Raw genomic sequence first — 57,246 nt, 5'->3', positions numbered from 1 at the left:
GTCAAGCATAGCCTGACGGAATAACCATAGCGCCGCCAGCGTACCGTATTCAAAATAGCTTAATGATGTTGCAGCGCGACCTTTCTCAATCGCAGCAAAGGCCTCCGTGTGCGCCGGATCTGCAAGTTCGTGCCCCTGAATGCGCACCCGTTCATTATAGCGCACCAGATGGGGTGAACTGTAAACGCCAACCCGGAATCCTGCGGCCAGTAACAGCGTTTCCAGCGTGCGGCAGGTCGTCCCTTTACCGTTAGTGCCCGCTACGGTAAAAACAAATGGCGCCGGTTTAAGCAGATCGAGCGCCACAGCAACCTGTCGCACCCGGGTCAGACCCAGTTCAATTGTCTGACTATGCAGATTTTCCAGATAATAAAGCCACGTCGCAAGGGGCGACGTGGCTTCAGGTGTTTGAAGATTGTCCATGGATACCGTTAGTTAGTGACGATAGATGACGGGAGGAAGCGCCTCCCGGTTATCGATCAGGCTTCATGGCGCTCAATGGCACTGTCTGCCTGAAATGACGTTTCTTCCGGTTCTGGCAGATTCATCATTTTTGCCAGTATTTTCGCCAGTGTGAAACGCAGGACCGGGCGGCGAATAATCATATCAATCGCCCCTTTCTCAATTAAAAACTCACTGCGCTGAAAACCGGCAGGTAATTTCTCGCGTACTGTCTGTTCAATGACCCGCGGACCGGCAAAACCAATCAACGCTTTAGGTTCGGCGACATTAAGATCGCCAAGCATAGCGAAGCTGGCAGAGACCCCACCCATTGTCGGATCGGTCAGTACCGAGATATAAGGCAAACCTCTTTCGCGCATTTTTGCTAACGCGGCGCTGGTTTTCGCCATTTGCATCAGCGACATCAGCGCTTCCTGCATACGTGCTCCGCCGGAAGCAGAAAAGCAAATCAACGGACTGTTGTCTTCAAGCGCTTGTTCCACCGCACGGACAAAACGCGCGCCGACCACCGACCCCATTGAGCCGCCCATAAAAGAAAATTCAAACGCTGCGGCAACCACCGGCATACCGTACAGTTCACCTTTCATGACGATCAGCGCATCTTTTTCTTCCGTTTCTTTTTGCGCTGCGGCCAGGCGATCTTTGTACTTTTTAGAGTCGCGGAACTTCAGTACATCTTTCGGTTCCAGCTCACTGCCCAGTTCATGCAGCGTTCCCCGATCTAACAGGCTGTGCAGCCGCTCACGTGCATGCATACGCATATGATGGTCACATTTGGGACAAACTTCCAGGTTTCGTTGTAATTCGGCGCGGTAAAGCACCTGACCACAGCTATCACATTTGGTCCAGACACCTTCAGGGATACTGGCTTTACGCGTCGGGGTTGTGCTTTTACTGAGTATTCGTTCAATCCAGCTCATTGATAATAAATAATCCGGTTTGTTGTTTAAAATCAGGGACTTGAGGAATTATCTGGCGTAGTATTTATGCGTCATTAGACCACAATCCACCCCATTACGCCACCTGTATATCAATGAGATACATACTCATCTGACAGCCGAATTCATAGCGTCCGGCGTCGGCCGATAAAAAATATCAGTCAATCCCTCTCTGTGTTGACGAACAGATTTATACCAAACTATAGATTATTTAAACCCGCGTATCACATCTGTCACCTGCCGTTGGTGCGCCAGACTAGTAATAGCGACGGCAAATAAAGATGGGCAATGTCCTGCTCACACTGTCGCTTACCCGACAGGAAACGAAGAAGAATCGCAGCACAACCACGCGCCTGACTGCATTTATTTACCGCTCAGCGTCAGTGAAAAAGCGCGATGCTTTTCACCATCAGCATGGCGCTTTTTAGGCCGTTCAGTCCTCCGCTCAGCTGTCTGAATGGTCAATGCCCTCAGAAGACATTTTTGCCCATGCTAGCGAGGGCTTGAGCTGACCTCAGTCAGCCAGCAAAAGCGAATCTGTTGCGATACATACAAGACATCTATTCCCTAAAATGGCACAACGAATATTGCAATTTATACAATCATTATTAACCGGATCAAGTGACCCTGGCTGATAGTCACTCCATAATTCACGGCATTGTTGCCGAAGATGAGTGCCAATCGACCAGGGAGAGAACGTTTCGCGGCAAGAAAATGCCGCCCATGGTGGGCATACGGCCTGGAATCCCCTCCAGAACTGAATTTTATTTCTGACATTTTCATTATGTCTGTTTCTGTAAATCCATCTTAACTCGCTACCGGTTATAGATTTAAATTGTCTGTCGTTAGAGTCCCGAACATTATTTTTATGAACAACCGAATGAATATCTAATCCATCTAAGAGAAAGTGGATATGCCTGTCAGCCTGCAAGCTGGTTACCCACAACAATCCGCCTTTACATTTCCTTGCAACATTTACATCCTTATGATATTTGGCTTTGCGAATACAACGATATTTCGGGTGTTTTTTTATCATTTTCAAAAACAAACGCTGGTCTGGTGCTTTAGGATGATATTGAGAATGTGGATTAATACGCTGCTGTTTTTTTTCATAGGCCATTACGGCGTATCTGTCTATACACAGCGGAAATACCTTTTCAGGAATATCATTACATCCAATAAAAATAGTACGTTCCTCATGCAGTCCATAAATAAGATCACCGGGTTGAATATATCTTCTAAAAGGTTCAAAAAAAGGCATCGCCTTTTACTCCCATTGTTCTGACCAGATGAGATGTCAGATTAATTTTAAGTCGTAATATTATAAGATTAAGTGAATAATCTGGCTGTTTGCGCCTTATCCTGTTTTGCAACTATCTTATTCACTTCGTTTTTATAAAAACACGTGAAAGATCATCAGGCGAATATTGCAAAATTAGCTACTATAGCTACTCGACTGACCGACGGCATGCCCATTACCCTCAAAAAACAATGGCCGGTGTCAGTGAGAACAGGATTACGGCTTCAGTCAGCCTGAAAACATTGTTCTGTCAGCGTACTCATCAGCGCATCTGCGCTATGAAATTGAACAACGGACATTGCGATTTTTACGATCATTATTATTCGGATAAAGTGACTTTGGTCGATAGTCATTCCATACCTTATGGCGTTGCTGCCGCAAGAAAGTAGCTATCACCCATGGAAAGGGGGTATCGTGGGAAGCAGAAGTTTCCCATGGAGGGCATACTGGGCGCTGATGTTTCCAGAACTGAACTTTATTTATGACATTTGGATTATGCCTGTTTCTATAAATCCATCTTAATTCACAACCTGTTATAGATTTAGATCGTTTGTTTTCCCAGTCCCTCTCATGATTCTTATGAACAACCTGATTAATATTCAATCTATCTAATATAAAATGAATATGCCTGTCAGACTGGGTTCCGGTTATCCACAACAACCCACCCTTACATTTCCTGGCGACATTTATTGCAGACGGACAGTCATCCTCAATAATCCTGCTGTATTTTTCATGCTGTTTTATTACTTCAGAGAAATCATCCTGATCGGGTGCTTTAGGGATAAATTGACTAGTCGGTTTAGTATTCTGGATTTCTTCTTCATATGGCATTACCGCATACATATCTATATAAAAAGGAAATTGACTATTATGAAGGTTATTCTTCCTGACCAAAAAACTACGTTCTTCCCTCACTCCATAAATTAAATCACCGTCTTTAACATCGGTTCTGAAAGGTTCAAAAAAATGCATCGATTTTTACTCCCATTGCGTTAACTTATAGTTAATATATTTAATTTAAACTCATTCATTGGGTTAAATTACTGACAAACATCCAGACCAGGCATGACATAGCATAGTGGCCAATGGGTGATACCAGTATTTATCAAAAAATTTTAATATTCTCCGGGCGCTTCTGGTCTGTATCTTTCAGCCCTCTGCCGACGGCTCCTTACCGGGGCACAGCCTGCCCAGTGAGTCCTTCTCATTCCACGTACGAAAACGGCCAGCAACAGAATGCGTTGAACATATTTTTTTGAAAATTTCAAAATTAATAAAAACCCTTAACCAGATATTTCAATATTTACATAAAAATATTAATATCAGCCTAATTGTATGATTTATGTATTATTTTAGTAAATTTTGGTGAGATTAAATTATTATCAGAAAGCTGTCAAATTACTGTCTTACGATTATCATTACAAAATGTTCCGTTAATTACCGCTCCGGACTATGTAATAAAATCATGAGATGCTATAAATATAAGTCCAAATCATTATCAGCGGAATATTTAGCATGAATGAAACAGACATCTCTTTTGCGTATAATTATTATCTGCAACGCGAAGCAGATCCACAGGGGATGGCGATGTATAAGCAGTCTTCGCGGGCGTTGAAAGATCTGGAGTACGATCTATTTTATTCAGACCGAGTTTAAAAAAAATAACAACATATTAACGTATCCACGCGTGAAGGTAGGGCGAAAAATTTGTATATTACCCGAGGCAAAAATTGTCTACGTTCCTATCGCTAAAAATGCCCACACCTCGCTCACCGAAGCTTTTCTGAACTACAAAGGAATCGATTGGGAAAAACTACCGATAACTGATCAATACGTTAAGACTCATGGCAATGAAGAGCATAAGTTTCATGCTGCAATTGAAGAAAATGAGACAGGCGTATTAATAAAAGATTTGCCTCCCCGTATCATCCATGAAGCATTGAACTCACCTGATTATCTACGCGTGGCTATCATGAAAGACCCCTTTAAAAGACTAATAAGCGCTTACAATCATCTGGTAGTGCAGTCGGTCAGGGATAAAATCATCCGCAGAAATACTGACGCCATCTGGAAATATTTTGAAAGAGAGGCAACAGAAAAGGTGAGTTTCATTGAGCTTATCAAATATATCTCATGCGTTCCGGATCACGAAATAGACCCGCACTTCGCCCCCCAGCACACGTTTATAAGCAATTTTAATATAAATAAAATTATACCAATAGAAAAGCTCCATTTACTGGAAGAAATTATCGAGCAAAGGTCCGGTAAAAGTTTCAAAATCAAACATATGAACACACATTCTGCTTCGTTAAAAAAAGAAGATGTCGTGGTCAGTGATCAAGTGAAACGCTTCATTTATGACAGGTACTGGATAGACTTTAAGCTGTATAACGAGGCCGTTGCGCAAGCTTAAAATACCAGACAGACATGAATAATAGCAGCGTTAGCTAAGCTGACTGAATACCGGTGACGTCACGCTGATATCACCGGATAGATAAGTCGTTAGCTGACAAAGCGGGCCACAGGGCGGTATGCGGTTTTACTGAACATTTTGCTGGCGGCGCGCCGCACGGCGATGACGCCAGACTTCAATAACGCCGGGCAGAACAGAAACTAAAATGATTGCCACAATCAGATAATGAATATTCTCTTTGATTCCCGGCAGGTTGCCAAAGAAATAACCGGCATAAGAGAACAACACCACCCAAAGAATACCACCAGAAATATTGTACAGGGCAAAATGGCGATAAGACATACTGCCCATTCCGGCAACAAAAGGCGCAAACGTACGAACAATCGGTACAAAACGCGCCAGAATAATGGTTTTACCACCGTGTCGCTCATAGAACTGATGGGTTTTATCCAGATAGCTGCGCCGGAAAATTTTTGAGTCCGGGCGACTGAATAATCGCTCACCAAACAGCCGGCCAATGGTGTAATTCACTGCATCACCAGCGATGGCTGCAACGCACAGTAAAAAGACCATCATATGAACATCAAGCGCGCTGCCAGGAACCGCCGCCAGCGCACCGGCGACAAATAACAACGAGTCTCCCGGCAGAAAAGGCGTCACCACCAGCCCGGTCTCGCAAAACAGAATCAGAAACAGAATGGCATAAATCCAGACGCCATACTGGGCCACCAGCGCCTGCAGATGAACATCAATGTGCAATATAAAATCAATTAACTGATGAATCAGTTCCATGCAAACATCCTTCTTACCATCTGGCGTTAATCTTCAAGGAACAACGGCCCCATTGGGGAGTGTGGTAATGCAAATTCGCCCGGATAATCCACTGCGACAAGATATAAGCCTTCAGCGCGGGCCGTTGCCGCTGCCAGTGTGCGATCTTTCGCCGCCAGCAGTTCGGCCATCCAGCCAGCATGCTGATTACCGCAACCAATCTCCAGCAAACTACCCACAATATTACGTACCATATGATGAACAAAGGCATTAGCTTTAATGTCCACCACCACATAAGCCCCGTAGCGGCGCACCTGAATGTGCATCAGATTACGCCAGGGAGTACGTGACTGGCATTGAACAGCACGAAAAGCAGTAAAATCGTTTTCCCCCAGTAAACACTGGGCAGCATGATGCATTTTTTCTGCATCCAGCGGGTGATAGAAATGTGTCACGCCCCGCCCCAGTACTGCCGGGCGTAGCCGGTGGTTATAGATAATATACCGGTAACGGCGAGCGGTAGCACTAAAACGGGCATGAAAACGCGGGTCAACCTGTTTTGCCCAGCGCACAGCAATATCCGGCGGCAGGTTAGCATTTACCCCCAGCGTCCAGGCACCATCAGCCCGAATTGACGGCGTGTCGAAATGCACCACCTGGCCGGTGCTGTGAACACCGGCATCGGTGCGGCCGGCACAAAACACCGTTACCGGATGATTAGCCACCCGGGATAATGCCTGTTCAAGGCAGGCCTGCACGCTGGCCACCTCCTGCTGTCGCTGCCAGCCATAATACTGGCTGCCATCGTACTCCACCCCCAGCGCAATTTTATATCCTGCCCCAGTATCCGGCGTTTCATCTATCAATACAGGTACTCCTCAATCAGCTTCTCAGCTGTTTTTATCGCCATCAATGCCCCGGAAAAACGGATATTATCAGCCACGGTCCACAGCTGTAGCTGCTCCGGCATACCATAATCATTACGCAGATTACCCACGCTAAGCCTGGCATTACCTGAAGCATCGGTGACCGGAGTCGGATAATCGGATTCTTCTGATAATGAAATATCGTCAGCACGCTGCAAATGCTCCCGCGCCTCTGCAGCAGAGAGTGGACGCAGACTTTCCAGCTGAACAATCTGCGCCGTTCCATAAAAAACCGGCGCCTGCACGGTACTGGTCGCCACCGGCAATCCCTCATCCTGTAATACTTTGCGCAGCTGGTCGACAAGGCAACGTTCATCGCTGACGCTGCCCTGTGCATCCGCTAACCGCGGCAGCAGGTTAAACGCCAGCTGACGACCAAAAAAAGCCTCATCCACCGGTATACCATTTAGCAGACGTGCACTTTCCCCAGCCAGCGAGTCTACCGCCGCTTTGCCCTGTGTTGATACCGATAACAGGCTGGTAACACTCAGTCGCGCCAGGCCGGCTTCGTCGATCAGTGGCTTAATCGCCGTTAACAGCTGGCAGGTCAGGCTGTGTGCGACGCTGATAATATTGCGGTTACGGTAATCAGTTAGTACCTGAGGATTCACCTCAGGTACCACCAGCGGGACATCAGGTTGCAGGGCAAAAAGCCCGCTGCTATCAATTACCAGACAACCCGCTTCCGCCGCCTCTTCGGCATAGCGTGCCGAAGCCTCGCGGCCTGCAACAAAAAAGGCCAGCTGAGCCTGAGACCAGTCAAAATTTTGCGCATCATTAACCTGCAGTGTGCGCCCGGCAAAACGCACGGTTTCACCGGCACTGCGCTCGCTGGCCAGCAGCCAAAGGTTACCCAGCGGAAACTGACGTTCAGCCAGCAGCTCAATGAGCGCCTCCCCTACGGCACCGGTTGCCCCCAGTAGCGCAATATTCCAGCCGTCAGACATGGTTTTAACTCCAGACAGTATCGTAAAAACAGAGGGCGGTGATATTCACCGCCCTGGATTCAGATTTTTCCCGCATCACAGGATGGCATGATTCAGCGCACAGACGCACTAAAGCCTAATGCGTTGAGCTGTGATGCAATTTGTTGATTATCGCATGTTACATGCAGTGACGACCACTCACGTCGTTCCTGGTAAGTTTTGCGCAAGCGATCGAACCCGCCGGCTAACGCCGCATGTTTTCTTAGCAGCGCATCATCACGGCGCACATCATACACCAGATGTGCCAGTCGTTTCAGCGTTGCCTGATCAACGGCCCCATGCAGGTCAACGGCAGAAAAATCTGCCACCGGGAGCAGTGACGCCAGCGCCACCGGATCCGGCGCGCCAAGAAAACGGCACCAGGCCTCATAAACCTGGGTGGTTCCGCGCGCTTTTCCTTCCAGGGTATAACCGGCAATGTGTGCGGTGGCAATATCGACCTTTGCCAGCAGCGCCAGAGATAAATCGGGTTCCGGTTCCCAGACGTCAAGCACCACGCTGAGGTCGCTGCGCTGCTGCAACAGCCTGAGCAACGCCTGATTATCCACCACCGCGCCCCGGCAGGCGTTAATCAGAATGCTAGCGGGTTTTAACGCCTGCAAACGTGTTTCGTCCATCAGATGCCAGCTACGAAAAGGACCATCTTTATACAATGGCGTATGGAGTGTGAGAATGTCAGCCTCGGCAATCAGGCTATCAACATCGGTAAAATGCCGATCTTTTTCGCGTTCAGCCCGCGGCGGGTCGCAAAGCAAGGTACGCACCCCCAGCGCCTGTAAACGCTGCTGCAAACGCGCGCCAACGTTGCCCACGCCAACAATACCGACGGTACGTTCACTGAGCAAAAATCCGTCACGTTCCGCCAGCAATAACAAGGCCGATAAAACATACTCAACCACGGCAATGGCATTACAGCCTGGCGCAGCGGAAAACGCCGTTCCGCGCGCCAGCAATGCCTGGTGATCAATATGATCGGTGCCCGCCGTCGCGCTGCCGACAAACTTCACCGGGGTTCCCGTTAGCAGCGGCCCATTAACATGGGTTACCGAGCGCACCATCAGCCCATCAGCATGATTAAGCAGTTCTGGCGGAATAGCACGTCCGGGAACCGCAACAACGTCACCCGTGCGGCTAAACAGCTCGCGGGCGTAAGGCATATTTTCATCAACCAGAATTTTCACAACGTGCGTCCTGATAGTAAAGACAGGTAACAGATAATGCCACAACGTCAGCCGTAATTAACCGTCTGATAGTGGCTGTTCGCGCTCTTTTTGCCCCTGTCCCCGGTAACGTTCAGGCGTGGTACCCGCCTGCTGCTGAAACATGACAATCAGCGCCGACGCCGAGCTATAGCCCAGTTCAAGGGCGGTTTCCTGTACGGTTAATCCCTGTTCCAGCAATGCAATAGCATGTAAAAAACGCAGTCGCTGACGCCATTCGCTAAAACCCATCGCCAGTTCAGACTGACAGCGGCGCGCCAGCGTGCGTTCCGTGGTGAATACCCGCTTCGCCCATTGTGCCAGCGTGGTATTGTCGCCGGGATGGGCTTCCAGCGCAGCGAGTACCGGGGCCAGCAGCTTATCCTGACTGGTTGGCAGATAGCTGTTTTGCGGACTGGCACGCAGTAACTGATCGCACAATACCTGGCAAAGACGCTGCTCCTCCGGCGTCACCGGCATCAGTAAATGGCGGGCTGAGCATTCATCCATAATCGCCATCACCACCGCGCTGACCTTCAGCAGGCAGGGGTAGGACGGCATGGCGCTGCAGAGTCCGGCTGGCAGATTAAACGTGCGAAAATGCGCCTGTTTGCGGTTATAGCTGGCATGTTCCATCGCCGGCGGCACCCAAACCGGATAACCGGCCGGGGTTAACAGACGCTGGCCGGCAATAAAAATCTCCAGAATATTTTCGCGCACAAATATCACCTGTCCCCACGGATGACAATGAGGAAGATATTCGGTTTGCGCATTCGCCCGTTCATAACGAAAGAAAACCGTTTTAGCTTCTTCTGCTCGCGCAGCATGGAACGTTCGCTGTTGGTGCATTGTCTTATCCGGCGCTTATTTTGTCTGATTTTAATTATCTGTGGAAAATAAGACAAGCTACAATGGAACCTGATAACAGCGGTATCAGGTGATCTATGAACGTGCTTTTTCCCCTTCTGGCGGTTTTTATCTGGTCGGTAAATGCCATTGTCAGCAAACTTTCCGCCACGGCTATCGACCCGGCAGCCATCTCTTTTTACCGCTGGCTGCTGGCGCTGATTATTCTGACGCCGATTGCCCTGCCCGGCGTATGGCGCCAGCGCGCTGAAATCCGCCGGATCTGGTGGCGGCTTTTCCTTCTCGGGCTGCTGGGCATGGTGCTCTACCAGAGCCTTGCCTACTACGCCGCACATAGCGTCAGCGCACTGTTTATCGGTATCCTGAACGCCCTGATTCCTTTACTCACCGTGTTATTCAGCGTCGTGCTACTGCGACTGGCACCCACCCGCGGTATTGTAGCTGGCAGTCTGATTTCATTTGCCGGTCTGACATGGCTGGTCACTGCTGGCCATCCACAGCAATTATTTCAGCACGGACTGGGCAAAGGTGAGCTGATGATGCTGGTCGCTTCCGCCTCTTACGCTTTATATGGCGTGTTAACGAAACGCTGGTCGTTGACCCTGCCAAACTGGCAGAGCTTATATATGCAAATTTTATTTGGCGTGCTGATGCTACTGCCCGGTTTTCTACGGGCGCCGGATGTCAGCCTGACCATGAAGAATATTCCCCTGGTGATATTCGCCGGGCTTGGCGCCTCGCTTATTGCACCTTATCTGTGGATCCAGGGCGTGCTACGCCTTGGGGCCAGCAACTCATCATTGTTTATGAACCTGATGCCACTCATTACCGCCGCTATTGCCGTTATTTTTTTGCATGAGCCGTTACACGGTTATCACTTTGTTGGCGGCGGGATGACGCTGGCTGGCGTCTGGCTGGCGCAAAGGCTGAAGACACCTCTGCGACGGAAGGAGATAAAACCAGTGGTGGAAGCAGAATAAGTGGCGCTAACAGCAGAAAATAGTTTTAGCGAATAGCCTGATGCAGCCTCTGTTTATTAGCCGATGAGGTTGCTATCATAGCGCCCACTGTTCGTCCGGCGCGCCCCGGATATCGCCGCGTTTTTCTGAGGATCCAGCCATGCAACCACTGAATGGCCCTGGTGCGCCGCTGCCGGGCAATCGCCCTCAGCCGGCAACACCAGCCACTTCCGGCGATTCACCAATGAGTCCGGCCCAGCGTACTTCACTGGAGCGACTGGTGATCAAATTGCTGGCGATAAGCTCACTCAAGTCCCCGGAAGTCTGGGCTGGCATCCGCCATCAGGTTGGGGTGAAAAACGACAACGAGCTGCTGGCCCGTCACTTTCCAGCCGCTGAGCAGTATCTTAATGCACGTCTGAGTGAAGCCCAAACCAGCCATGGTACCCGCCAGCTGCAACAGCAGCTCACCGCCATGCTGCCGCTGGGAAATAACCGCCAGGCCGTGAGCGATTTTATTCGTCAGCAGTTTGGCCACACGGTGCTCAGTACCTTAACCCCGGATCAGCTACGGCAGGTGCTGACCATGCTGCAAAGCGGCCAGATGACCATCCCGCAGCCCAGACTGAATCCGGCAACCGATCGCACGTTGCTACCCGCTGAACATCAGGCTCTGAATCAGCAGATCACCCGACTGGCCGCGACTACCGGCGATGCACCGGCCAGCATATGGACGCATATACTGCAGCTGGTGAATCTGCAAAGTGGCGATCCGGTACCTTCGCGTTTTTATCCCCTGTTGACACAATATCTGCATGTGCATCAGACCCTCAGTCAGCACAGTGCTCCAACGCTCAGCCTGCTGGTCGCGTCGCTGAAACAGCCACCGGCACCGCATGAACATCGCCTGCTGGAAGAGACCCTGGCTCAGCAGTTTCAGCTGACACCATCCTCGACGCTGAGCGGCGCCCAGGCGCAACTTTTACTGGATACACTGTTCAGCCAACGGGCCGAGCGGCTGCGTGAACAGCGTCTGGCAGACAACGCCATTGCGCCTCAGCCAATCGTTGCGCCAGTATGGGGTTTTCTTCCTGGCTTTATGCAGTCTGCCATCCGGCGACCGTTACTGAGCATGTTTATCGCACTGGCCGTTGTGATTCTGCTGCTCTGGCTGCTGCGTTAACAACCACAGTCAGGCAAGCTGATGTCAGGCCAGCTGCCGGGTTCGCTTCCCTGTATCAGTGGATGGTTATCCCGGCACCAGAAATCAAGCCCGCCAATCAGTTCTTTAACCCGAAAACCGGCGGCGGCCAGCCTGAGCGCTCCACGGGTTGAACCGTTACAGCCAATACCATCGCAGTAAGTGACATAAACTTTATCCGCATCCAGGCAACGAAGGCGCTCGTCAGTCATTTCGCGGTGCGGAAAGCTGATAGCACCGCAAATATGGCCATTGTGATATTGCGCTGCCGAACGGGTATCAATGACGACCAGTGCTTCAATACCCGCCGCCAGATCCTGAGCCAGGTCCCAGGCATCAGTATAATAACTCAGCTTATGGCGCAGGCGGGCCGCATTTTCCTGCGCGTCAGGGGGAAGATATTGCATGACAAGCGATTGCCGGGACATGGTGGTTTCCTGTTACTGAGTAGGCTAAATAGTGTAATCACAAACCCGACTATAACAGCTTCAATCCTCACCGGTAAGGCGCCGGTAGCCGTAAGTCGCAGCCTGGTCAAAGACTTTGCAGCCCCTGCGTCTGAGCGCTTTTCCGGCACCTGCATAATGGATATTGCAACATTATCGCGGGTAATCAGCTGCCGGCTGGCGCAGAAGCCGGCTGTGCGATCAGTTTTAACACCAGTACCGCCCCAACGGCAGCACAGGCGGCGCTGGCAAGGTATACCGAACCATAGCCATGCGCCGTGGCCAGCATGCCGGTAAAAGGACCACTGGCACCATAAGCAACATCCTGAAACGCTGAGAAGGCGCCAAGCGCAGTTCCACGTACCTGCGGCGCTACGCGTTTTATCACCTCCACGCCCAGCGCCGGAAAGTTAAGCGAACAACCACAGCCTGTCAGAGCAGCCCCCAGCAAAGCCATGCCTCCGCTAGTGGCAAATCCCAGTAGCAACAGGCCGGCAAATTCAACCAGCAACGAAACCAGCGCAACTTTACCCCCGCCTAATTTATCGGGCAGTCCGCCAAACAGCAGACGTATCAGCACAAATGCTAACCCGAAAGCGGTCAGCGCGAAGCCGGCATTATCCCAATACTGCGCAGCAAAATAGAGCGAGATAAAGGTACCAATAACGGCAAAACCGGTGCCCTGTAACGCTAGCGCGACACCTGGCGTCATGATCTGACCAACCACCCGCCACAGCGAGGGACGTTCACCACCGTGCGGTGCCACAGCCGGCACCCTGACATTAAACAGCAGGGCCATCAGCGGAAGCAGCAGACATCCCGCGCTTAACGCCATAAATCCCCCCAGACCGTGCAACCACAAGCCAAGCGGCGCCCCGGCTGCCAGTGCGCCGTAAATCGCCATGCCATTCCACGACATCACCTTCCCGGAACGCGTCGGCCCTACCAGACCTAATCCCCAGGCAAGATTACCGGTCAGAAGCTGACTTTCACCAAAGCCAAGCAGTAGTCGCCCGGCCACCAGCAGCGCAAATTTGCCGCTCACCGGCAGGGGCAGTATTCCGGCCAGCAGATAAGCAATACCAACCAGCAGGAAGCTACAAATACCCTGCATCACCGAGCGCTTTGCCCCCCGCTGATCGGCAATGCGCCCGGCATACCCCCGGGTAAGCAGAGTGGCAAAAAACTGAATGCCAACCGCAACCCCCACCATCACATTATTCAGCCCAAGTTCCTGATGAACAAACAGCGGGATGACCGGCAACGCTAAGCCGGCAGTCAGATAGGTAAGAAAGACCGAAAATGAAATGCGGGCCAGATAGGCATTGCCCTGCCTGACGGGAGGATAAGCGGTTGATAACATCAGTCACATACTCCTTGTTGTGAAGTCAGTGCCATTATCTTGATCATGTCTCACCAGCCTGTCAGGTCGCTGACGGGTAGGTAGGTATGTATGCTTGCAGGGGTTAACGCGAGCCGGAAGGGGTAAAACCCGTATCCAATTGATAGCAAATCCGCAGGCAAACTGAAAGACACCAGTACAGACTATAAGCCCATTCTTGCCCGTGTTATAGCCGGGCAAGGCATTAAAAAAGGAGCGCCCCGGCGCTCCTTTCAATGTAACGCGCCGTGACGTTACTGCACTTTACGCATCACCAGGGTGGCATTTGTGCCACCAAAGCCAAAGCTGTTAGACATGACGGTTGTCAGTGTACGTTGCGTTGGCTGGGTAATCACGTTCATTCCCCGCGCCTGCTCGTCAAGATCGTCAATGTTGATACTCGGGGCAATAAAACCATGCTCCAGCATCAGCAAGGAATAAATTGCCTCCTGCACACCAGCAGCACCTAATGAATGTCCGGTCATCGCTTTAGTGGCAGAAAGTGCCGGGGTGTTGTCACCAAACACTTCGCGGATCGCACCAAGTTCTTTCACATCGCCGACCGGAGTTGAAGTCCCATGGGTGTTGAGATAATCAACAGGTCCTGTGAGGTCCTGCATGGCCATTTTCATACAGCGCACCGCGCCTTCACCGGAAGGCGCAACCATATCTGCACCGTCTGATGTTGCGCCGTAGCCAACGATTTCAGCATAAATGTGCGCACCGCGCGCCAGGGCATGCTCCAGCTCTTCAACCACCACCATGCCGCCACCGCCAGCAATAACAAAGCCGTCCCGCTGGTTGTCATAAGTACGGGAGGCCTTAGCAGGATTGTCATTGTACTTTGTTGAAAGGGCCCCCATTGCGTCAAACTCGCAGGCCATTTCCCAGCATAATTCTTCCCCGCCACCGGCAAAAACAATGTCCTGTTTGCCTAACTGAATCTGTTCAACCGCGTTGCCAATACAATGGGCAGAAGTGGCGCAGGCGGAACTGATAGAGTAATTCACGCCGTGAATTTTAAACGGGGTTGCCAGACAGGCTGATACACCGGAAGCCATTGCTTTCGTCACGACATAAGGGCCAACGGCCTTCAGACCACGGGGACTACGCATGGCATCGGCGCCGAAAACCTGAAAGCGCGGTGACCCGCCACCGGAACCGGCAATCAGTCCGACGCGTGGATTATTCTGATACTGCTGCTCAGACAGGCCGGCATCTTCAATGGCCTGCTGCATGGAAAGATACGCATAAACCGAAGCATCGCTCATAAAACGTACGACTTTTCGATCAATCAGACCTGAGGTATCGAGTTTGACATTGCCCCATACGTGACTACGCATACCGGAATCTTTCAGCTCCTGAGAGAAAGTAATGCCTGAGCGCCCTTCACGCAGGGAAGCCAGTACTTCCTCCTGGTTATTACCGATGCTGGAAACGATACCCAGGCCAGTAATCACTGCACGTTTCATTCAATACCTCATCCACGACTAATTAGGTTCAGTGAACGCACTTTAGCGTACAGTTGTACGCTGAACAAGTCCGATCTGCTGTTATCAGGTAAATTTGCGCGTACGGGTTCACATAGTTAGAATCGCGCCAGTACCTGACCACAGAGTCAATTTTGTGAAAAACCTAGCTGTTGAACATGCATCTCTTAGCTGGAATGAACAGGGTACACCTGTATCCCGGACTTTTGATGATGTCTACTTTTCTAACCAGAGCGGACTGCAAGAAACCCGCTACGTATTTCTGGCCGGTAATCAGCTTCCGCAACGCTTTGCCTGTCATCCCCGCGCCCTGTTCGTTGTCGCTGAAACCGGCTTCGGCACCGGATTAAATTTCCTCACGCTTTGCCAGGCATTTACGGCTTTCCTCGCTGACCATCCGCAGGCCAGACTGCAGCGGTTACATTTTATTAGCTGTGAGAAATATCCGTTAACCGCAAAAGATATGATACAGGCGCACCAGCACTGGCCGGAACTGGCTGACTGGAGTCAAGCCTTACTCAGTCAGTGGCCGCAGGCTATGCCAGGCTGTCATCGTCTGCTGTTTGCCGCCGGGCGTATCACGCTGGACCTCTGGTATGGCGATATTAACCAGCTAATTGATACTTTTGATGACAGTTTGCAACAACAGGTCGATGCCTGGTTCCTTGATGGTTTTGCCCCGGCAAAAAACCCGGATATGTGGACTCCGCCACTGTTTCACTGTATGGCCCGGCTGGCACGTCCGGGCGCCACACTCGCCACCTTTACCGCTGCCGGTTTTGTCCGCCGGGGCTTACAACAGGCCGGCTTCACTATGGTGAAGCGTAAAGGCTTTGGCCCTAAGCGGGAAATGCTGTGCGGAACCCTGAACCAGGCCTGTACGCCGTTGCGGTCGGCTCTCTGCTATCATCGTCCGCCAGCGCGCAACGGCGATATTGCTGTTATTGGCGGTGGTATCGCCAGCGCTTTGCTGGCGCTGGCACTTCTCCGCCGCGGGTGTAATGTGACGCTTTACAGCGACGCTCGTCTGCCGGCACAGGGAGCTTCCGGTAATCGTCAGGGCGCGCTTTATCCGCTGCTGAACCCTCATGACAGCGCATCCGGCCGCTTTTTCCCCGCAGCCTTTACCTTTGCCCGACGCTATTTTGATGCGCTGGATTTCCCTTTTGCCCACCAGTGGTGCGGCGTTACCCAGCTAGGCTGGGATGAAAAAAGTCAGCGTAAGATTGATAACATGCTGGGTATGGCGCTGCCGGCTGCTATCGCCTGCGCAGTCAATGCAGAACAAGCTGAACAGCTGGCGGGACTGCCAACCGGCTGCGGCGGTATTCACTACCCGCAAGGTGGCTGGTTATGCCCGGCCGATCTGACCACCGGATTAATCACCCAGGCACAGCAGCAGGGACTGACGCTGTACTGGCAACATAAGCTGGAAAAACTGACGGAAGAAGAAAACGGCTGGCGGCTGCATTTTGCCGATGGCAGCCAGCGCCACCACCCTAATCTGGTACTGGCCAACGGTGCCGGTATTAATCAGCTGGCACAAAGTGCCCGGTTACCGGTCTATCCGGTTGCCGGCCAGGTCAGCCATGTCCCGACCAATGCTTCGCTGGCACAGCTAAAGCAGGTACTTTGTTACGACGGTTATCTGACGCCAGTCAGTCCGCAGCATCAGCAACACTGTATCGGTGCCAGCTATCACCGCGGCAGCCAGCAGACCACCTACAGCCCCTGCGATCAGCAGGAAAATATCGCACGATTGCAAAACTGCCTGGTCAATCAAAGCTGGCCGCTAACACTTGACGCCAGTGCCGGTGAGGCACGTTGTGGCGTACGCTGCGCGACCCGCGATCATCTGCCAATGCTCGGCGCCCTGCCCGATTATCAACGCACTTTACAGCAGTATTCCGGCCTGACGCCAGCTGAGATTCAGCAGCAGACAACGCCAGCACCGTGGCACCAGGGCATTTTTGTTCTGGGGGCGTTTGGCTCCAGAGGGTTGTGCAGCGCACCGCTGGCGGCAGAGATTCTGGCCGCACAAATCTGCGGCGAGCCAATACCGCTTGATGCGGCAACCCTTGCCGCTCTGAATCCAAATCGCTACTGGATACGCAAGTTACTGAAAGGCAAGCCACTGATTAAATAGTAAAAACTGCCGGCGGCCAGTCCACTTATCGCGCGAACAAAGAGGCCCTACAGCGTCGACCAGCAGAAGAGTGAATGCAACGCCGCAGCGATATGGGTGCGTCTGAAGGTGCCATCAGGCAATCTGACGTGCCTGGGTAAACAGGTTATTCCACATTCCAATGACTAACGCCTGATCGCGTGGTGAAAGCTCGCCGGCGTGAATGGCATTCTGCAGACTATTTTGTACCTCAATCTGTAACGCTTCGGGCGAATGGTCGCCCGACTGTTCCAGCTCTGCAACCGCCAGAGTCAGATGCCCGCGCAGGTAACCGCTGGCAAAGAGTTCATCATCGCTGGCATGCTCAACCATGTCATCAATCAAAGCCAGAATCCGCGCCTCAAATTCATCAATCATGAAATATCCTCTGTTAATTCTTCACGCCAGGCTTAACGCCACGCTTCCGGCAAAGAAAACTGCGTCGCCGACAGCGGCGGTGTCTTGTAATATGCGCGAAGTGCGTCAATAAAGCGAGCCGGGCGCGCCGGAATTCCTTTTTCCAGATAATTCATCACTTGCTGATGGACCTGGCGCTGAAAGGCAATACGGTCGGGTTCACAATCACCTTCAAGGTTGTCACAGCTGACATTAAAAGGAAAACCGGCCGCCACACAAAATAACCACTCCAGCGCCTGCGGTTTTATTTCAACCGCTTCAAACTTGCTCTGCGTCGCGGCATCACGTCCGTCAGGGCAATACCAGTAGCCAAAATCCACCTGCTTGCGACGCGCCTCACCGGCGATACACCAGTGTGAAATTTCATGCAGCGCGCTGGCATAAAAACCATGGGCAAATACCACCCGGTTCCAGGCGGAGCTTTCATCTGCCGGAAGATAAATCGGCTCATCATCGCCCTTAATGAGACGTGTCTGAAAATCCGCCTGAAAGCAGCGATCGAAAAGGGTAATTAATTGCTGATAATGGTGTCCGGTCTGCATCTGTCTGTTCTCAACGTCGCCGCGCAACGACAACGCTGCGGGTCAGATCTCACAATAACGATGATGTTAACTAAAAAAGCGATGAAAAAGGCTCAGGATGGCGTCACCGTGGTTATCATAAAGTAGCTTGATGCTCATCAACGCCGAGATAATCACCACCATTGGACGGATCAATGACTGACCTTTGCTTAATACCATGCCGGCGCCTAACCGGGCGCCAATCACCTGACCACAGAGCATTATCACACCTACGCCCCAGACCACTTTACCACCCAGCATAAACAACAACAGGCTACCGGCATTAGACGTAAAATTGAGTACTTTGGCGTGCGCAGTGGCTTTTGCCAGGTTAAAACCCGCGAGCGTAACAAACGCCAGCGCATAAAATGATCCCGCGCCTGGGCCAAAAAATCCGTCGTAAAATCCGACGCCGCCGCCGGCAACCAGCGCGAAAGGCAAACCTGAAAGACGGTGCTGGCGGTCCTCCTGTCCCAGTTTTGGCATCAGCAAAAAGTAAAAACCAATACCCATTACCAGCAACGGCAGAAGCTGGCGCAAAACGGCAGAATTGATGTGTTGTACCAACAACGCGCCGGAAACCGAACCGACCAGCGTCAGCATAATATTGCGCTTTTGCGTAGTCAGACTGACCACGCCGCTGCGAACAAAATAAAAACTGGCGGAAAAAGAGCCACCCACCGCCTGTAATTTATTGGTCGCCAGCGATTGTGCCGGTGTCAGTCCGGCACTTAGTAAGGCAGGGACAGTTATCAGCCCGCCACCACCGGCAATTGCGTCAATAAATCCGGCAAAAACTGCCACGGCAAATAATCCAGCCAGTACGCCTGGCGCGAGCATCAACCAATCCATTATCAGGATTTTCCTTACAGAAGATGTTTATCCAGCAGCGCCTGACAGGATGGCGGTAACGGTGGCGGTGGCCGTTTGACCGGCACGCCGCTGCCTGGTTTTGGCGGCGCAAACCAGCTCTCCAGCTCGGCACCACAGCCATCTCCGGCAGGAGGTGGCGCTTGTTTCTCGCATTCAGGACTGTCAGCCGGGCAACGCAGGCGAACGTGCATATGAGCGCGATGGCCAAACCATGGACGCACCTTATGTAACAAGTCACGATCGCTGCCGGCGGTACTGCAGAGCTGTTTTTTTATCGCTGGCGCCACGAAAATTCGTGTCACATCCGCATCTTTAGCCGCCAGCGTAATCAGGCGCGCAATCTGCGGCTGCCAGCTACGGTTAACCGTACGGCCATCAGCACTGACCAGGTCCAGGGGCTGGGGCTGGGGCTTTAGCAGCATGGCCTCGCTCCAGCGATAACGGGGAAGCTGTAGCCAGATATCAACATCAAGGCCACTTTGATGGCTGGCATGACCGCTACTGAAACGTCCACCCGCCGCCATGCCCATATCGCCGATTAGCACTTCCCCCAGCTGCTGCCCACTCACCCTGTTGCTGAGTCGCTGAATAAAGCGAATCAGGTCAGGATGACCAAAATAACGACGCTGATCCTGGCGCATAACCTGATAATGACTGGCCTCAAGCGGCAACGGTTGCGCGCCAATAATGCACCCGTTAGCAAATGCCCCTATCGATCGGGCTGGTCCACTGATGGGCTGGCGGATTTTTTGCCACGGTGTTGCCGCCAGCAACGAAGTGCTGAACAGCAGTGCAAACAGGAGAGCGTGTTTTTTTTTCATGGGTTCACCAGCACGGTGCCGGCGGAACAACCCCGGCATTCTGGCCGCGATGACGTAACAGATGATCCATCAGCACAATTGCCATCATCGCTTCAGCGATCGGCACTGCCCGAATGCCAACGCAGGGATCGTGGCGTCCTTTGGTTATCATTTCGACTTCTTCACCGGCACGGGTAATGGTTTTTCCTGGGACGGTAATACTGGATGTCGGTTTCATCGCCAGATGGGCAATAATCGCCTGTCCGCTGCTGATACCACCAAGAATACCGCCAGCATGGTTACTCTGGAATCCATCCGCGCGGATTTCATCACGATGCTGGCTGCCCCGCTGGCTGACAACTGCAAAACCATCGCCAATTTCCACGCCTTTAACCGCATTAATACTCATCAGTGCGTGCGCCAGATCGGCGTCAAGACGGTCAAATACCGGCTCACCCAGCCCTGGCGGCACGTTTTCTGCCACAACCGTGACTTTGGCACCGATAGAATCACCCTCTTTTTTCAAGGTCCGCATCAGCGTATCCAGTGCATCAAGCTTGTCAGCATCCGGACAGAAAAAGGGATTTTGTTCAACCAGTTCCCAGTCTTTCAGCGCGCAAACCACCTCGCCTATTTGTGCCAGATAGCCCCGTACCTGAATGCCAAAGCAACTGGCGAGATATTTCTTTGCAATTGCACCTGCTGCCACCCGCATCGCCGTTTCGCGCGCTGAAGAGCGTCCACCACCCCGATAATCACGCAAACCATATTTCTGCTCGTAGGTGTAATCCGCATGGCCGGGACGAAAAAGATCTTTAATAGCGCTGTAATCCTGCGAACGCTGATCGGTATTTTCAATCAGCAGACCAATGCTGGTACCGGTGGTTACCCCGTCAAAAACGCCGGAAAGAATTTTTACCCGATCGTCCTCACGTCGTTGCGTGGTATAACGTGAAGTCCCTGGACGCCGCCGGTCAAGATCGTGTTGCAAATCGGCTTCATTTAGCGGGATGCCGGGGGGAACGCCATCCACCACAGCACCGAGCGCCAGGCCATGAGATTCACCAAAGCTCGTCACGCGAAACAGTTGCCCTATTGTATTACCAGCCATTCAAGCCTCAGAGATATATTGGGTTACGCTTTAAACGCCGCAAAATGCGGCTGCGCGTCGACAATCTGGTCGCGCGTCAGCATGAAAACGCCGTCACCGCCCTGTTCAAACTCCAGCCAGGTAAACGGAATATCGGGATACTGCGCCATCATGTGTACCATGCTGTTACCGACCTCACAAATTAACACGCCCTGCGGGCTAAGGTAATCAGCTGCGTGGGCCAGAATACGTTTAACCAGCGCCAGTCCATCTTCGCCGGCAGCCAGTCCGATTTCTGGCTCATGACGATACTCATCCGGCAAATCGTTCATATCTTCGGCATCAACATAGGGCGGATTGGTGACAATCAGATCGTAGGCAAGCGGCGGCAACGCATTGAACAGATCGGAACGCATCGGCGTCACCTGATGCTGCATCGCATGCTGCTGAATATTCAGCTCAGCAACCGCCAGCGCCTCGGCTGAAAGGTCGACAGCATCCACCTGCGCCTGCGGGAAGGCATATGCGCAGGCAATAGCAATACAGCCACTGCCGGTACACATATCAAGAATATGTGCCGGGGACGCAGGCAGCAGACCCGCAAAATTGTTGCCAATCAGTTCGCCAATCGGTGAACGCGGTACCAGCACGCGTTCATCGACGTAAAATTCATGGCCGCAAAACCAGGCCTTGTTAGTCAGATAAGCTACCGGAATAAACTCTTTTACCCGACGGATAATACGTTCCACTACCCGCTGACGCTCACTGATTGTCAGGCGTGCAGGATACATATCTTGCGGAATATCGGGCGGCAGATAGAGCGTCGGTAACACCAGCTGCACCGCTTCATCCCAGGGATTATCCGTGCCGTGGCCGTACCAGAGGCCGGCGGCGGAAAAACGGCTCACCGCCCAACGCAGCATATCCTGTATGGTATGCAGTTCGCTGACTGCTTCCTCGACAAAAATTTTGTCCAAATTGCCCTCCACAGGCCGGTCAATCATGCTGGCGTTAGTTTGCCATGAAGAACCGGCTATTTCATCGCATCCGCATTAAAAAGCTGATATTTATTGAACCCATCAGGGTTTTTGCAGGTAGACTTACAGACAGTTTTCATCAACCGGCTGGCTGGTAACCGAAATCAAAGGCTAAAACAGAAAGGTCAATGAGCAAAAAACATCCGCTGAGCGCCGAAGATCGGGCGCTGTTTAATGAACTGGTGCGTGGAACCACCAGAATGAAGCAGGATACCGTTCTGCATAAAATCGCGCCTAAAGTCAGCAAAACACCGGCGCCGAAACGGTTATTATCTGAACAAAAGGATGCCAGTCATTACTTTTCTGATGAATTTCAGCCACTGCTGGCTAGCGAAGGCCCGGTACGCTATCTTCGTGCCGACGTTGATGCCTACGAACTGAAGAAGTTACGCCGCGGTGACTACACGCCGGAAATATTTCTTGATTTGCACGGACTGACTCAGCAACAAGCCAAGCAGGAACTGGGGGCGCTGATTGCCGCCTGTCGCCGTGAACACCTGTTCTGCGCCAGTGTGATGCATGGTCATGGTAAGCATATTCTTAAGCAACAGACGCCACGCTGGCTGGCACAACATCCGGATGTACGTGCTTTCCATCAGGCACCCAACATGTTTGGTGGCAACGCGGCGTTGCTGGTGTTAATTGAACAGGAAGAGTGGCAACCACCGGCACTGCTTTGAGCCTGCAGCCAACGCGCCGGGACCTTAACGGTTCAGATTGTTACATTGCTTTTGCCAGCTTAGACGGACTGACCTGCCAGAGTAATTGTCCCTGGGCGCTGACGGGATCGTAGTCAACACAGGCAATCGCCGAGGTAGCAAACATCGGCGGTGTCTCCTGCGGACAGAGTTCTGAAACCAGATAACCAACCAGCGGTAAATGAGAAATCACCATTACCGATGAGATTCCTTGCGCCGCCAGTGTCTGCAGGTAACTGGCAACCTGTGTGGCATCGCCGTCTGGCGTCAGTTCCGGCAGAACTTCCTGACCTTCGGGCAAAGACAGTACTTCGCGCACCATTTGCTGCGTCTGCTCAGCGCGCAGATAGGGACTCACCAGAACCCGCTCAATACTGACCGACTGATTTTTCAACCAGCTTGCCATCTGGCGGGATTCGTCACAGCCACAATGCGTGAGAGGTCTGACGGGATCGCTCGCGGCATCTAACGCTGCATCACCATGACGCATAATGAAAACTTGCATATTGCACCGTTGTTGTTAAATAAAAACGCCGGTAAAGGAGTGTGTCAAAACCGACCCTTCATTTTACAAATGAACGCTGTGTTGTACCTTAACGACTTCATTATAGTCAACCGGCCATCGGCTTATTAGCGGTTTTTCAGCCCGCCGATAGCGGGCGGGCGGCCGGGACATTTCGCTAACCTGCTGAAGCTGCATGGGTATTGTCAGAGAGATAAGTTTTGTAAAATTTTTCGTCATTGCGTTGCATCATTTGCAGATGCTGACAGGGTGTAAATCGCTCACCATGCTTTTGAGTTAACGATGTTAACGTATTGATTAATTCCGATATTCCATAATGATCCATATAACGGAACGGGCCGCCGAGGAAAGGCGGAAAACCAAGGCCAAAAATCGCGCCAATATCACCATCACGCGCATTTTTGATCACGCCTTCATCAACAGTACGAACAGCTTCATTTAGCATCATCATCACACAACGCTGGGCAATCTGTTCCGGCGTCTGATGCACACCAGGAGTGACCTGTAATAACTTATAAACCTGTTCATCAACTTTTTTTCTGCGCGGACGCTTCGCCGGATACAGATAAAATCCACGCCGGTTTTTTTTACCTTTGCGATCGTCTGCCAGCACCTGAGCAAACGCCGCGGGTGCGACAAAACGATCGCCAAACGCCGCGGCCATCACCGGCAATATTTTACTGCCGACATCAATACCAACTTCATCAAGCAGCTGAATCGGGCCGACGGGAAAACCAAATTGCACCAGTGCATTGTCCACATGATCAATGGCTTCGCCTTCCAGTACACAAAGCAGGGCTTCATTAATATAAGGCGCCAGAATACGGTTGACATAAAACCCCGCACGGTCGGACACCACAATCGGCGTTTTACCCATTTTACGCGCCAGCGCAACGGTGGTTGCCACCGTCTGCGCAGAGGTGGTGGCATGAGGAATCACTTCCACCAACGGCATTTTATCCACCGGGCTGAAAAAGTGCAGACCAATAACCTGTTGCGGACGTTCAGCCCCGCCAGCAATCTCACCGATCGGCAAGGAAGAGGTATTAGAGGCAAAAATTGTCTGCGCATTACAATGGCTTTCAATATCTTTGACCATCTGACGTTTAAGGGGGAGATCTTCGAAGACCGCTTCCATCACCAGGTCAAGTCCGGCAAAACCATGATAATCGGTAGCGCCAGAAATACGTGCCAGCTGCTGATTACGCTGCGCCGGCGTAATATGGTGACGCTTAACTTTCGCATTCAGCAAATCCCAGCTGTATTTCAGCGCGTGGTTAACTCCCTGAACATTGATATCTTTAATACGCACCGCCAATTCGGCTTTAGCCGCCGCCACGCTGGCAATGCCGCCGCCCATCAGTCCGCCACCCAATACCCCCACCCGGCGGACTGGCTGAGCATCCCCCTCACTAAGCTGTTCACGCTTCATCTCGCTGGTAGCAAAAAACAGGCTACGCAGCGCCGCCGATTGCGGCGTCATCACCAGCTCACCGAATGCGCGGGCTTCAGCGATATAACCACTGCGAGTCTTTTGAGACAGGCCGGTTTGCACAACCGACAGAATACGATCAATCGCCGGGTAGTGACCCCGGGCCTTAGCCTGGGCTTTTTTGCGGGCAACATGGAACAATATCTGGCGGCCGAATGGTGCATTCAGCACCCGTTCACGCAGCGGCCAGGGCTGACGTTTAATCGCACCGTCCAGCACCATCGCAACCGCGGTATCCAGCAAAATACTCTCAGCCACCACATCGTCGACAAGCCCCACCTTCAGCGCCTGACGCGGGCGTAGTGTTTTTCCGGTCAGTATCATATCCAACGCCCGCGACGGCCCGATAAGCTGTGGCAGACGCTGGGTTCCCCCGGAACCAGGCAGTAAGCCCAGCTGCACCTCTGGCAAGCCCAGACGGGTTTTATCGCTCCCGGTGCACACCCGTTTATCACAGGCCAGCGCCAGCTCAAGTCCGCCTCCGAGACAAGCACCGTGGATCGCCGCAACAACCGGAAACGGCAGGTCAGCCAGTGCCTGCATTGCCTGCTGTCCTTGTTCCGCCAGCGCCTGAGCCTGTGCCGCAGTCTGACAGCCAGCTATCATATTAATATCTGCCCCGGCAATAAAAGAGTCGGGTTTACCTGAAATCAGTACAATTCCCGCCAGCTGGCGATGGCTGCGCGCTTCACGGATAGTGTCACGCAACGCGTCGGCGAATTCTGCTTTCAGGGTATTCATTTTCTCACCGGGCACGTCAATAGTAATGACCGCGACATGGTCCAGCCGGTAATTCAGGGTTAACGCTGAAGTGGTGGTCATGAATAGCTCTCCAGCACCATTGCTGCTCCCAGACCGCCGGCAGCGCAGGCGGTCACCAGTCCTAATCCTCCCCCCCGACGCTGCAATTCGCGCAGCGTCTGAGTAATCATCCTGGCGCCGGTAGCAGCGAAAGGATGACCGTAGGCGATGGAACCGCCCAGAACATTAAACCTTTCTTCATTCACTTCCCCCAACGCATGGGGACGATTGAGTACATCTCTGGCAAAACGCTCATCAGCAAACAGTTTGAGGTTAGCCAGCGTCTGGGCAGCAAAGGCTTCATGCATATCAATTAACGTCAGATCATTAAGCGTCACACCGGCACGCTCCAGCGCCAGCGGGGAGGCATACGTCGGCCCTAGCAGCATATCCTGCCAGACATCAATGGCGGTGAAAGCATAGCTTCTGAGATAGCCTAACGGCGTAATTCCCAGAGCCTTCGCCCGGCGCTCGGTCATCAGTATCAGCGCAGCCGCTCCGTCAGTAAGTGGCGTACTGTTGGCTGCCGTGACGCTACCGTGCCGGCGATCGAAAGCCGGCCGCACGCGACTGTAACTGTCAGGACTACTATCATGGCGGATATTGTTATCCTGCTCCACTGCCTCATTAAAGGGCGCAACGTAGGCAGTCATCACCTCGTCACGCAGCAGCCCCTGCTGCCAGGCATGGGCGGCGCGCTGATGCGAACGATGCGCCAGACTGTCCTGCGCTGCACGGGTAATCGCATGGGTTTTGGCCATTTGCTCAGCGGTATCCCCCATGCGTAAACCCGTGGAGTACTCGGCAACCGCTGGTGGTACCGGCAGTAAATCACGCGGGCGCAGCTGTCGCAGTAACGAAAACTTTTTGCTTAGCGTACGCGCTTTATTGAGTTCAAGCAGCGTGCGGGCCAGTTTTTTACTGACCCCAATCGGCAGCACTGAACTGGAATCCGCTCCGCCAGCGATACCGATCTGCGCGCTGCCTGCCAGCAGGCTTTCGGCAACGTTTGCCACCGCCTGAAAGCTGGTCGCACAAGCCCGGCTGACGCTGTAGGCATCGGTGTGCACACTCATTCCGCTCGCCAGCACTATTTCACGGGCAATATTAGGGGCTTCGGGCATTTGCACCACCTGGCCAAACACCAGTAAATCAATCAGTTCCGGGGGTAATTCACTGCGTACCAGCAATTCACTGACCACCATTCTGCCCAGTTCGACTGCCGGAATAGCCTGAAAAGCGGTTGCCTGACGAACAAAAGGGGTACGAAGTCCATGGGTAATAACAATACGCTCACCGGGCCGGGAGAGTTGCGCCTGCTGGCTCATCAGTTCACCTGTTGCAGTTATGTGACCGGGCATCGTTGCCTTAGTGGTCTGACCTGATGCTAAGTGTTATCGATAACAGGATATTTCGCCAGACAGAAAAAGAAAAAATGAGAGTAAAAACACGCTTTAACGGTAAAACCGACAGCCAGACTGCCGGTTTGAGAACGGGAGGTTAGCGCAGTCCCAGCTGAAAAATCATCGCTTCCGCCTGACAGCAAAAAGTAAAATCAGCCCCCAGCCAGACACCATTGGCATCCTCTTCAAAACGCGAGGTAATAAGACAGGGTTCAGATTCTGCAGCGCGGGCTTTCTGCGTCAACTCTGCCAGCGCCTGCTGAGCCTGCTGGCGATCGGCATACTGTTTTATCCACGACGCGCTGCAGTCTGCATTATCCATAACGGTGCCGATATCCACACAGCAACAGGCTGCGGTTTCATTGGCACTGCATTTGTTCAGAGAGTTGTTCAAAACTGGCTCCTTAGTCTTGCACTGGTTAAACACTTTATCACTGATAGTATTTTACTCCGCTGTCACGCAGCAAGCAGCGTGACCGTGCGTTATCACGATAAACAATGATCCAGCGCAAACCAGAAAGTTTTATTGAAAACAAAAAGAAAGATTTTGTTAAGTTGATCGCTTTTTTAAAAACATCTAAGAAATATTTGAAAAACAATATTGCAACATTCCTACAGGTCGGACCTATACTTGGGCAACTGGTCTGATTTGTCAGATGTATTCCAGTCCCTACAATCCGCGATCCATTGTTTTGCGATGTAACATACTTTAAATAATTAGATAATGAGGTTGTGGTCATGAACCATAAAAACCTGTTTGCAAAGTCTGCTTTGGCAGCAGCAGTGGCACTTGTTACAACTCACGTTTCAGCGGCCGGCTTTCAGCTCAATGAATTTTCAGCAACCGGTCTTGGGCGCGCCTATTCTGGTGAAGGCGCGATAGGCGATACCGCAGCTTCCGCCAGCCGTAACCCGGCAACGATGGCGCTGATGGACAGGCCAATGTTTTCAATTGGCGCCGTTTACGTTAATCCCCAGGTTGATATCACCGGGCATAGCGCATCGGGTAACAGCCTTGATGCAAAAAATATTGCCCCTAATCAATGGGTTCCTAATATTCATTATGTTCAGCCGCTTTCCGACCAATGGTGGATTGGCGCATCGGCAACCAGTAATTATGGTCTAGCCACTGAATACAATAATGGCTACGCTGCCGGCAGTTATGGCGGTAAAACCGATTTAATGACCACTAACCTCAATCTGAGTACCGCTTATCGCCTTAACCGCCATTTCAGCTTCGGTGTCGGTTTTGACGCGGTTTACGCCCGCGCTAAAATCGAACGCTATGCCGGTGAGCTTGGTTCTCTGCTTCCGGCGGCAGGTCTGCCGGCGGTACCTGCTGACACACAAATTGCCCATCTGAAAGGAGATAAATGGGGTTATGGCTGGAATGCCGGTATTCTGTATGAAGTAGATGATAACAACCGTTTTGGTTTTACCTACCGCTCGGAAGTTAAAATCGATTTCGACGGCGATTACAGTAGCAATATTCCCAGCCAGCTGAATCCTGTCATCGGCCAGTTTGGCTTGCCTTATGGCACCAGCGGCAGCACCATTCCGGGATCTTTAACGCTAAATCTGCCTGAAATATGGGAAGTGTCTGGCTACCATAAAGTCGCGCCTAAGTGGGCGGTGCACTACAGCATGGCTTATACCAGCTGGAGCCAGTTCCAGGAACTGAAAGCCACCGGCGCTAACGGCCAGACGTTATTCCATAAAGAAGAAGGCTATCGGGATGCTTATCGTATCGCGCTGGGAACCTCCTATTTTTATGATGACAACTGGACCTTCCGCGCAGGGGTTGCCTTTGATGATAGCCCGGTTCCTTCGGACAAACGCTCAATTTCCATCCCCGACCAGGATCGCCTGTGGCTAAGTCTTGGCACCAGCTACGCCTTTAATGAAAATGCCTCTGTCGATTTCGGTGTGTCTTATATGCACGGCCAGAAAGTCACGGTTAAAGAAGGTGTTGACCTGGCAGCCACGCAGGCCAACGGGGGAACACCGGTTCCCTATACGTTTAATTCGAATGGTAAAGCCTGGCTGTACGGTGCGGAATTTAATTACAAATTCTGATCAATGCTGGAAAAAAAAGACCACCTCCGGTGGTCTTTTTTATTGTGCGCTTAATTGCCGGCGTCAATTTCTTTTAAGTTGTCCTGAATAGCCGCAGCATTCGGATTATCCTGTGGTTTCAGCTTACCACCATTAGCCAGGAAATCGTTATGCTGAAAATAAGCTTCACGAACGAAAATATAAGGATCTTTTGAATTACGCAGAATCGCATCGGAATCCAGTAATTCGGCGCGGGTTTCAATACCCTGTAACGCCCATTTTCCTGCCGACATCCAGAAGGTCAGCCAGCTCAGCACCGGGTAGATATCATCCACGTAGTCGCCCCCCTCCTGACGCAGCGTAAAACTGCCATAGAACGGAAGCTGGGCATAAGGTCCATAGCCGACGCCATAGCTGCCAAGCGTAGTGCCAAAGCGTTCAGGCGCATTACGCGCTAGCTGAGGATTGGCTTTGCCGGCAACATCGATAAACCCGCCCAGTCCCAGCACGGTATTGAGGAAAAAACGGGTAAAATGCACGCCAGCATTGTTGGCATTCCCTTTCAGTATGCTATTAACCATGCTGGCGGGTTCCTCAAGGTTACTGAGAAAATTACTGACGCCGGTACGCGCCGGTACCGGTACATAATTGCGCCAGGCCACGGCAACCGGACGCAAAACATAGGGGTCCACCACGTTGTAGTTAAAATTAAACATCGTGCGGTTAAAGCCTTCCAGAGGATCGGAACGGCCCTGAGATTCATTCGCTGGTCTGGAGCTGGCACAACCGGCCAGAAACACGCTTGCCAGTACCAGTCCCGTCAGGCGAAAATTCATACAAGTCTCCCTGTGCTAAAAGTCGTGTATCATGCTTACGGCTGCTGCTGATTAATCTCCACCGCCAGCTGCTGATGACCATCAAAAGGCATAACCGCACTGGTCCCTATCCAGTCTCCCGATTGCGGACTGGCGTGACCATCGCGTGAGATACGCGCCCGGACCTGTATCTGATGCTGAGCAGAAAGCAGGCGTTCGGGGATCATCGCATCACTGTCATCAAGCCTCAGTGATACAGGAAAATGGCTCAATGGCATTCTCTTCACTGCCACCGGGACAGGCGAAACACCATCGGAAACAGAAATATACAATACTCCTTGCGGCGGTAACATGGTTTTGGCCGCAGCGGCTAAAGAAACCTTTAGCGATAACCAGCTATTTTGCTGACCGGCCTGGGTTTTTGCCTGCTCGATACTACTTTCAATCATGGCGGTCTGTTTATCATTCTCTGGCAATAAAGTTAACATTTGTTGCCATATTTTGATGGCGCGCACATATTGCTGCTGGCTATAAGCATTAACCGCTGCCAGCCCAAGCAACGCAATATTATTGCCATCCTGTTGCAACATGTCCTGCAGTATCCCGCTAGCCTCACGGTTATCCTGAGGGTCTGGTGAACGCACCAGTACTTCAACATAATTCAGCCGTAGCTGCTGGTTTTCTGGCTGTAACCGCAGTGCTTTTTCAAACGCCTGGCGGGCCGTTTGCGCATCATTCAGCACCATGCCAATGCGACCCAGCATCATCCAGTCATTAACATTCTGCGGCGTTTGCTGCAAAGCACTGCGCAGCCCAAGCCCCAGCTCGCTTAACTGCGCCATGGTTAATGGCCGCGCCTGCGGATCCATCAGTTGTGCCCGCAGCGCCGGCAGATCATCCTGCACCTGCTTCCACTGTAATAACTGCAGCAAACCACCGGTTTTCAGATAACAGCCTGCACTCACCAATATCAGCAACAGCACACCGGGAAAAAGCAGCCAGCGCGATCCCGTTGTGGCCGGCGGCGGATCGGCTGGCGGGATATCGTCCAGCAAGGTCTGCTGCAATTCCCCAACCATATCCTGGTGACCGCTCAGCAGTCCTTCAGCATCATCACGCTGCAGTTCCTGCAATCGCTGCTGATAAAAAATTTTATTCAGCTTAGCGCGATCGGTTTGTGGCTCAACGTGAAGACGCCAGCCCGCGCAGACGAACAACATCACTGCGGCCACCAGCAATAACAACAGGATCAACCAGAAGAGAGTCATGATTGTTTCCTGTCGTGCAACAGGCTGTCGAGACGACGTTGCTGCTCAGCATTAAGCGTTGAATTAACCGGCGAACGACGCATTCGTCTGCCGCGAACAATAATCATCCCGCCTCCGGCCAGTAAAAAAAGCAGCGGTCCGAGCCACAGAATAATAGTGGATAGCTCGAACGGCGGCTGATAGCTGACAAAGTTGCCATAGCGGGCAATCATATAGTCCCGTATCTGCTGCGGCGTCAGGCCTTGCTGCAACAGCTGATAAACTTTCAGCCGCATATCAGCGGCAATCATCGCATTTGAATCCGCAATGCTATTATTCTGACATTTGGGACAGCGCAGCGATTCGGTCAGACTGCGATATTGTTGTTCCTGCTGAGGGGAGCTGAAATGACGCACATCAATCGCCGCCAGCGTACTGACGCAGAACAGTGATGCCAGTAGCAGTAACAGCAGTCTCATGATCCCGCCTCCTGACTGTATTTCTGCCATAGCGGTTTGACTTCGTTGTGCCAGACGCGCGGTGTCATATCGCCGGCATGGCGATAACGGATAATACCTTTACCATCAATCAGGAAGGTTTCCGGTGCCCCGTAAACCCCCAGATCCAGCCCCAGCATGCCGTTACCGTCATACAGGCTCAGGGCATAAGGATTACCGAGAGTGTTGAGCCAATTTATCGCTTTTGTGCGGTCGTCTTTATAATTCAGGCCCACTACCCGCACCCCTCCGGTGGCCAGTTGGTTTAGATACTGATGTTCTGCCCGGCAGGTGGGACACCAGGTCGCCCAGACATTTAGCAACAGCGGCTTACCGTTTATCAGGACGGCCTGATCATAAAACTTACCGGAGCTATCCAGTGCTTCCAGCTTAAATTGCGGCACCGGTTTGCCAACCAGTGCCGACTCCAGCAAGGTAGGATCATCACCTGTCGCATTCCGGCTAAGCTGCCACAGCAGGGCAGCGGCCAGCAGCATAAACAACCCGAGTGGAATCCAGAGCAATTTTTTATTCATGTTAGCTCCCTCGCCAGTTTTTTACGCGACCGGTAACGGGGATCCAACAGACAAAGCAGGCCGCCAGACGCCATCAACACCCCACCGAGCCAAATCCAACGCACAAAGGGTTTGTAATAAATACGCACAGCCCAGCTGTCGCCGGCCATTTGTTCGCCGAGCGCCGCATATAAATCGCGTGTCAGTCCTCCGCTGATAGCAGCTTCCGTCATCATTGTACGCGCCGCGCGGTAAAACCGTTTCTCTGCGCGCAGTACCGCTTCCGGCTTGCCATTACGCGTGACGGCAATAATGCCAACGCCGCCGCTGTAATTGGGTCCCTGTAAAGCATTAACGCCTTTAAAAGTAAAATGATAATTATGGATATCCACACTGTCGCCGGCACGCATCCTGACATCACGTTCCACGCTGTAGCTGGTGCTAAAAGCAATGCCGATAACCGTCACCGCCACACCAAGATGCCCCAGCACCATCCCCCAGTGGCTGCGGGTTAACTGCCTCAGCCCACGCCAGAAACGCTGACGATGGGTTGCCCGTTCATGCAGCTCCATCAGGGTCAGAATAATCACCCATAGCGCCATCATCAGCCCGACAACACTCATCGCAGCGATACGGTCCTGCATAAGCCAGGGTAATAACATGGAAAGAATCAGCGTCACCACCAGCGCCAGCGCCAGTCGTTTCCACAATTTTTGCGGCTGATCCCGACGCCAGCGTACCAACGGCCCGATACCCAATATCAGCGCGAACGGTGCCATCAGCCAGCTAAACAACATATTAAAAAAAGGCTCACCAACCGAAATGGTTCCCAGACCCAGCTGCTTATGCACCAGCGGCAACAGGGTGCCAAGCAGTACCACCAGCATGGCGGCAATCAGCAGCACGTTGTTCCCCAGTAAAAATGATTCGCGCGACCAGATGTCGTTTTGTACCCGGCTACGCACTTTGCCCCCTTTGAGGGCGTAAAGCAGCAAAGAGCTGCCAATTACTATTACCAGAAAAGCGAGAATAAACAGGCCGCGTGCCGGGTCAGAAGCAAATGCATGAACCGATACCAGCACGCCGGAGCGGACCAGAAAAGTCCCCAGCAAACTAAGAGAAAAAGCCGTAATGGCCAGCAGCACCGTCCAGGCTTTAAAACTGCCGCGTTTTTCAGTTACCGCCAGCGAATGCATCAGTGCTGTACCAGCCAGCCACGGCATCAGAGAGGCATTTTCCACCGGGTCCCAGAACCACCAGCCGCCCCAGCCCAGCACGTAATAAGACCAGGCCGATCCCAGCACGATACCGCAGGTCAGAAACATCCATGCGGCGGTGGTCCAGGGACGCGACCAGCGCGCCCAGGCGGTATCGAGGCGACCAGTCATCAGCGAAGTAATAGCAAAGGCAAAAGCCACAGAAAAACCGACATAACCCATATAAAGCAGCGGTGGATGCACTATCAGACCAGGGTCCTGAAGCATCGGGTTAAGGTCATGGCCATCCACCGGATACAGCGGCAGCGTGCGGGCAAACGGATTTGAGTTAAGCGTAATAAACAGCAGGAAACCAAAAGTGATCATGCCCATAATTGCCAGCACGCGGGCCACAGCATCCTGTGGCATGGTGCGACTGAACAACGCCACCAGCAGTGTCCAGCAACTCAGTAGCAGTACCCATAATAACAGCGACCCTTCATGCGCTCCCCAGGTTGCTGCAATACGATAATACACCGGCAACTGAGAGTTAGAGTTATCTGCTACGTACACCACGCTGAAGTCATTTACCACAAACGCATGAATCAGAATAATAAACGCCGCCGCAATTGACAAAAACAGTCCGTAAGTCAGTGGACGTGCAGTAGCCATTAGCCGACGATCCTGGCGGCAGGCTCCCCATAACGGATAAAAGCTGAGCAACAGCGACAGTCCCAGCGCCAGGCAAAGCAAAAAACTGCCAATTTCCGGCATCATGATCCAGGGCTCCCGGCCTCTGTCGTCGGGCCGTTCTGGTTTTTATTCATCGCATCTTTAATTTCCGGCGGGGTATACTTTTCATCGTGCTTTGCCAGCACCTCTTTTGCATTCACCAGCGTTGCATTTTCCAGTACGCCCTGGGCAACAATCCCCTGCCCTTCACGGAACAAATCGGGCAAAATTCCGACGTAATGCACGCTAATCATCCCTTTACCATCATAAAGCTGAAAACTGACCGCCAGCGTATGAGGATCGCGCTGCACGCTTCCGGGTAACACCATGCCACCAACCCTTAAACGTTGTCCGGGTTGCGGCTTTTGATGTGTCGCGCCCTTACCATTGATAATTTCGTCGGGCGTATAGAAAAGATCGATATTCGATCGCAGCGCATACATCACCAACGCGGTCGCCAGACTCAGTCCAACCAGCACGCAGACGACCATGATCAGACGATTTTTACGACGGCTGTTCACATTTACTCTCCTGCCGTAGCCGATGGAAGGCTGTTTTTGGTTTTGGCATTACGAATTCGGCGTGCACGCTGCTGTTTTCGCTGGATTTCTTTTAGCAGAAACCGCCGGGTAAGCAGCGTATGAACCAGCAGTACCAGCAGGGGAAGCAGTGTCAAAACAACCGCCAGCCAGACATAAAAAGCGTAACCACCCATAGCAAAAAAATCCTGCCAGCTGGAAAATGCAGGCGTCATGGCACACGCACTCCTTTAGTCAATAATGCGGCCACCCAGGGACGGTTGTGTTCACTGCGCAAAATCAGGTTACGCAGACGCATTAACGTCAGGGTGATAAACACCAGCAGATAACCGAGAATTGACCAGCGCAGCGGCGTACGCATGCTGGGATCGATTGAATGTTGCAACAATCCGGAATTGGCCTGGTGCAGCGTATTCCACCACTCAACGGAATAGTGGATAACCGGCAGATTCACCACCCCCACCAGAATCAGAATGCCGGCGGCCCGCCCGGCGGTACGCCGATCGTCAAAGGCAAGATAGAGCGCAATCGCGCCCATGTACAAAAAAAGGAGTATCAGTTCAGAAGTCAGGCGCGCATCCCAGATCCACCAGGTTCCCCACATAGGTTTACCCCAGGCGGCACCGGTAACCAGCGCAATGAAAGTAAAAACCGCCCCTACCGGTGCCATTGCGGCAGCCAGCATATCGGCCATTTTCAGCTGCCAGACCAGGCCGGTAAAAGCAGCCATAGCCATGATGCCATACACGCCCATCGACCAGATGGCTGCCGGTACGTGGATATACATGATGCGGTAGCTATTTCCCTGCTGATAATCGACCGGAGCAAAAGCAAACCCCCAAATCCAGCCCAGCAGCAGAACGACCACAGCGACGGCACCGAGCCATGGCACTAAACGACCGCATAACTGATAAAGCCGTTCCGGCTTCGCCAGTTGATGTAACCATTTCCACATCTTTTTTTGCTCACATAATAAGTAAAATTAAACGGGTTTTGCTATACCCTGCAGCCGCAACGACGCTGTCTGTATCTTGTTTTAATCCAGGCTAATACGTAACGCAGCGGCCGTTGCAAATGGCGATAACACCGCGCTGGCCAGCAAAAAAGCGCCCAGGATAGCCAGATACCCCGTCAGAGGCAGCCCCGTGGCCGCGGCATCCATCGCGGCACTGGCAAAAATCAGTAACGGGACAGCCAGCGGTAACGTCAGCAGACTGAGTAATACGCCGCCACGGCGCAAACCTACCGTCAGAGCAACACCAATAGCCGCCAGCAAACTCAGTGTCGGTGTTCCCAACAGCAGCGTCAACGCCAGCACGCACCAGCGGTTAAAATCTAACGACAGCAACAGCGCAGCCAGTGGCGACAACACAATCAGCGGCAGACCGGTTATTATCCAGTGGGCAGTCACTTTGCCAAGTACGGTGACCGGCAGCGGCAGCGGCAACAGCAGCAATTGCTCTAGCGAGCCATCGGCAAAATCATCGCGAAAAAGTCGTTCTGACGCCAGCAACGAGGCCAGTAACGCGGCCACCCAGACAATGCCCGGCGCGATGGCCGCCAGTAGTGCGGGCTGCGGACCGATACCCAATGGAAACAACGTTATCACAATCAGAAAAAACCATAGCGGATTCATTATTTCCGCACCACTGCGAAATGCAGTGCGTAATTCACGCTGAATAATCCGCCAGAACATCATACTGTCTCCGCCGCCAGCAGACGGATTTTACGCAGCGGATAACCCTGTTGCGGCAGATCCTGATGGGTAGTCAGCACCACCATGCCGCCGAGGCTGACGTGCTCAACCAGTCGTTGCATAAGAAAACTGACCCCGGCTTTATCAATGGCCGTCAGCGGTTCATCAAGAATCCATACGCTGGCCTGACTAAGCCAGAGTCGTGCCAGTGCCACACGTCGCTGCTGACCGGCAGAAAGTGCCGAAATAGCCACGTCTTCGTAACCGAGTAAACCGGCTGATTCCAGAGCATCCCAGACAGCTTGCTCTGGCCGATCGTGATGATAAAAACGCAGATTTTCCAGTGGCGTCAGCAGCGCTTTAACCCCGGGACGGTGCCCGAGAAATAGCAGCTGACGGTGAAACGCTTCACGCTGCTGTAAAATATCCTGCCCGTCCCAGCAGACGTGCCCCTGCTCACTGCGGTGCAGGCCGGCAAGAATACGCAATAATGAGGTTTTCCCTGCCCCGTTAACCCCTTCTATCTGCAGGATATCACCAGGATTAACGGTAAAACTTAACTGGCTAAACAGAGTGCGTTCTCCGCGAACGCAGGTCAGGCTGCGGGCTTCCAGCATCAGGCGGCATCATATTAATTAACCTTATCTGCGACTATATCACAAGCGCCTGACCAGCCGTAACCATCAAGGTGGTGACTATCAGCCAGATCATAACGCGCTGACAAACGCCATACGGTTATACGCTGACTTCACGGTTAATAATCCGACCGCTTCCGGGGTCATTCAGGACGGCACAATCAGGCGGGATTATCACATCTGCCTGGATGTATTGCGGGTGCATTCAGGCCTGCCCTGGTCAGAACAGCCATGTCACGTAAATACGCTGCAGACCCCGATCATAAACCTCCGGCGTAGGCCTCGTCTGAGTTATCTATTTGTCCGGAGGATTCAGAAAACAGCTGAGATGATGAAAGCGGTGCGTTGAACACGCAAAGCCGCCTGCGGTGAGAATGGCGTCCCCTGCAGGAATCGAACCTGCAACTAGCCCTTAGGAGGGGCTCGTTATATCCATTTAACTAAGGAGACCACGCGCGCCAGTATAACCTGTCTGATAATAAAATTAACCACAGCTACGGTCGTTTGCTTGTTTTACAGTCAGATAGTGAGGTTTTTTTTCGTAACCGGGCAGAAGTCGCAACGAAACGGCCAGCGCTGGCTGACACCCCCGTTTCACCAGCATGATGGCACGCCATGGCAGAAGCGAATGAAACAAGCAACGGCGGTTTTCAGTTGTCCTGAAACAGCGACTCGGCCAGACCAGCAAACGGCAGGTCTACCGCGAACAGGTCGCCGGATTGCGGATAACGAGTTAAATCCTGCACACTGCGATCCTCACGTGACGAGGTAATATACAAGGTTTTTAACGCCGCACCACCAAATGCTACCATGGTTGGCCAGCGCACCGGCAGCGCAATTGTTGCCACGGTTTCACCGTTTGCCGGATCAATACGTATCACCTTGCCCGCGCCATACAGTGCCGACCAGTAATAACCTTCAGCATCTACTGCTGCGCCATCGGGTAAGCCTTCCCCGGTGGCGTCAAACCGTCGCAGTACCTCGCGAGCACCGGGTTCACCTTGATTATCCAGCGGATAACGATAAAGCACGCCGTTCGGCGTATCCGCATGGTACATCCAGCGCCGATCGGGTGAAAATGCCAGCCCGTTAGAAATTTTAATATCACCGGCCATTACACGAAAATGATACTGATTATCCAGCCGGCACAAATGCGCCGCGTTACGATCCTGTGGTTGCCAGAGATTGCCACACCAAAAACGTCCCCATGGGTCCACGCGACCGTCGTTAAAACGGCTTTTATCGCTGGGATCGGGATTCTCAGCCAGCCAGCGGGTGATGTGACCCTGTGTGTCCATCAGGCAGACGCCACTGCGCAGCGCGGCCACAAATCCCCCGCCAGCGCGCAGGCCAAGGCAACCAATATGCTCAGCAACAGGAAAAACCTCATGCTGGCAGGTTTGCGGATTGAAACGATGAATGGCAGGGGCAAGAATATCAACGAAATAAAGAACCTGCTCTTGCACTGACCACAACGGGCATTCTCCCAGTTCTGCCTGGACCGCCAGAACATGCCTGACCGGATATGTCATAATTGTTTTCTCTTGCCTGAGTTGAAAACAGCTTAGTAAAGATTGAGACAAAACCCGGTGAGGCTGATGATTTTTTTAAGTTAATCACGGTTAACTGATTATTGCCCTGAACAAACCTCACCACTATCCGCTTATCGCGAACACATTTTCTGCTCTTTTTCAGCAAAATTTACCCGCCGGTGTAAGAAGAAAAATTAAAACAGACACCGATGATAAACCGCCAGCATCCTGACTGCGGGGTAATGATGCCAGACGCGGAGAGGGTTAAGCAGGACTGTACCGGACAACAGATTTTTTCGTCTTTTGATTAACTTTTAATCGCGTAGTTGCATTGATACCAGGTTTTTACTAAGCCGGGAATATTGCTGGATTGCGGCCTGAGCGCTTCCACTTTATCAAACCCTCGTGCCTGGCAATAGGCTCTCAGCTCTTTCTGTAACGCCGCATTATCTACTTTCAGCGGATCGTAGCGGTATTGCACCGTATTGACCGCAGTATCTTCATCAATACGTTCAAACGCCCCTGGCTGATGTGCGGTACAGCCAGCCAGCAGTAAGATAGTCAGCACGCAGGCTAATTGCCCCTTCATTATAACTCCTGTGAACGAAATGTCTGATGTTAACGCCGTCGTCAAAGCAAACCATCAGAAAAACACTCAATTTTGCGTCTCAGCAGATAAATTTTACCCATTGAATTGATTGGGTAAATCAACTGCCTGTTTCATCCTGATGCTGGCAGAATTAAGACTGACAAGATGCTTGTCAGCCAGACACCAGGGAAATTAAAGCAGTCATTTTCTACCCCGCTGATGCGGGCTTTTTTTAGACAGCTGTCAGTGAAGGAAAAATATATCCGCTTTACTGACGCAGCGTTTATCGCAATGTGCCGGTAAAGGTTTACCGATCGGCGCGCACGTCAATCATCACCGGACAATGGGCCTGTTCAATCACCGCTGCGCTGACTGAGCCTTTCAGTAAACGGTTGAAGGGAGTCAGATGGCGACGTCCCATAATGATCATTTCGGCATCGAGCGCTCTGGCCTGCTCAACAATGGTTATCGCCGCCTCACCGGCAACGACCCGGCCTCGTGCCGCTACCCCGGCCAGGCGCAACCGGGCCAGCGCCTGGCGCACCACCGATTCGGCACCGTTTTGCTCATCCTGACTGGACAACGCCGCATCGAACGTCTCTCCGGCAGCCAGTTCCAGTGGCGTGGCAAGGCTGCAATACTTTTCGTCAACACAGCACACCACCACCACCTGCGCATTTAGCGCCAGTGCCTGCTGTGCTGCCAGCGAGACCACTTTGCCGGCAATGGCAGAGCTATCAATAGCCACCAGTAGCGTTTTCATCTTCTGCTCCCAATCGGCTGTTATTTTGCGGGCCGTTTTGCCATCAGAATAGCGCAGCGACAATGGTGCTGTCAGCAGGGTTATCGCTGGTATTGTCGACGGAGAGAATACTGACTGCCAGACAACGTCCGCCCTTGTGCCCCAGCATACTGCGTGATTAACAGCGGTGCGCTCAGCTGCCATCCCCGACGCGGGCACGCCACTGAGCGGCAGCAAAAAGACACATTATTGTTCAATGAAAATTGTGATCGAACTCTCAGCACAATCATCTTTATTTTGCATGGCGAAGCGGGTAAATTAGTCAGCGATCCTGCCATGAGTGATTCATGGCGACCCGAATGAATAGCGCCAGCGCACTGTTTTGCGCGCGTTCATTCCATCTGTTTGCGTTGCGCAGGCCTGGGATCGCCGCAGCCGTGGTCGCACAGAGGAGTTGTTTGTGAAATACGCGTTGATGGGCATTTCGTTCTTACTGGTGCTCTGGCTGGGTACTTTTTACCTGATGTTATGACCGTTACATCATGAAAAGTGGGTCAGGCTCGCCTGACCCATATTGTCAGTTAGTTTTCGACAATGTCGCTTTTTACGCTTCCCGGTAACCTGCCGTCAGCACGAAACATCGCTTTAATGCCTCTTACTGCCTGCCGTATACGGTCACTGTTCTCAATCAGCGCAAAGCGCACATGGGTATCGCCATAATCACCAAATCCGACGCCAGGCGAAACGCATACTTTAGCTTCCTGTAACAGAAGCTTAGCGAATTCCAGCGAACCAAGATGGGCGTAGTGTTCGGGAATTTTTGCCCAGACATACATGGATGCTTTCGGCACCTCAACCATCCAGCCAGCTTCATGCAGACCTTTCACCAAAACATCCCGGCGACGTTTATATTCCGCTGCGATATCCCGCACACAGCGCTGTTCCCCTTCCAGGGCGGCAATAGCCGCCACCTGTAGCGGAGTAAACGTGCCATAATCATGGTAACTTTTTATGCGCGCCAGCGCGGCAACCAGCTCTTTATTACCAACCATAAAACCGATACGCCAGCCTGCCATGTTGTAACTTTTTGACAAGGTAAAAAATTCCACCGCAATGTCGCGAGCACCGGGCACCTGCATAATCGAAGGTGCCTGCCATCCGTCATAGACAATATCGGCATAAGCAAGATCGTGCACCACCAGCACATTATACTGTCTGGCCAGCGCAACCACCCGCTCGAAAAAATCCAGCTCCACGCACTGCGCCGTCGGATTAGAGGGAAAGCCAAGGATCATCATCTTTGGTTTGGGATAACTTTCGCGTATTGCCCGCTCAAGCTCGGCAAAAAAGTCAATTCCTTGCACCAGCGGTACTGAACGGACCTGAGCGCCGGCAATCACCGCACCGTAAATATGAATCGGGTAGCTGGGATTAGGCACCAGCACGGTGTCACCATGATCGAGCGTGGCCAGCATCAGGTGCGCCAACCCTTCTTTCGAGCCGATGGTAACAATGGCTTCACTTTCCGGATCAATATCGACCTGATAACGTTGCTGATACCAGTGAGAAATCGCGCGCCGTAAACGGGGAATACCGCGTGAAGTTGAATAACCGTGGGTATCATCGCGACGGGCGACATCACAGAGTTTTTCCACAATATGTGGCGGCGTCGGGCCATCCGGATTACCCATGCTGAAATCAATAATATCTTCGCCGCGCCTGCGCGCAGCCATTTTCAGTTCAGCGGTGATGTTAAATACATAGGGGGGAAGGCGTTCGATACGTGAAAAACGCCGAACAGGTGCATTATCAGCCATATTATCCTCAGATTGACGTTAGCGCCCGGACCGTCCGAGCGACGCTGACCAGCAGAGTGGTCTGTCTCTGAACTTATCGCAATCAGGCTAATAATGTCGATAGGCATGATAAAATTTTTTAAATATCGGATTTCAGGCAACCAAATACCCAATCATTCTGATATTTATTGCAGAGCAGATAATTATTCCGCAGCACTTACCTGAAGACGCCGTGAAGATAAATTTCCCGCTACCACATGCGCCTTAAGTGTGTGAAATTGATGCTGACAGAGGCGTTAGCGATACGCGACTACCAGCGCGTCACTGGCAAGACCCTGTTCGTGAAACTGACTGAGAAAAGCCTATCCCGGGCTGACGGTGGGAATGTCATTCAGCCCTGACGCTCATCCTGCCTGTTGCTCACAGGAACCGTCACACTGCAGAGTTGTCATCATCAGACGCTCAGTTTCCAGTAATATTCGCAAGCACACAAAACCGGAAATAATTCAGAAAAATAATTAATTCCTTCCTCTTTTTAAGAAGGTTATTAACTTTAATACAGCATAATCCGGGTCGCGTTATCACCGTGCTGAGCGCGGTTTATCTGCAGCAACGCTGAGCGTCATTCTGTCTGCAAGGGCATTAATCAGAAAAGATTAATTATCCAGCAACCATTTCCGCTATTTTTTGCTCAGGTTTCCCCAATTAAGCTAATAACGGCCTGCGCATGTTTTCAGCTGCTGAACTCATATCCGCTATCTGCCGATGCAAAAACAACGTGGGGCGACAGCCATCGCCCCGCAGAGAAGAAGAGAGGTAAAGGTTACAGGATACGCCCCAATGTCTGACGCAAATGGGCGCCAGCACCCAGTAAACCGGGCTGATCGTGCGTGATTAAATAAACCGGAATCGGATGAACATAATCATGAAAACGCCCTTTGTCTTCAAAGGCAGCGCGAAAACCTGACGCTTTGAAAAACGCCAGAAAACGCGGCACAATTCCCCCGGCAATATAGACACCACCAAAGGTGCCAAGCGTTAAGGCGAGGTTGCCGCCAAAGCGTCCCATAATGACACAAAACAGCGACAGCGCGCGGCGGCAATCCGTACAGCTGTCAGCCAGTGCCCGTTCAGAGACATCTTTAGGCTTTAAATTTTCCGGAACCCGATTATCTGATTTAACAATAGCGCGGTAAAGATTAACCAGCCCCGCGCCTGAAAGCACCCGTTCAGCGGAAACATGACCCATTTCGGCGCGCAGCACTTCAAGGATCAGGTCTTCCTCTTCGCTATTCGGCGCAAAGTCAACATGCCCGCCTTCCCCAGGCAAACTGACCCAGCGTTTATCAACGTGCACCAGATGAGCAACCCCCAGTCCGGTGCCAGCACCGTAAACGGCAATCGGTTTATCAGCCACCGGGGCATCGCCGCCAAACTGCATTACGTCTTGCGCTTTCAGCATGGGAATAGCCATTGAGACGGCGGTAAAATCATTAATAATTTCAAGATGTTCAAAACCAAGACTGGCTTTCATTTTACGGGTAGAGAATGCCCAGTCGTGGTTGGTCATTTCTACCCAGTCATCCGTGATCGGACAGGCAATGGCAATACAGCCATCTTTTATCTCTTTTTGCTGTTCATCAAGCCAGGTGCGAATCACCGCTTCAAGACTCTCATACTCTGCCGTGGAGAACGTTTTGGCTTGTGAAATAGCACCGGTTTCGACATCGCACAGCGCAAGACGTGCGTTGGTCCCGCCTACATCACCCACCAAAGCATAACTGGTCATTATTGTTTTGCTCCGCTTACGTCAATTTAAGACACGAAAAATTGTGCCAGGAAAACAACAGCGCGCACCGCTTTCAGGGCGACGGTTTGCGCACTTCCGCTAACTTACCATACCGGCAAGTCTGTCCGGATGACAGGCCGCAAGTCTGAAATAGTTAAAATGCAAAAAAGGTGCTATCAGTATTAGTGCATTTCTCGCTGGTAGGGGAAAAATTTTGCAAATGGCAGCGCGTTAGATGGCGCGAGCACAGCGAGAACCCTGGCAAATATCAATATCACTATAAACATAGACTGTACCTGTAACCCATCAGCCTGATTGCAAAGGAAAAAGCAATGCCCTATCTTGCAAGCGAACAACGATATCAGACCATGACCTATCAACGCACCGGTCAGAGTGGCTTAAAACTTCCGCGCATATCGCTGGGTCTGTGGCATAACTTTGGCGATAACGCCCACTTCAGTCACAGCCGGGCGCTGCTGCGACATGCTTTTGATCGGGGTATTACGCACTTTGACCTGGCCAATAATTATGGCCCACCGCCGGGGTCGGCTGAAGAAAATTTCGGGCGCATCCTGCAGCAGGATTTTCACCGCTACCGTGATGAGCTGATCATTGCCAGTAAAGCCGGTTATACCATGTGGCAAGGCCCCTATGGTGACTGGGGATCGCGTAAATATCTGATAGCCAGTCTCAATCAGAGCCTGCGGCGAATGAAACTGGATTATGTTGATATTTTTTATCATCACCGCCCCGACCCGGATACCCCATTGCAGGAAACCATGCAGGCTCTTGATCATATTGTAAAGCAGGGAAAGGCGTTGTATGTCGGCCTCTCCAACTATCCGCCCGATCGGGCCGCGCAGGCGCTGACGTTGTTGCGTGAAATGGGCACGCCGTGCCTGATTCATCAGCCAAAATTTTCAATGCTCGAACGCACGCCAGAAAAAGGTTTGCTGGCTCTGCTGGAACAACAGGGTGTCGGCTGTATCGCGTTTTCACCGTTAGCCGGAGGGATACTGAGCGATCGCTACCTGAACGGTATTCCGCAGGATTCCCGCATCGCCAGCGGCAGCCGTTTTCTCAGCGAGCAGGCGCTGACGCAAGACAAAATGGCCAAAGTGCGCCAGTTAAATGCACTGGCGGAAAAACGCGGTCAGAAGCTGGCACAAATGGCGCTTGCCTGGGTGCTGCATCACCGGCAAATCACATCTGTACTGATTGGTGCCAGTCAAACCGGGCAAATTGATGATGCGGTGGCGGTGCCCGGCCATCACGACTTCACCGGGGAAGAGCTGTCAGCGATTGACCATATTATTGGCTGACCTTGCGCCGGAGACGCGGCAGAGAACCACCGTGCACAACAGAGGCCCTGGTTTGCGTCCCCGGCCGCCGCATGCTTTCGCCAGGCGATGATCCCATGATTAAAGCCGCAGTGCCGTCAGCTCAGCTAATTTTTTCCGGTGGCCATGCCGTACAACAGCCAGAGGTTCAGCGCCACCACCAGCACCACGATAACCCGACCAACATTTTGCATCAGCGCGGAATTGACCATCTGCCCCATCAGTTTTTTATTGCCGGTAAAATTCAGCAACGGCACCAGTGCCAGCGCAATACCGAAGCTCAGCACGACCTGACTCATTACCAGAATCCGTGTCGGGTCCCAGCCGGCAATAATCACGACAAATGACGGCAGCATGGTGACCGCCCGGCGCAGCCATAGCGGAATTGAAAAATTAACAAATCCTTGCATAACCACTTGTCCTGCCAGCGTTCCCACTACGGTAGAAGAGAGTCCGGCTACAACCAGACTCAGACCAAATACCAGTGCCGCCGCACGACCCAGCAAGGGATCAAGAGTCAGATAGGCCTGGTCAAGTTCCGAAATGCCGGCATGGCCACTAAAATGGAAGGCCGCTGCGGCGGTTGCCATCATTGCCAGATTGACAAAACCGGCAACCGTCATGGCTATCGCCACATCAAGCCTGGTGGAGGCGTAACGATCGGCGCGGGTTTGCACATCACCATGCTGCGTCAGCGACGAGTGCAGATAGATTACGTGCGGCATAATGGTGGCGCCCAGCACCCCGGCAGCAAGATAGACCGCCTCGGTTGTTGGCATCGCCGGGATAGCCATGCCTTTAAGCAATCCGGCCACGTGGGGCTGAGAAAAGAAAAGCTCAATAATGTAGGCGGCGGCAACAAACAGCAGCATGCCGCCAATAACCAGTTCAAGCGGTTTCTGACCGCGACGCTGTAACAACAGAATAAAGACGGTTGCCACACCAGTCAGCACCGCCCCCTGCAACAGAGAAACACCCAGAATAAGCTTAAAGCCAATTGCCGCACCGATAAATTCGGCCAGATCTGTCGCCATCGCAATGATTTCAGCCTGTACCCAGTAAAACCAGACCAGCGGGCGGGGATAGCGGTCGCGGATAAGCTCCGCCAGATTGCTGCCGGTAGCAATGCCCAGTTTGGCTGACATCAGCTGAATGATCATCGCCATAATGTTCGCCCAGACCACGACCCACAGCAGGGTATAGCCATAACTGGCGCCTGCCTGAATATTGGTAGCAAAGTTGCCCGGATCGATATAACCGATTGCCGCAATAAAAGCAGGCCCCATCAGGGCTATTTTAATTTTCCGGTTTCCCCGGCTATTTGCATCCGCCGTGCCAGTTTCCAATATCACCACCCATTAAATTACCGATAAATCGACGCCACAAGTCATCATACAGCGGGTGCTGTTTGCTTGCGGCTATCGCTATAATAGCCAACGCTAAATAAGATAGCCATGGCTATATTACTCGTCGCGATGTTACCACTTGCCGATGAGTAACGGTGATACCATCGTAGTTTAGGTGGGGTTTATTAACAACTTATTAGCACTTTTTTAATGAAGGCGTTCAGGATGTGACCGCTCAGCGATTTCCGCATCGCTGAACGATAGGCAATTGTTATATTGTGGATTTGCTCTCGTTTTTAGCGGCTTTGTTACATAGAATGTGCAGCGAAATATAGTCTGCCTCAAGTCTGGAGCCCCATAATGATGTCCCGCATTCTGCACTTTGTTTTAGCGCTGGCAGTGGTTGGCGTACTGGCTATTTTAGTCAGCCGCGATCGTCGAAATATCCGTATGCGCTTTATTGTTCAACTTCTGGTCATTGAAGTGATCCTTGCCTGGTTTTTCCTCAATTCACAGGTGGGTCTCGGTTTTGTCCAGGGATTCGCCGGGTTGTTTGACAAACTATTAAAATATGCCGGACAGGGAACCAGCTTTGTATTTGGCAACATGAATGAAAAGGGACTGGCCTTCTTCTGGCTTAACGTACTCTGCCCAATTGTTTTTATCTCAGCGCTCATCGGTATCCTGCAGCATTTTCGCATTCTGCCGGTGATTATCCGTATCATTGGTACCGTGCTGTCCAAAATAAACGGCATGGGTAAACTGGAGTCTTTTAACGCGGTCAGTTCACTGATTCTGGGGCAGTCAGAAAACTTTATTGCCTATAAAGACATTCTGGGAAAAATGTCAGAACGACGTATGTACACCATGGCAGCCACCGCGATGTCCACCGTGTCGATGTCAATTGTCGGGGCTTATATGACCATGCTCCAGCCCCGTTACGTTGTTGCAGCGCTGGTGCTGAACATGTTCAGTACCTTTATTGTCCTGTCACTGATTAACCCTTATATCGTCAACCGCGAAGAAGAGCTGAAACTCAGTAACCTGCATAAAGGACAGAGTTTTTTTGAAATGCTGGGCGAATATATCCTGGCGGGTTTTAAAGTTGCGGTAATTGTTGCGGCTATGCTGATTGGCTTTATTGCGCTGATTTCCGGCATTAACGCCCTGTTTGATTCTCTGTTTGGCATCAGTTTTCAGGGGATCCTTGGCTACATATTCTTTCCGTTTGCCTGGGTCATCGGCGTACCCGCACATGAAGCACTGCAGGCCGGTAGCATTATGGCAACGAAAATGGTGTCGAATGAATTTGTCGCCATGATGGATCTGCAAAAACTATCCGGCCAGCTGTCACAACAGGCAGAAGGTATCCTGTCTGTTTTCCTGGTTTCCTTTGCCAATTTCTCTTCAATTGGCATTGTTGCCGGCGCTATCAAAGGTCTGAATGAAGAACAGGGTAACGTGGTTTCCCGTTTTGGCCTCAAATTACTGTATGGCTCAACGCTGGTCAGTGTCCTTTCCGCTTCCATCGCGGCACTGGTGCTGTAAACGCATCACGGGCCGGTTTTCCCGGCCCTGAGCGACCACAGCCCGAGGCCATCATGTTCCCCAGGCATTTATTGCGCACAGCGGGCAACCAGCACGGAGCAATAACAGGCGCAAAAATCAGCCATCAGTCTGGCAAAACACTCATCACGGGAAAAATAAGAAATTTGGTGGAGATAAGCGGGATCGAACCGCTGACCTCTTGCATGCCATGCAAGCGCTCTCCCAGCTGAGCTATACCCCCACACCGAGGCTGTTATTCAGGACCAAACTGGCGGGATCCAATTTGGTGGAGCTAAGCGGGATCGAACCGCTGACCTCTTGCATGCCATGCAAGCGCTCTCCCAGCTGAGCTATAGCCCCTTCCTGAAAAACCGTGTCATGTTGACGGCGGGGATAATATGAAACGCGGCTAAAGGTGTCAACGGCAAAATGTGAATCTGTGCTCAATCGCTGAAAAAGCGCCCAACCCGCGCCGGCGTTAATGATTTATGCTTAGCAGCTGACAGTTTTTTATACTAACAAAATTACCGTACTGATAAGTTTATTTCTCTTTGCGCAAAGCCAATAACGCAAACCACCCGTCACGGATAATTAGCCTGCAAGCATAGTTAACGTTAATAGCATGCTAAATATTCACTTGTATTTGTTAAATTCACGTGCAAAACTGCGCACGTTTTTTACTGCCGGAAAGGCGTAAGCGCGGGATGCGCACGTTTTTATCATTCGCCCCCGGCGCTGTGTCTTCCCTTTTCGATTTGAAAAACACCAGAAAACTATGTCCTTGCATTCACCTAAAGAAATCGCGGCGGTTGCTATTCAGAGTGGCATCGCAAAACACAAGGCTTCTGTCAGCTATCTGTTAATTCTCGGTTTTATGGCTGGTGCCTTTATCGCCACTGGCTTTCTGCTCGATCTGCATGTGATTAACCAGCTGCCCGCAGACTGGGGCTCATTTGCCAGTTTGCTTGGTGCATCTGTGTTTCCGTTAGGGATTATTTTAACGGTACTGGCGGGAGCTGAATTACTGACGGGCAACATGATGACCTTACCTATTGCCTGGTTTGCCCGTCAGATCAGTGGGTTCAGCGTCCTGCGTAACTGGTTTTGGGTCACCATTGCCAATTTTCTTGGCAGTATTGCGGTTGCCTGGTTTTTTGGTCATGTGCTCGGTATGACAGAAGGCGATTACCTGAAAAAACGCTGGCAACGGCCACTGCTAAAGTGCATGCCGATTTTCTGCATGCTTTTATTTCTGCTATCGGCTGTAACTGGCTGGTCTGCCTCGCCGTATGGCTGTCGTTTGCCAGTGAAAGATGTGGTCGGTAAAATTTTTGGCATGTGGTTTCCGGTCATGGCATTTGTTGCCCTCGGCTTTCAGCACGTTGTCGCCAATATGTTTATTATCCCGGCGGCCATTTTTGCTGGCTCCCTGAGCTGGGGCGACTATCTGACAAATTTTGTTGCAGTATTTTTCGGTAATGCCGTTGGCGGCGCAATTTTCGTTGGCCTGGCCTGGTTCATGGCATTTCGTCCACAACTCACCGCGCCGACTGAAATTCGCTAACTCCCTTTCCCCCCACGATTTTTGGGGGGATTTCCCGATCTTCCTCTGATTTTTTCATTATACCCCTAACACTGAATACTCATTAGTTGTTCATTTAACACATTACTGTAATATTAATCATCGTGAACAATCGGCAGCATAAAGGATTAGGTTGTGAAAAAGGAATGGTTAACCCCGCAGGAAATTGCTCAGCAAACTGGCTATACCCGTCAGACAATCAATAAATGGATTAACCGGGAACACTGGACTACTGCGCCCCGAAAAGGCATACAAGGTGGTCGTGGTCGCAAGGTACTGATTGACGAACGCGTCCGTCAGTTTCTTAAAACATCCGCCCGTCAGGTGGCAGAAGATGGCAGCCATTACCGCCCTTCCGGACGCAAGGATCCATTAACAAACCTACTGGTTACCTCGGTACAGCAGATGACAAATGACGAACGAGAAAAGCTGACCGCATTGCTTTTACGCGAAGGGATTCTTGGTATGTTGAGTCGTCTCGGCATTGACTAGCGACAAGCTGGAAAACTCCCAGGCCCCTGACGGGACCTGGGGAATTCGCGCTTACTGTTGTTCCCGCTGAGCGATCCACGCTAACGCTTTGCCAATTCGCTCAACAGCCCGTGCCTGGCCGATTGCATGCACGGTAACATCCAGTCCAGGCGACTGGCCTGCCCCGGTCACCGCCACCCGCAATGGCATGCCTACTTTACCCATTCCGACACCCAGTTCATCAGCCGTCTCCTGAATAGCCTGATGAACATGCTCTGCAGTCCAGCTCTCTATTACCTTTAGCTTATCGCGAACCCGTTCCAAAGGCTCACGAGCAACCGGACGCAAATGTTTTTTCGCTGCATCAGCATCAAACCCGGCAAAATCTTCGTAGAAATAGCGGCAGGAAGCCGCCATTTCTTTCAGGGTTTTACAGCGCTCACCCAGCAATTTTACTAATGCCGCCAGCTCAGGGCCGTTGCGGGTATCGATATTTTCCTGCTCAATATGCCATTGTAATTGCGTAGCCACATATTCCGCAGGCAGCGTATTGATATAGTGGTGATTGAGCCACAGTAGCTTTTCTGTATTGAAGGCGCTGGCAGACTTGCTGACGGCATCCAGACTAAACCACTGTTTCATCTCATCAATACTGAATATTTCCTGATCGCCATGTGACCAGCCCAGACGCACCAGATAATTAAGTAATGCCTCAGGCAAATAGCCATCATCACGGTATTGCATCACGCCAACAGCACCATGTCGCTTAGAAAGCTTTTTACCATCATCGCCAAGGATCATTGACACATGGGCATATACCGGCACCTGCGCCCCGATAGCTTTAAGAATGTTAATCTGCCGCGGCGTGTTGTTAATATGGTCTTCACCACGAATAACGTGCGTAATTTGCATATCCCAGTCATCAATAACCACGCAAAAATTGTAGGTGGGTGAGCCATCGCTACGGCGGATAATCAGATCATCCAGTTCCTGATTACTAAAGGTGATGGGGCCACGAATCTGATCGTCAAAGACCACCGACCCTTCCTGAGGATTGCGAAAACGCACCACACAGGGCTCAGTGTCATCATGATGCTGGTGATTATCACGGCAGTGGCCATCGTAACGGGGTTTGTCGCCCTTTGCCATTTGCTCTTCCCGCAGCTGCTCCAGCCGCTCCTTAGAGCAGTAACATTTATAAGCGCTACCAGCCTGCAGCATGTCATCAATCACCGCGTTATAGCGTTCAAAACGCCGGGTCTGATAATACGGACCTTCATCCCAGTCAAGACTCAACCAGTTCATACCATCCATAATGGCGTCAATGGCCTGCTGTGTTGAACGTTCAAGATCGGTATCTTCAATACGTAACACAAACTCACCGCCGTGATTGCGGGCAAACAGCCAGGAGTAAAGCGCGGTGCGTGCGCCTCCCACGTGCAGATAACCGGTCGGACTGGGGGCGAAGCGGGTTTTGATTTTCATTCACTGCTGCCTTATTACACAAAAGCCGGCACGCGGCCGTTTTTCTGATGAAAGAATAAATAAAGTGGGCAACATTCTACCATCTGAGGATGAATCCTCAACGTTAAGCCAGCTAACCACTGTGGTTTTCTCTGCGCTGGCGTGGGATGAAGGCCGCTCTCCTGGCGGGGCGGTTTAAAAGACTGGCAGCCTGTTTAAATTTAAGACGAACAAACCGTTTCGTTTTAAAAAGCGTTGACTCACTAACAACTATCCCTATAATGCCACTCCACACAGCGGGGGTGATTAGCTCAGCTGGGAGAGCACCTCCCTTACAAGGAGGGGGTCGGCGGTTCGATCCCGTCATCACCCACCACTTATTATGTGGTTCCCGCCGTGTGAATTAAGAGAATTGAGAAGTGGGTGATTAGCTCAGCCGGGAGAGCACCTCCCTTACAAGGAGGGGGTCGGCGATTCGATCCCGTCATCACCCACCACTTCTCAGCGGCTAACTCTCTTAAAATTGCAGTAACGAAGTGGGTGATTAGCTCAGCCGGGAGAGCACCTCCCTTACAAGGAGGGGGTCGGCGGTTCGATCCCGTCATCACCCACCACTTCGGGTCGTTAGCTCAGTCGGTAGAGCAGTTGACTTTTAATCAATTGGTCGCAGGTTCGAATCCTGCACGACCCACCAATGTATTAAGGCGCCCTAAAGGCGCCTTTTTGCGTGACAGAACGGCAGGATGAGAACCTGCAGCAGGTTCGGGCCGAACGCAGTGAGACAACGTTGCGACAGCAACGGCCCGCAGGGTGAGGCGCAGCCGAATCATCCTGCACGACCCACCAGTGTATTAAGGCGCCCTAAAGGCGCCTTTTTGCGTTGTATAAAAAATTTTCCAGTGTCTCCTGCAGTCCCTTTCTATTATGACCAACGGCATCAAGTTTGCTCTCTTTTTACCGATAACCAGGATACTTAATCTTGTGGAGAGAACACATGAGCAGCATCGGAAGCATTGGCAGCGCCAGCCACCATACTGACAGCAACCCATCTTCGAAAATTGCGGCAATCTATAAGCAGATAGCCCAGCTGGCACAACAGTTAAGTGAACTCGCAACGTGCGGTGATAATAGTGAGATAACCAACGAAGAAAGCGCGATGATTGAGTCAGAAATCAAGATGCTTGAGACACTGATTGCCCAGCTTCTGGCCCGGCAAAATCAACCTGACCCGCTCAGGGCATCGGGCAGCATGGTCGCCGCAGCCGATGGTATCAACCGTCCGACAGGCAATCACCAGCTGGACGTTTATACCTGATTAAAATGAAGGCGCCCGCTGACGCTGATAAGCCAGCAATCCGGCCTGGCGATGAACTTCCTGCCAGATCGCTTCTGCTGCCGGGGTCAGAGAGCGATTTTTGCGGCGAATCAGCATCAGCGAACGATTTATTTCCGGTACCAGTCGCCGGACCATCAGCGAGCCGCCTGCCGGCAGCGGTAACGCCAGAGCCGGCAAAATAGAGATCCCAATCCCGGCTTCAACCATTGGGTAAAGCGTTGCCGGATGCCCGATTTCCTGCACAATTTCCGCCTCAACCTGCTGTTGTTGTAAGGCATTATCAATTAATACCCGGCTGCCTGATGCGTAGTCCTGAAGTACCAGCAGGCGCTGATTCAGGGCTGACCATGGCACCTCAGCCAGAGAAGCCAGTACATCGTCCTGGCGGCACAGCAGTAAAAAAGGCTCATGCAAAACCGCTTCCGATGCAAAATCGTCGCCAGGCAACGGTCCAATTACGATACCAAAATCCACCTCTCCGTTACGAATACTTTGCAAGACCCAGTGTTGCGGACGGTCTCTGAGCATAATTTTTATCTCCGGATAACGCTGCTGGCTTGCTGCCAGACATTGTGGCATCAGCTGCGCCGAGATAGTCTGACTCGCGGCAACACGTACCATACCGCTGCGTTGCTGCCCGTAACTGCGGACATCAAGTAGCACGGTATTCAGATCGTCAAGCTGACGTTCCAGCTGACGGGCTAGCTGTTCACCGGCCTCCGTCAGTAATACTTCACGGGTGGTACGGTCAAGTAAACGAATACCGATTTCGTTTTCCAGCTCCTTAATACTGTGGCTTACCGCCGACTGACTCAGGCCAATGGCCTGGCCGGCCTGACTGAAACTGCCAAAGTGAGCCACAGCAACAAAGATCCGCAGCTGACGTAAGGTATAATTCATCTATTTTCCTCATGGATGAATGCAATAAATCAATTTTATTTCTTAAAGCCGAACGCGCACAATAGCCCTTTCTCTTTTTAACCAGGTATTAACAATGGCTGTGTTTCGCCTCGACCCGATGATGGTCAAACTGATTATTACCGTCTTGCTGGCCAGCTTTATTCCGGCACGCGGCGCCTTTGTGCCTTTCTTTGAAGGTCTGACAACCGCCGCCATCGCCCTGCTATTTTTTATGCATGGCGCGAAACTATCGCGTGAGAAAATTATTGCAGGCAGCAGCCACTGGCGACTCCATCTGTGGATTATGTTCAGCACCTTTGTGCTGTTCCCTGCGCTCGGTCTGCTGGTACTTTGGTGGCATCCGGTAGAGGTAAGTAATGATATTTATACCGGATTTCTTTATTTATGCATTCTGCCTGCCACGGTGCAATCCTCCATTGCCTTCACCTCACTGGCCGGCGGTAATGTGGCCGCCGCAGTATGCAGCGCCTCGGCATCAAGCCTGCTTGGCGTTTTTGTCTCGCCGCTGCTGGTCGGCTTGCTGATGAATATTCACCAGCACAGTAGCGCTATGAGCAGTCTGGAACAAATTGGCAAAATCATGCTGCAGCTGCTGCTGCCCTTCGTTCTGGGCCATCTCGCGCGCCGCTGGATTGGTCAGTGGGTTGAACGACACCGCGGCCTGATAGCTCAGACCGATCAGTCATCGATTTTACTGGTGGTATATACCGCCTTTAGCGAAGCGGTTGTTAACGGTATCTGGCATCAGGTTGGCGTGGATACCCTATTCTGGATTCTGGCGGGCAGCCTGCTGCTGCTGATAACGGTGCTGACGATAAATCTGCTGGCGTGCCGGCTATTTGGCTTCAGCCGTCCGGATGAAATCACCGTGCTGTTTTGTGGCTCGAAGAAAAGCCTGGCTAACGGGGTCCCCATGGCCAACATCCTCTTCCCTGCCGCGACTATCGGCATCATCGTTCTGCCGCTGATGATTTTTCACCAGGTTCAGCTGATGGTGTGTTCGTTTATTGCCCAGCGTTATAAAAAGGTGGGACAAAAAGCTGCACAACAGCAGAAAAATTTTGCCAGAGAGACTTCCGACATAGAGTCATAAATCATTCAGTACGCTGGAGGGGTTTAATCAGCCCTTCCAGCCCTTCAATTTTGATCGTCAGCGTCATCTGCATCAGATCGCCAAGCCGGCCGGCGGGGAACTCAGCTTTACGGGCAAACCACAGCAGATAAGGTTCCGGTAAATCGATAAGCCTGCGCCCTTTATATTTGCCAAACGGCATTGTGGTATTGGCAATTTCCAGCAAATCCGCTTTTTCCATATTATTCCCCCAGCAGACGCAGCATTTCAGCCTCATCAATCACGTTCACACCCAGCTCAGTTGCCTTCACCAGTTTAGAACCCGCCGCTTCCCCGGCAATCACCAGATCGGTTTTCTTTGACACGCTGCCGCTGACTTTGGCACCCAGCGCCGTCAGACGTGCTTTCGCATCATCACGGGACATCAGGGTCAGCGAACCGGTCAGGACAACGGTTTTTCCGGCGAACGGACTGTCGATATCCTCTGCTCTGATAACTTCAACCGCTGGCCAGCGGATACCGGATTCCTCGATCAGCTGACGAATCACTTCACGATTGCTGGCTTCATCCATAAAATTACGCACATGACTGGCGACCACCGTGCCGACATCCTGCACAGCAATTAAATCCTCCAGCGAGGCCGCCATCAGCGCATCAAGCGAGCCAAAATGCGTCGCCAGATTTTGTGCTGTCGCTTCGCCCACCTCACGAATCCCCAACGCATAGAGAAAACGTGCCAGGGTGGTTTGTTTGGCTTTTTCCAGCGCCGTAATCAGGTTTTGTGCCGACTTTGCGCCCATGCGGTCGAGAGCAGCAAGCGTAGTGGCCGTCAGACGAAACAGATCAGCAGGCGTTTTCACATATTCCTTTTCCACCAGCTGGTCGATTATTTTGTCGCCCATACCGTCAATATCCAGCGCACGGCGGGAAACGAAATGTTTCAGCGCTTCTTTGCGCTGCGCGCCACAAATCAAGCCGCCGGTACAACGGGCCACGGCTTCCCCTTCCACGCGCTCAATATCAGCGCCACACACCGGACAGTGAACGGGAAAAACCACTTCACGGGCATCTGAAGGACGGGCACTGCTAATGACACCGACCACCTGCGGAATCACATCACCGGCACGGCGGATGGTGACACTGTCGCCAATGCGCAGACCAAGCCGTTCAATTTCATCGGCATTATGCAAGGTCGCATTGCTGACCATAACGCCGGCTACCTGTACCGGCTCCAGCCGCGCCACTGGCGTAATCGCCCCGGTGCGTCCGACCTGAAATTCCACGTCACGCACCCGGGTAATCTGCTCCTGGGCGGCAAATTTAAAAGCCACGGCCCAGCGCGGTGCCCGCGCGACAAAACCGAGTTGCTCTTGCAAATCCTGTGAGTCTACTTTTATCACCACGCCATCAATATCAAAACCAAGCCCGGCACGTTCAGCTTCGACCTGATGGTAAAAATTCAGCACGGCGTCAGCGCTGTGGCATAGCCGGATACGATCGCTGACCGGCAATCCCCATTGTTTAAATTGTTGCAGTCGCTGCCAGTGGCTGGCGGGGAGCGTGCCCCCTTCCAGCAACCCCAAACCGTAACAAAAAAAGGTTAACGGGCGTTTGGCGGTAATACGCGGGTCAAGCTGGCGTAACGAACCGGCAGCAGCATTACGTGGGTTAGCAAAAACTTTACTGCCGCTACGGCGTGCTTCGGCATTAAGCTTTTCAAAACCGGATTGCGGCATAAAAACCTCACCGCGGATTTCAACCCGGGCGGGAATATTCTCCCCCTGCAGACGCAGCGGGATCGCCCGGATAGTGCGCACATTGGCAGTAATATTTTCACCGGTAGTGCCATCGCCACGGGTGGCTGCACGGGTCAGCACACCCTCTTCATACAAGATGCTTACCGCCAGCCCATCCAGCTTAAGTTCACAGCAAAACGCAATCTCATCACTGCTTTTTAGCCGATCCTGAATCCGTTTGTTAAACGCCAGATAACCGGCTTCATCAAACACGTTATCCAGTGACAGCATTGGCATCTCATGCCGGACCGGCTGAAAAGCAGTCAGCGGTGCGGCACCCACTCGCTGGGTGGGCGAGTCTGCCGTCACCAGCTGAGGATATTGTTCTTCCAGCTGGCGCAATTCACGCATCAGCCTGTCATATTCCGCATCCGGAATTTCCGGAGCATCCAGCACATGATAAAGATATTCATGATGACGTAACGTGGTACGCAGCTGAGTAATCTGGCTTTCAATTGAGTGCATAACTTACCATCAGCGATAAAAAACCCCCGGCTAGCGGGGGTTCGGTTAATTCATATGCCGTTACAGCTTACCCTTTCTTTTCCACAACGTCACGAATGCGCGCTTTGTAGGTTTCCAGCTTCTGCGGCGTCATCATACGACGTTCATCATCCAGCACCACGCCACCAACATCATCGGCAATACGCTGGGCAGATTGCAGCATCAGCTTAAAGTTCTGGTTAGCATCACCGTATGACGGCACCATCATAAAAATAGAGACGCCTGGCGTAGAAAAATCTGCCATGGCATCAGGATTAAACGAACCTGGTTTGACCATGTTAGCCAGACTGAACA

56 protein-coding genes, 7 tRNA genes and 1 other RNA gene (2 of these 64 running past the window's edge) are annotated in these 57,246 nt (G+C 52.0%); 18 read left to right on the top strand and 46 right to left on the bottom strand.

What is annotated here, in order from left to right; genetic code table 11:
• The 4 genes from folC to BL249_RS18590 form a co-directional block, all read right to left on the bottom strand.
• Positions 1-423, bottom strand: the 5' portion of a protein-coding gene (gene folC / locus BL249_RS01325; RefSeq protein ID WP_099705093.1) for a bifunctional tetrahydrofolate synthase/dihydrofolate synthase. The gene continues 846 nt to the left of window position 1, outside the view; 423 of the gene's 1,269 nt are visible here — the first part of the coding sequence; the start codon lies at positions 421-423; its stop codon lies beyond the left edge, outside the window.
• Positions 424-479: 56 nt separating this feature from the next.
• Positions 480-1,382, bottom strand: a complete 903-nt coding sequence (accD, locus tag BL249_RS01320) for an acetyl-CoA carboxylase, carboxyltransferase subunit beta (protein ID WP_099705094.1) — start codon at positions 1,380-1,382, stop codon at positions 480-482.
• Positions 1,383-1,914: 532 nt separating this feature from the next.
• Positions 1,915-2,661 carry a hypothetical protein gene (locus BL249_RS18595; RefSeq protein ID WP_143354763.1) on the bottom strand — a complete coding sequence of 249 codons (747 nt, stop codon included), beginning with the start codon at positions 2,659-2,661 and terminating at the stop codon, positions 1,915-1,917.
• Positions 2,662-2,976: 315 nt separating this feature from the next.
• On the bottom strand, positions 2,977-3,672 hold the full coding sequence (locus BL249_RS18590; RefSeq protein ID WP_143354762.1) for a hypothetical protein: 696 nt from the start codon (positions 3,670-3,672) through the stop codon (positions 2,977-2,979).
• Between the two features lie 715 nt (positions 3,673-4,387).
• Between BL249_RS18590 and BL249_RS01305 the strand changes: the two genes are divergently transcribed.
• Positions 4,388-5,113, top strand: coding sequence for a sulfotransferase family 2 domain-containing protein (locus BL249_RS01305; protein WP_158233082.1), 726 nt, complete (start codon positions 4,388-4,390; stop codon positions 5,111-5,113).
• 126 nt (positions 5,114-5,239) lie between these two features.
• On the opposite strand, the gene BL249_RS01300 is transcribed toward BL249_RS01305, so the two are convergent.
• The 5 genes from BL249_RS01300 to BL249_RS01280 form a co-directional block, all read right to left on the bottom strand.
• Positions 5,240-5,905: a DedA family protein gene (locus BL249_RS01300; protein ID WP_099705098.1), complete on the bottom strand. Its 666-nt coding sequence runs from the start codon at positions 5,903-5,905 to the stop codon at positions 5,240-5,242.
• Between the two features lie 26 nt (positions 5,906-5,931).
• Positions 5,932-6,747, bottom strand: coding sequence for a tRNA pseudouridine(38-40) synthase TruA (gene truA / locus BL249_RS01295; protein WP_099705190.1), 816 nt, complete (start codon positions 6,745-6,747; stop codon positions 5,932-5,934).
• The gene (locus BL249_RS01290; protein ID WP_099705099.1) at positions 6,747-7,757 is read right to left on the bottom strand and encodes an aspartate-semialdehyde dehydrogenase; all 1,011 of its coding nucleotides are present in this window, start codon (positions 7,755-7,757) and stop codon (positions 6,747-6,749) included. Before BL249_RS01290 ends, truA begins: the two co-directional genes overlap by 1 nt.
• A 92-nt stretch (positions 7,758-7,849) precedes the next feature.
• A complete protein-coding gene (gene pdxB, locus BL249_RS01285) occupies positions 7,850-8,977 on the bottom strand; it encodes a 4-phosphoerythronate dehydrogenase PdxB (RefSeq protein WP_099705100.1) in 1,128 nt (375 codons plus the stop codon).
• A 57-nt stretch (positions 8,978-9,034) separates the two neighbouring features.
• Positions 9,035-9,844, bottom strand: coding sequence for an AraC family transcriptional regulator (locus BL249_RS01280; protein WP_099705101.1), 810 nt, complete (start codon positions 9,842-9,844; stop codon positions 9,035-9,037).
• Between the two features lie 95 nt (positions 9,845-9,939).
• Between BL249_RS01280 and BL249_RS01275 the strand changes: the two genes are divergently transcribed.
• Together BL249_RS01275 and flk are read left to right on the top strand one after the other, a co-directional pair.
• A complete protein-coding gene (locus BL249_RS01275) occupies positions 9,940-10,842 on the top strand; it encodes a DMT family transporter (protein ID WP_099705102.1) in 903 nt (300 codons plus the stop codon).
• A gap of 139 nt (positions 10,843-10,981) precedes the next feature.
• Positions 10,982-12,004 (top strand): flagella biosynthesis regulator Flk, encoded by a 1,023-nt coding sequence (flk, locus tag BL249_RS01270; RefSeq protein ID WP_099705103.1) that lies wholly within the window; start codon positions 10,982-10,984, stop codon positions 12,002-12,004.
• Here the strand turns inward: flk and BL249_RS01265 are convergent.
• The 3 genes from BL249_RS01265 to fabB form a co-directional block, all read right to left on the bottom strand.
• The gene (locus BL249_RS01265; RefSeq protein WP_099705104.1) at positions 12,001-12,450 is read right to left on the bottom strand and encodes a rhodanese-like domain-containing protein; all 450 of its coding nucleotides are present in this window, start codon (positions 12,448-12,450) and stop codon (positions 12,001-12,003) included. The genes flk and BL249_RS01265 overlap by 4 nt on opposite strands.
• Before the next feature lie 184 nt (positions 12,451-12,634).
• Complete coding sequence (locus BL249_RS01260; protein WP_099705105.1) at positions 12,635-13,831, bottom strand: MFS transporter; 1,197 nt, start codon at positions 13,829-13,831, stop codon at positions 12,635-12,637.
• A 272-nt stretch (positions 13,832-14,103) separates the two neighbouring features.
• A complete protein-coding gene (fabB, locus tag BL249_RS01255; RefSeq protein ID WP_099705106.1) occupies positions 14,104-15,321 on the bottom strand; it encodes a beta-ketoacyl-ACP synthase I in 1,218 nt (405 codons plus the stop codon).
• Between the two features lie 154 nt (positions 15,322-15,475).
• Here fabB and mnmC point away from each other — a divergent pair, with 154 nt between their 5' ends.
• Positions 15,476-17,485, top strand: coding sequence for a bifunctional tRNA (5-methylaminomethyl-2-thiouridine)(34)-methyltransferase MnmD/FAD-dependent 5-carboxymethylaminomethyl-2-thiouridine(34) oxidoreductase MnmC (mnmC, locus tag BL249_RS01250; RefSeq protein ID WP_099705107.1), 2,010 nt, complete (start codon positions 15,476-15,478; stop codon positions 17,483-17,485).
• Between the two features lie 114 nt (positions 17,486-17,599).
• On the opposite strand, the gene BL249_RS01245 is transcribed toward mnmC, so the two are convergent.
• From BL249_RS01245 to prmB, 6 genes are all read right to left on the bottom strand, one after another.
• Complete coding sequence (locus BL249_RS01245; RefSeq protein WP_099705108.1) at positions 17,600-17,881, bottom strand: YfcL family protein; 282 nt, start codon at positions 17,879-17,881, stop codon at positions 17,600-17,602.
• A gap of 32 nt (positions 17,882-17,913) precedes the next feature.
• The gene (locus BL249_RS01240) at positions 17,914-18,462 is read right to left on the bottom strand and encodes an elongation factor P hydroxylase (protein ID WP_099705191.1); all 549 of its coding nucleotides are present in this window, start codon (positions 18,460-18,462) and stop codon (positions 17,914-17,916) included.
• Positions 18,463-18,528: 66 nt separating this feature from the next.
• Positions 18,529-19,332 carry a TSUP family transporter gene (locus tag BL249_RS01235; RefSeq protein WP_099705109.1) on the bottom strand — a complete coding sequence of 268 codons (804 nt, stop codon included), beginning with the start codon at positions 19,330-19,332 and terminating at the stop codon, positions 18,529-18,531.
• A gap of 14 nt (positions 19,333-19,346) precedes the next feature.
• A complete protein-coding gene (mepA, locus tag BL249_RS01230; RefSeq protein WP_099716796.1) occupies positions 19,347-20,174 on the bottom strand; it encodes a penicillin-insensitive murein endopeptidase in 828 nt (275 codons plus the stop codon).
• Between the two features lie 4 nt (positions 20,175-20,178).
• Entirely contained in the window at positions 20,179-21,264 is a 1,086-nt protein-coding gene (gene aroC / locus BL249_RS01225) for a chorismate synthase (RefSeq protein ID WP_099705111.1), read from the bottom strand.
• Positions 21,265-21,287: 23 nt separating this feature from the next.
• Entirely contained in the window at positions 21,288-22,220 is a 933-nt protein-coding gene (gene prmB / locus BL249_RS01220; protein WP_099705192.1) for a 50S ribosomal protein L3 N(5)-glutamine methyltransferase, read from the bottom strand.
• Positions 22,221-22,408: 188 nt separating this feature from the next.
• On the opposite strand from prmB, the gene smrB reads away from it, so the two are divergent.
• A complete protein-coding gene (gene smrB, locus BL249_RS01215; protein WP_099705112.1) occupies positions 22,409-22,960 on the top strand; it encodes an endonuclease SmrB in 552 nt (183 codons plus the stop codon).
• 40 nt (positions 22,961-23,000) lie between these two features.
• Here smrB and sixA read toward each other — a convergent pair whose 3' ends face one another.
• The 4 genes from sixA to BL249_RS01195 all read right to left on the bottom strand — a co-directional run bounded on the left by sixA (position 23,001) and on the right by BL249_RS01195 (position 27,591).
• Positions 23,001-23,483: a phosphohistidine phosphatase SixA gene (gene sixA / locus BL249_RS01210; protein WP_099705113.1), complete on the bottom strand. Its 483-nt coding sequence runs from the start codon at positions 23,481-23,483 to the stop codon at positions 23,001-23,003.
• A 175-nt stretch (positions 23,484-23,658) separates the two neighbouring features.
• Entirely contained in the window at positions 23,659-25,815 is a 2,157-nt protein-coding gene (gene fadJ, locus BL249_RS01205; protein ID WP_099705114.1) for a fatty acid oxidation complex subunit alpha FadJ, read from the bottom strand.
• The gene (fadI, locus tag BL249_RS01200) at positions 25,812-27,122 is read right to left on the bottom strand and encodes an acetyl-CoA C-acyltransferase FadI (protein ID WP_099705115.1); all 1,311 of its coding nucleotides are present in this window, start codon (positions 27,120-27,122) and stop codon (positions 25,812-25,814) included. The genes fadJ and fadI overlap by 4 nt, the downstream gene beginning before the upstream one ends.
• 172 nt (positions 27,123-27,294) lie before the next feature.
• On the bottom strand, positions 27,295-27,591 hold the full coding sequence (locus BL249_RS01195; RefSeq protein WP_099705116.1) for a YfcZ/YiiS family protein: 297 nt from the start codon (positions 27,589-27,591) through the stop codon (positions 27,295-27,297).
• Between the two features lie 344 nt (positions 27,592-27,935).
• Between BL249_RS01195 and fadL the strand changes: the two genes are divergently transcribed.
• Positions 27,936-29,273: a long-chain fatty acid transporter FadL gene (gene fadL / locus BL249_RS01190; RefSeq protein ID WP_099705117.1), complete on the top strand. Its 1,338-nt coding sequence runs from the start codon at positions 27,936-27,938 to the stop codon at positions 29,271-29,273.
• 50 nt (positions 29,274-29,323) lie between these two features.
• On the opposite strand, the gene mlaA is transcribed toward fadL, so the two are convergent.
• The 14 genes from mlaA to BL249_RS01120 form a co-directional block, all read right to left on the bottom strand.
• Entirely contained in the window at positions 29,324-30,088 is a 765-nt protein-coding gene (gene mlaA / locus BL249_RS01185) for a phospholipid-binding lipoprotein MlaA (protein WP_099705118.1), read from the bottom strand.
• A 35-nt stretch (positions 30,089-30,123) separates the two neighbouring features.
• Positions 30,124-31,335 (bottom strand): c-type cytochrome biogenesis protein CcmI, encoded by a 1,212-nt coding sequence (gene ccmI / locus BL249_RS01180; RefSeq protein ID WP_099705119.1) that lies wholly within the window; start codon positions 31,333-31,335, stop codon positions 30,124-30,126.
• Entirely contained in the window at positions 31,332-31,793 is a 462-nt protein-coding gene (locus tag BL249_RS01175) for a cytochrome c-type biogenesis protein (RefSeq protein WP_099705120.1), read from the bottom strand. Before BL249_RS01175 ends, ccmI begins: the two co-directional genes overlap by 4 nt.
• Positions 31,790-32,347, bottom strand: coding sequence for a DsbE family thiol:disulfide interchange protein (locus BL249_RS01170; RefSeq protein WP_099705121.1), 558 nt, complete (start codon positions 32,345-32,347; stop codon positions 31,790-31,792). Before BL249_RS01170 ends, BL249_RS01175 begins: the two co-directional genes overlap by 4 nt.
• Positions 32,344-34,299, bottom strand: coding sequence for a heme lyase CcmF/NrfE family subunit (locus tag BL249_RS01165; protein ID WP_099705122.1), 1,956 nt, complete (start codon positions 34,297-34,299; stop codon positions 32,344-32,346). The genes BL249_RS01170 and BL249_RS01165 overlap by 4 nt, the downstream gene beginning before the upstream one ends.
• A complete protein-coding gene (gene ccmE / locus BL249_RS01160; RefSeq protein ID WP_099705123.1) occupies positions 34,296-34,775 on the bottom strand; it encodes a cytochrome c maturation protein CcmE in 480 nt (159 codons plus the stop codon). The genes BL249_RS01165 and ccmE overlap by 4 nt, the downstream gene beginning before the upstream one ends.
• A 2-nt stretch (positions 34,776-34,777) precedes the next feature.
• Positions 34,778-35,008, bottom strand: coding sequence for a heme exporter protein CcmD (gene ccmD / locus BL249_RS01155; RefSeq protein WP_099705124.1), 231 nt, complete (start codon positions 35,006-35,008; stop codon positions 34,778-34,780).
• A complete protein-coding gene (locus BL249_RS01150; RefSeq protein WP_099705125.1) occupies positions 35,005-35,748 on the bottom strand; it encodes a heme ABC transporter permease in 744 nt (247 codons plus the stop codon). The genes ccmD and BL249_RS01150 overlap by 4 nt, the downstream gene beginning before the upstream one ends.
• A gap of 81 nt (positions 35,749-35,829) precedes the next feature.
• Positions 35,830-36,489 (bottom strand): heme exporter protein CcmB, encoded by a 660-nt coding sequence (ccmB, locus tag BL249_RS01145; protein WP_099705193.1) that lies wholly within the window; start codon positions 36,487-36,489, stop codon positions 35,830-35,832.
• Complete coding sequence (gene ccmA, locus BL249_RS01140; protein ID WP_099705126.1) at positions 36,489-37,106, bottom strand: cytochrome c biogenesis heme-transporting ATPase CcmA; 618 nt, start codon at positions 37,104-37,106, stop codon at positions 36,489-36,491. The genes ccmB and ccmA overlap by 1 nt, the downstream gene beginning before the upstream one ends.
• A 393-nt stretch (positions 37,107-37,499) precedes the next feature.
• Positions 37,500-37,574 (bottom strand) — tRNA-Arg (locus BL249_RS01135).
• Positions 37,575-37,774: 200 nt separating this feature from the next.
• The gene (locus tag BL249_RS01130; protein ID WP_099705127.1) at positions 37,775-38,656 is read right to left on the bottom strand and encodes an SMP-30/gluconolactonase/LRE family protein; all 882 of its coding nucleotides are present in this window, start codon (positions 38,654-38,656) and stop codon (positions 37,775-37,777) included.
• Positions 38,657-38,963: 307 nt separating this feature from the next.
• Positions 38,964-39,245, bottom strand: coding sequence for a hypothetical protein (locus BL249_RS01125; protein ID WP_099705128.1), 282 nt, complete (start codon positions 39,243-39,245; stop codon positions 38,964-38,966).
• Between the two features lie 307 nt (positions 39,246-39,552).
• Complete coding sequence (locus tag BL249_RS01120; RefSeq protein WP_099705194.1) at positions 39,553-40,008, bottom strand: universal stress protein; 456 nt, start codon at positions 40,006-40,008, stop codon at positions 39,553-39,555.
• Between the two features lie 439 nt (positions 40,009-40,447).
• Here BL249_RS01120 and ypdK point away from each other — a divergent pair, with 439 nt between their 5' ends.
• The gene (gene ypdK, locus BL249_RS19445) at positions 40,448-40,519 is read left to right on the top strand and encodes a membrane protein YpdK (RefSeq protein WP_099705195.1); all 72 of its coding nucleotides are present in this window, start codon (positions 40,448-40,450) and stop codon (positions 40,517-40,519) included.
• Between the two features lie 49 nt (positions 40,520-40,568).
• On the opposite strand, the gene alaC is transcribed toward ypdK, so the two are convergent.
• Positions 40,569-41,804 carry an alanine transaminase gene (gene alaC / locus BL249_RS01110; protein WP_099705129.1) on the bottom strand — a complete coding sequence of 412 codons (1,236 nt, stop codon included), beginning with the start codon at positions 41,802-41,804 and terminating at the stop codon, positions 40,569-40,571.
• A gap of 802 nt (positions 41,805-42,606) precedes the next feature.
• The gene (gene glk, locus BL249_RS01105; RefSeq protein ID WP_099705130.1) at positions 42,607-43,572 is read right to left on the bottom strand and encodes a glucokinase; all 966 of its coding nucleotides are present in this window, start codon (positions 43,570-43,572) and stop codon (positions 42,607-42,609) included.
• 332 nt (positions 43,573-43,904) lie between these two features.
• Here glk and BL249_RS01100 point away from each other — a divergent pair, with 332 nt between their 5' ends.
• Entirely contained in the window at positions 43,905-44,894 is a 990-nt protein-coding gene (locus BL249_RS01100; protein ID WP_099705131.1) for an aldo/keto reductase, read from the top strand.
• A 125-nt stretch (positions 44,895-45,019) separates the two neighbouring features.
• On the opposite strand, the gene BL249_RS01095 is transcribed toward BL249_RS01100, so the two are convergent.
• Positions 45,020-46,261 (bottom strand): Nramp family divalent metal transporter, encoded by a 1,242-nt coding sequence (locus BL249_RS01095; protein ID WP_099705196.1) that lies wholly within the window; start codon positions 46,259-46,261, stop codon positions 45,020-45,022.
• A gap of 360 nt (positions 46,262-46,621) precedes the next feature.
• On the opposite strand from BL249_RS01095, the gene BL249_RS01090 reads away from it, so the two are divergent.
• The gene (locus BL249_RS01090) at positions 46,622-47,806 is read left to right on the top strand and encodes a NupC/NupG family nucleoside CNT transporter (protein WP_099705197.1); all 1,185 of its coding nucleotides are present in this window, start codon (positions 46,622-46,624) and stop codon (positions 47,804-47,806) included.
• A 165-nt stretch (positions 47,807-47,971) separates the two neighbouring features.
• On the opposite strand, the gene BL249_RS01085 is transcribed toward BL249_RS01090, so the two are convergent.
• Positions 47,972-48,047 (bottom strand) — tRNA-Ala (locus BL249_RS01085).
• 43 nt (positions 48,048-48,090) lie between these two features.
• Positions 48,091-48,166 (bottom strand) — tRNA-Ala (locus BL249_RS01080).
• A gap of 415 nt (positions 48,167-48,581) precedes the next feature.
• On the opposite strand from BL249_RS01080, the gene BL249_RS01075 reads away from it, so the two are divergent.
• Together BL249_RS01075 and BL249_RS01070 are read left to right on the top strand one after the other, a co-directional pair.
• A complete protein-coding gene (locus BL249_RS01075) occupies positions 48,582-49,370 on the top strand; it encodes a formate/nitrite transporter family protein (RefSeq protein WP_446717686.1) in 789 nt (262 codons plus the stop codon).
• 153 nt (positions 49,371-49,523) lie between these two features.
• On the top strand, positions 49,524-49,880 hold the full coding sequence (locus BL249_RS01070; protein WP_099705132.1) for a YfeC-like transcriptional regulator: 357 nt from the start codon (positions 49,524-49,526) through the stop codon (positions 49,878-49,880).
• A 51-nt stretch (positions 49,881-49,931) separates the two neighbouring features.
• Here BL249_RS01070 and gltX read toward each other — a convergent pair whose 3' ends face one another.
• A complete protein-coding gene (gltX, locus tag BL249_RS01065) occupies positions 49,932-51,344 on the bottom strand; it encodes a glutamate--tRNA ligase (protein WP_099705133.1) in 1,413 nt (470 codons plus the stop codon).
• Positions 51,345-51,623: 279 nt separating this feature from the next.
• Here gltX and BL249_RS01060 point away from each other — a divergent pair.
• The 6 genes from BL249_RS01060 (at position 51,624) to BL249_RS01035 (ending at position 52,638) form a co-directional block, all read left to right on the top strand.
• A tRNA-Val gene (locus BL249_RS01060) sits at positions 51,624-51,699 on the top strand.
• Between the two features lie 45 nt (positions 51,700-51,744).
• Positions 51,745-51,820: transfer RNA gene (locus BL249_RS01055), tRNA-Val, on the top strand.
• A 41-nt stretch (positions 51,821-51,861) separates the two neighbouring features.
• A tRNA-Val gene (locus BL249_RS01050) sits at positions 51,862-51,937 on the top strand.
• Positions 51,938-51,941: 4 nt separating this feature from the next.
• A tRNA-Lys gene (locus BL249_RS01045) sits at positions 51,942-52,017 on the top strand.
• Between the two features lie 28 nt (positions 52,018-52,045).
• A non-coding RNA gene (locus BL249_RS01040) (RtT sRNA) lies at positions 52,046-52,169 on the top strand.
• 148 nt (positions 52,170-52,317) lie between these two features.
• On the top strand, positions 52,318-52,638 hold the full coding sequence (locus tag BL249_RS01035) for a FlxA-like family protein (protein WP_099705134.1): 321 nt from the start codon (positions 52,318-52,320) through the stop codon (positions 52,636-52,638).
• On the opposite strand, the gene BL249_RS01030 is transcribed toward BL249_RS01035, so the two are convergent.
• Complete coding sequence (locus BL249_RS01030; RefSeq protein WP_099705135.1) at positions 52,639-53,559, bottom strand: LysR family transcriptional regulator; 921 nt, start codon at positions 53,557-53,559, stop codon at positions 52,639-52,641.
• Positions 53,560-53,653: 94 nt separating this feature from the next.
• On the opposite strand from BL249_RS01030, the gene BL249_RS01025 reads away from it, so the two are divergent.
• Positions 53,654-54,673: a bile acid:sodium symporter family protein gene (locus BL249_RS01025; RefSeq protein ID WP_099705136.1), complete on the top strand. Its 1,020-nt coding sequence runs from the start codon at positions 53,654-53,656 to the stop codon at positions 54,671-54,673.
• A 1-nt stretch (position 54,674) separates the two neighbouring features.
• Here the strand turns inward: BL249_RS01025 and BL249_RS01020 are convergent, their stop codons facing one another.
• The 3 genes from BL249_RS01020 to zipA form a co-directional block, all read right to left on the bottom strand.
• Positions 54,675-54,893, bottom strand: a complete 219-nt coding sequence (locus tag BL249_RS01020) for a DUF3820 family protein (RefSeq protein WP_099705137.1) — start codon at positions 54,891-54,893, stop codon at positions 54,675-54,677.
• Between the two features lies 1 nt (position 54,894).
• Positions 54,895-56,913, bottom strand: coding sequence for an NAD-dependent DNA ligase LigA (ligA, locus tag BL249_RS01015; protein ID WP_099705138.1), 2,019 nt, complete (start codon positions 56,911-56,913; stop codon positions 54,895-54,897).
• A gap of 67 nt (positions 56,914-56,980) precedes the next feature.
• A protein-coding gene (gene zipA / locus BL249_RS01010) for a cell division protein ZipA (RefSeq protein ID WP_099705139.1) crosses the window boundary here: on the bottom strand, positions 56,981-57,246 show its 3' end. It continues 724 nt past the right edge of the window; 266 of the gene's 990 nt are visible here — the last part of the coding sequence; its start codon lies beyond the right edge, outside the window — the gene reads right to left on this strand; the stop codon is at positions 56,981-56,983.

Source organism: Erwinia sp. OLFS4, from assembly GCF_002752165.1.
GTDB lineage: Bacteria > Pseudomonadota > Gammaproteobacteria > Enterobacterales > Enterobacteriaceae > Izhakiella.
The sequence above is the reverse complement of the archived record's forward strand: the minus strand, read 5'-3'. Positions and strand labels throughout refer to the sequence as shown.

Coding starts and splice junctions, on each gene's coding strand:
- accD (WP_099705094.1), bottom strand. CDS start 1,382: ATGAGCTGGATTGAACGAATACTCAGTAAAAGCACAACCCCGACGCGT.
- BL249_RS18595 (WP_143354763.1), bottom strand. CDS start 2,661: ATGCCTTTTTTTGAACCTTTTAGAAGATATATTCAACCCGGTGATCTT.
- BL249_RS18590 (WP_143354762.1), bottom strand. CDS start 3,672: ATGCATTTTTTTGAACCTTTCAGAACCGATGTTAAAGACGGTGATTTA.
- BL249_RS01300 (WP_099705098.1), bottom strand. CDS start 5,905: ATGGAACTGATTCATCAGTTAATTGATTTTATATTGCACATTGATGTT.
- BL249_RS01290 (WP_099705099.1), bottom strand. CDS start 7,757: ATGTCTGACGGCTGGAATATTGCGCTACTGGGGGCAACCGGTGCCGTA.
- BL249_RS01280 (WP_099705101.1), bottom strand. CDS start 9,844: ATGCACCAACAGCGAACGTTCCATGCTGCGCGAGCAGAAGAAGCTAAA.
- BL249_RS01275 (WP_099705102.1), top strand. CDS start 9,940: ATGAACGTGCTTTTTCCCCTTCTGGCGGTTTTTATCTGGTCGGTAAAT.
- flk (WP_099705103.1), top strand. CDS start 10,982: ATGCAACCACTGAATGGCCCTGGTGCGCCGCTGCCGGGCAATCGCCCT.
- BL249_RS01265 (WP_099705104.1), bottom strand. CDS start 12,450: ATGTCCCGGCAATCGCTTGTCATGCAATATCTTCCCCCTGACGCGCAG.
- BL249_RS01260 (WP_099705105.1), bottom strand. CDS start 13,831: ATGTTATCAACCGCTTATCCTCCCGTCAGGCAGGGCAATGCCTATCTG.
- fabB (WP_099705106.1), bottom strand. CDS start 15,321: ATGAAACGTGCAGTGATTACTGGCCTGGGTATCGTTTCCAGCATCGGT.
- BL249_RS01245 (WP_099705108.1), bottom strand. CDS start 17,881: ATGATTGATGAATTTGAGGCGCGGATTCTGGCTTTGATTGATGACATG.
- BL249_RS01240 (WP_099705191.1), bottom strand. CDS start 18,462: ATGCAGACCGGACACCATTATCAGCAATTAATTACCCTTTTCGATCGC.
- BL249_RS01235 (WP_099705109.1), bottom strand. CDS start 19,332: ATGGATTGGTTGATGCTCGCGCCAGGCGTACTGGCTGGATTATTTGCC.
- mepA (WP_099716796.1), bottom strand. CDS start 20,174: ATGAAAAAAAAACACGCTCTCCTGTTTGCACTGCTGTTCAGCACTTCG.
- aroC (WP_099705111.1), bottom strand. CDS start 21,264: ATGGCTGGTAATACAATAGGGCAACTGTTTCGCGTGACGAGCTTTGGT.
- smrB (WP_099705112.1), top strand. CDS start 22,409: ATGAGCAAAAAACATCCGCTGAGCGCCGAAGATCGGGCGCTGTTTAAT.
- sixA (WP_099705113.1), bottom strand. CDS start 23,483: ATGCAAGTTTTCATTATGCGTCATGGTGATGCAGCGTTAGATGCCGCG.
- fadJ (WP_099705114.1), bottom strand. CDS start 25,815: ATGACCACCACTTCAGCGTTAACCCTGAATTACCGGCTGGACCATGTC.
- fadI (WP_099705115.1), bottom strand. CDS start 27,122: ATGAGCCAGCAGGCGCAACTCTCCCGGCCCGGTGAGCGTATTGTTATT.
- fadL (WP_099705117.1), top strand. CDS start 27,936: ATGAACCATAAAAACCTGTTTGCAAAGTCTGCTTTGGCAGCAGCAGTG.
- mlaA (WP_099705118.1), bottom strand. CDS start 30,088: ATGAATTTTCGCCTGACGGGACTGGTACTGGCAAGCGTGTTTCTGGCC.
- ccmI (WP_099705119.1), bottom strand. CDS start 31,335: ATGACTCTCTTCTGGTTGATCCTGTTGTTATTGCTGGTGGCCGCAGTG.
- BL249_RS01175 (WP_099705120.1), bottom strand. CDS start 31,793: ATGAGACTGCTGTTACTGCTACTGGCATCACTGTTCTGCGTCAGTACG.
- BL249_RS01170 (WP_099705121.1), bottom strand. CDS start 32,347: ATGAATAAAAAATTGCTCTGGATTCCACTCGGGTTGTTTATGCTGCTG.
- BL249_RS01165 (WP_099705122.1), bottom strand. CDS start 34,299: ATGATGCCGGAAATTGGCAGTTTTTTGCTTTGCCTGGCGCTGGGACTG.
- ccmD (WP_099705124.1), bottom strand. CDS start 35,008: ATGACGCCTGCATTTTCCAGCTGGCAGGATTTTTTTGCTATGGGTGGT.
- BL249_RS01150 (WP_099705125.1), bottom strand. CDS start 35,748: ATGTGGAAATGGTTACATCAACTGGCGAAGCCGGAACGGCTTTATCAG.
- ccmB (WP_099705193.1), bottom strand. CDS start 36,489: ATGTTCTGGCGGATTATTCAGCGTGAATTACGCACTGCATTTCGCAGT.
- ccmA (WP_099705126.1), bottom strand. CDS start 37,106: ATGCTGGAAGCCCGCAGCCTGACCTGCGTTCGCGGAGAACGCACTCTG.
- BL249_RS01130 (WP_099705127.1), bottom strand. CDS start 38,656: ATGACATATCCGGTCAGGCATGTTCTGGCGGTCCAGGCAGAACTGGGA.
- BL249_RS01125 (WP_099705128.1), bottom strand. CDS start 39,245: ATGAAGGGGCAATTAGCCTGCGTGCTGACTATCTTACTGCTGGCTGGC.
- BL249_RS01120 (WP_099705194.1), bottom strand. CDS start 40,008: ATGAAAACGCTACTGGTGGCTATTGATAGCTCTGCCATTGCCGGCAAA.
- alaC (WP_099705129.1), bottom strand. CDS start 41,804: ATGGCTGATAATGCACCTGTTCGGCGTTTTTCACGTATCGAACGCCTT.
- glk (WP_099705130.1), bottom strand. CDS start 43,572: ATGACCAGTTATGCTTTGGTGGGTGATGTAGGCGGGACCAACGCACGT.
- BL249_RS01100 (WP_099705131.1), top strand. CDS start 43,905: ATGCCCTATCTTGCAAGCGAACAACGATATCAGACCATGACCTATCAA.
- BL249_RS01090 (WP_099705197.1), top strand. CDS start 46,622: ATGTCCCGCATTCTGCACTTTGTTTTAGCGCTGGCAGTGGTTGGCGTA.
- BL249_RS01075 (WP_446717686.1), top strand. CDS start 48,582: ATGTCCTTGCATTCACCTAAAGAAATCGCGGCGGTTGCTATTCAGAGT.
- gltX (WP_099705133.1), bottom strand. CDS start 51,344: ATGAAAATCAAAACCCGCTTCGCCCCCAGTCCGACCGGTTATCTGCAC.
- BL249_RS01035 (WP_099705134.1), top strand. CDS start 52,318: ATGAGCAGCATCGGAAGCATTGGCAGCGCCAGCCACCATACTGACAGC.
- BL249_RS01030 (WP_099705135.1), bottom strand. CDS start 53,559: ATGAATTATACCTTACGTCAGCTGCGGATCTTTGTTGCTGTGGCTCAC.
- BL249_RS01025 (WP_099705136.1), top strand. CDS start 53,654: ATGGCTGTGTTTCGCCTCGACCCGATGATGGTCAAACTGATTATTACC.
- BL249_RS01020 (WP_099705137.1), bottom strand. CDS start 54,893: ATGGAAAAAGCGGATTTGCTGGAAATTGCCAATACCACAATGCCGTTT.
- ligA (WP_099705138.1), bottom strand. CDS start 56,913: ATGCACTCAATTGAAAGCCAGATTACTCAGCTGCGTACCACGTTACGT.